Here is a 42,217-nt window from a genome sequence, read left to right as displayed (position 1 = left end):
TCTTGGTTACTTCTTTTTGGCGAAGCAAAAAGAAGTGACCGGCTGCCGGGCCGCCCCCGGCTAGGTCATGACGGAGCACATACAGAATCAGCAACCGCAGTCTGTGCATTCGGTGCAATGCCCTTCGGTTATTGCACCCTACGATTGACGAACTTAGTTGGGGCATTCGCAAAGGGAGCAGCGCTCAACAAACCGAACACGACACGCATGGCACCGGCTTGCCAATCGCATAGCCCTGCGCGTAATCAACACCAATCTCACGCAGCGCCGCAATGATGGCATCGCTCTCGACGAATTCTGCGATCGTTTGCAAGCCCATCACATGGCCGATCCGGTGGATCGCTTCGACCATCGCGCGATCGACCGGATCGTCCATCATGTCCTTGACGAAACTGCCGTCGATTTTCAGGTAGTCGACCGGCAAATGCTTGAGGTACGTAAATGACGACATCCCGCTACCAAAATCATCCAGCGAAAACTTGCAACCAATCGCTTTCAGTGCACGGATCAGCACGGTGGCTTCAGTCAGATTGGCAATGGCTGCAGTCTCGGTAATCTCGAAGCAGATTTCCGACGGTGCCACGCCCGTCAGCGCAAACTGCTCCAGCACGAACGGCAGAAAGCTCTCGTCACAAATCGAGGTGCCCGACAAGTTGATCGCGACCAGCGCCGGCAAACCACCCGGTGGATAACGCAACTTGTGGGTCGCCAGCGCGCGCCGGATCACCCAGCGGTCCAGCGCCGGCATCAGGCCATAGCGCTCGGCCGCCGGAATGAAAGCCATCGGCGGGATCAGCGTCCCGTCTTCCGTGCACAGGCGCAGCAACAATTCATCATGGCTGCCACCGCCCTGACCAAGTGCCATGATTGGCTGTCGATACAGGACAAAACGGTCTTCCTCGAGTGCTTGCTGCAAACGCGCCACCCAGCTCATCTGGCCTTTGCGGTGGGCCAGCTCGGCATTTTCTTCGGTGTACACGTGGACCCGGTTGCGCCCCTTGTCCTTGGCCACATAACAGGCACTGTCCGCCATGCGCAGGATGTCCGGCGTTGTCACGCCTGCACCGAACGTGACCAGACCGATACTCACGCCAATCGGGAATGACTTGTCGAGCCAGGCGAAATGGAAATCACTGACGGTCTGGCGTAGCTGCTCGGCCACGCGTAGCGCCTGGGTAGTGGTGCAATTTTCAAGCAGTACGCCGAATTCGTCGCCGCCGAGCCGCGCCAGCGTATCGCTTAGTCGCAACGCTCCTTGCAGCAATGTGGTTAGCTGGCGCAACAATTCGTCGCCGGCGACATGGCCGCAGGTATCGTTGACGATCTTGAACTGGTCCAGATCGAGATAAAGGACCGTGTGTTCCTTGCTCCCGCTGCTGGCCGACAGCACCGATTGCTCAAGCCGGTACTCGAATTCGCGCCGGTTGAGCAGTCCTGTCAGCGCATCATGCGCGGCCAGATGCGACATTTTTTCGGCCATCACATGAGCCTGACTGACATCATGGAACACCAGTACCACGCCCAGCATCACGTCGCCCCCGTCGCGAATAGGCGCGGCCATGTCCTCGATGGCGGTGCGCACGCCGCCCGGCCCGGCCAGCATCACACTGCCCGGCGTGCTGCTGGCGATACCGCTGCGTATGACCAGCGCGACCGGATCAGCTAGCGCGCTCTCCTCGTCGCCATGAAATATCCGGAACACTTCGGTCAGCGGCCTATGCATGGCCTCTTTCAGCGGCCATCCGGTCATGCGCTCGGCAACCGGATTGAGGTAGGTCACGCGCGCGGCCATGTCGGTCGTGATGACGGCATCGCCGATCGAATTGAGGGTGACGCGCAAACGCTGCTCGCTCGCTTCGAGCGCCAGATGCTCGGCATGCAGTTCGGTAATGTCTTCCGAAATACCCAGCACAAACTCGACGTCACCCGCCGCATCGAATACCGGCAGCGAATGGGTACGCAGCACTCGTGGCGTACCGTCAGGTCGGTGAATCGGATGAATCGGTACCGTGATGGATGTCCGGCGCGCAAGGATATTGCGGTCGTGCTGTTCATAGGTGCCGGCAACGTCCGGTGCAAACAGCTCGCGATCCGTTTTGCCGACCACCAGCGCCGCCGATAATCCGGTGATGCGCTCGGCGGCCTTGTTCCACAACACGAACTGGCCATAGGTCGCTGCCTGCATGCTTTTCGAATAAACGATCACCGGCAAGTGATCGATCAGCGATTGCAAAAAAGCACGATTAGCTGACAACTCCAGCTCGTCGCGCTTGCGCTGACTGATATTGCGCGAGGTGATCGCGACGCCATCGGCCAGCGCCGTGACCTGATGCGCCAGCCAGGTTGCCTGAATGCCGGGCGTGTCAATGGCGAACTCTTCCTGCAGTGCGAGGCCCGATTGCAGCACGTGGACATAACGGTCAAAGAAGCCGTCGGTCCGGTTGACCGGCAACAGTTCGCACAGACGTTGGCCAATAACCTGCTCGCGCGCCAGCCCCAACAGTTGCAAGCCATTGTCATTGATGTAGCTGAAACGGAAATCGGTCACTTCACCGGCGGCGTTGCGCTCGGCCTGCAAAATGAAAAACGCATCGAGCTTGCTGTCGGTGGCAGCGCGCAATTCTTCGGCGCTGCGCTGATAACGGCTATCGGCCAGCAAGCGCTCGCGCATCAGTTCATCGAATGACTGCGCCAGCCGACCGAATTCGGTCTCGTTATACACCGCCGGCAGCATCACCAGCGACGGTCGCTGCCGCACTGCATCGATACGGTTGGCAAGCTGGTCAAGCGGACGCAACTGACGATCAATCGCCCACCAGACCAGCGGTCCGACGCACAGCGCCAGCAGCAGCACGAACAGCAGCGAGCGCCGCTCGGCGCGGTCGATGGTGGAAAACGCTTCGCGGGCGGGCTGTACCGATGCGACGATCCAGTTGGTGCTGTGCAGGTGCCGGAATGAAAAAAGACTTTCGGCACCCTGGCTATCGGGCGACTCGACGGCACCTTCAAAATTTTCCAGCGCGCGCACCAGTGCTGGACTACCTGCCAGAAATGGTCGCGCCGATTGCAATATCTGACTGGTATCCGGATGCGAAACAAACATGCCATCGGACGTCATGATGAAAAAATAGCCTGACGTTCCAATGTGCGCCTTGCCCAGACCGGTGACGAAATTGGCTTTTTCCAGCTCGATACTACCAATGAGCACCATCACCACCTTGCCGGAAGGATCAAATACCGGCGCAGTAATGAGCACGAGTGGGCGATGGGTGATGAGGCTGCTCACCGGCTTGGAAATAACACCGGCGCCTGTTGACAGGGTGCGCTGGACATACTCGCGACTGGCCACGTTGATCCCTGCACGACTGTCCGCGCTGTTCATGTTCGCAAGCAGCGTGCCGTCGACTCCCGCCACCAGCAGATTGTCGAACCAGACCGATAATTCAGACTGGCTTTCCACGTAGCGCTGCAGCGCATCAGGACCAGCGACCTTATCTTGAGCGAGTTTTTTTGCCAGCAATGCCAGCGCGTTAAGGCGACGTTCGAATTTCTGGTCGATCTGCTCGGCAGTACGGGCCAGCAATGCCCCCTGCTCGGTCGCGATGACCTCTTTCATTTCTTGCCGCCCAAGAGACAGCGACACCAGCGTCACGCTGACGGTCGCCGCCAGCATCGTCAGCAGCACCGCAGCGACGATGCGGGTGCGCAAACCCAGCATCGTAGCGAGGCTACGCCAGATAAATTGCAGGGAGGTTTTCATACGCAGCGAGACAGTCGCAGCAGCAGCAAGAGCATTGAATATCCGTTGGGAACAAGTTGCAAGGCGCTAGCAAAGCCGGCAGTGCCGGGGCCGCAAGTATCACCGATCGCGCCCCCCCTGTCAGTTACCTTCTACAAATATCTTCAGCTTGTCGGCCCGTGACGGATGACGCAGCTTGACCAGCGCCTTGCTTTCAATTTGGCGGATCCGTTCACGCGTGACTTCAAACTGCTTGCCGACTTCTTCCAGCGTGTGGTCCGACTGCGTGTCCAACCCATAGCGCATGCGCAGGATTTTCGCTTCGCGTGGTGGCAAGGCGTCCAGCACTTCCTTGATCGCGGTGCGCATCGAGGCATCGACAGCGGCTTCGAGCGGTGCGGTGGTGGTGCTGTCCTGAATGAAATCACCGAGCTGCGAATCGCCGTCGTCACCGACCGGGGACTCCATCGAAATCGGCTCGCGCGCAATCTTCATGATCTCGCGTACTTTTTGTTCGGTCAGTTCCATGTGCAGCGCCAGCGTCGGCAGGTCGGCTTCGACACCGGTTTCCTGGAGGATGCGGCGGGCAATCCGGTTGAGCTTGTTGACGGTTTCGAGCATGTGCACCGGGACCCGGATCGTACGGGCCTGGTCCGCAATCGCGCGCGAGACCGCCTGACGTATCCACCAGGTCGCATAGGTCGAGAACTTGTAGCCGCGCCGGTATTCAAATTTATCGACTGCCTTGAGCAAGCCGATATTGCCTTCCTGGATCAGATCAAGGAATTGCATGCCGCGGTTGATGTACTTCTTGGCGATCGAGACGACCAGCCGCAAATTGGCCTCGGTCATGTCGCGCTTGGCCTGACGGGCGCGCAATTCGCCGGTCGACATTTGCTTGCTGACGCGGCGCAGTTGCGGCAACGGCAAGCCGACCCGCTCCTGTAGTGCCACCAGACGGGTCTGCAATTCCTTGATGGCCGGAATCTGGCGTGCCAGTGTCACGCAATACGGCTGCTGTCCGGCCGCGACCAGATCGATCCAGCCAAGGTCGATTTCATTGCCCGGAAAGGTCGCGATGAACAGGCTGCGCGGCATGCCACCGCGATGGACTACCAGGTCAAGGACCTGCTTTTCGATGGCGCGCATTTCCCCCATCTGAATCCTCAGCAATTCACTGAGCTTCTGGACCATCTTGGCGGTAAAGCGCAGGCGCAGCATTTCAGCGGAGATGATCGCCTGCGCATCGAGGTAGGCGCTGCAAAGGAAACCATCGGTGGCGGCGGCTTCCAGCATCAGTGCGTGCTGCTGCGCAATCGTGGCGAAACGCGCCAGACTGGTTCGCTTCAGGTTGGCCAGCTGCGCTGCCGACAGGATGTCGCTGTCGGCCTGACTGAGCACGTCGGCGGCGGTATCGGATTCGTCGGACTCATCGGTGTCACTGGTTTCTTCCGCGACCTCAACCTCGGCTTCGGGCTGCGTGGCGTCGGCGGCAGGCACATCGGCTTCGCCATCGACCACGTCATCGATGGCGGTTTCATCGGCCGCGATTTTTTGCGCCACGGCCAGCAATTCGGCCACCACCATCGGGCACGCCGAGATGGCCTGCATCATGTCGGCCAGACCGGCTTCGATGCGCTTGGCGATCTCGACTTCTTCGGAGCGGCTCAGCAATGGCGTGGTGCCCATCTCGCGCAGATACATACGGGTCGGATCAGTGGTGCGACCAAAATCAGCATCGATGGACGACAGCGCAGTAGCGACCGCCGCTTCGGCACCGTCATGGCTGGACGCGACCTTGTCGGATAGCAGCAGCGTGTCGGCATCCGGCGCTTTTTCGTAGACCGCGATGCCCATGTCGTTGAAGGTGGCGACGATACGATCCATCGATTCGCCTTCGGCCACTTCGTCAGGCAAATGGTCGTTGATTTCTGCGTGGGTCAGGTAGCCACGGTCGCTGCCGATGGCGATCAGGGTCTTGATTTTCAGGAGACGCAATTCCTGCTCCGCCAGGCTCAGCGCCGGTGTCGGAATGGCTTGCCGTGATCCGCCTTCTTTACTTTTGGCCGCGCGCGGCGCAGCAAAGGCGGCGATCACGGCAGGCGAAATTGTCGGCATCACGGCTGCTGCAGTAACGATCACCGCTGCCGGCTTGACCGGTGTCGTGCCGGGGCTGGCGCTGGTGCTAGTGCTAGTGCTGGTGCTAGTTCGTGTAGCAGGACTAACCACTTTCCTGGTCGTGGTCACGGCAGAAGCCAGCTTGGCTGTTTTCTTGGCCAGTGCCAGCGAATGGACCGGTGCGGTACTCACGGCCACCGGCGCGCTCACGGCCGACGGCAGCACGACGGAACGTCGCGCCACTTTTTTGACCACGACTTGCGCTGGCGCTGGCTCAACGGCGACCTCAACCACGGCGGCAGGCAGCTTAGGCATGACGACCGCGCGACGCGATACCTTCTGGATCACCACTGGCGGCGGCCCCGACGGCTGCGGTGCGCCCTCGTATGCGCTGGCGAAATCGCCGTTGAATTCTTCAACAGCGGTGACGACGGCATCGATTGCTTGCGCATCGCGAATCTCGTTAGCAGAATCGCCAGCTGAATCGCTGACCGGTTCGATCACGGGATCAGCGACTGCAGCCGCAACAGGTTCCACAACCGGATCGGGCTGAACCGGCACCGCCATCGCTGTCGTTTCCGGCAGCACTTGAGGGACGACCGGCTCCGGAGTGGTGTCGTTGTTCACATCCACGTGAATATCATTGGACGCCACACTCCCCGGCACATCGTGCCGCACCAGACGCGAACGCCGCACCACAATCAGCGGCCCGGCCCCGGCCGTGACCTCGCCATCCGCAGGCGCGCCAGGCGCAGTCACGATGGCAGGTTCGACAGGGGTGGCCGTGGCAATGCGCGGCTTCAACGTTAACGTTTTAATGCGAAGAGTCATGTTCTGAATTCGGGGTTGCATTTGTGACGACGTGAATGGATGCGTCGATCAAAACAGCTTCCGCTTACGAACGGTCGGGTGCGTAGTAGGAAAAGTGATGGCGAAGCAGGAGGGGCCGGATTATAACAAAGATGTGACGTGCTCAGCCAATCGTCGAATCGGACAGGTCTCACGGCACGGACGGACCACGCCGCAGTAACGGCTTGGCGGGTTATCATCCAGTTCATGGATATTAGCTACCCCTCCGAAACTGACCTGCTGCGCGCAGAAATCGCCGCCGCTGCCGCGCGCATGATTGCCGAAGACGGTGCCGACTTCGGCACGGCCAAACGCAAGGCCGTCAAGCAACTGCTCGGCAACAGCAAGCCGCGCGGCGACGTGCTCCCCGACAATGCCGAAATCGAAGCGGAAGTGCGCCTCTACAATGAACTGTTTTTCGGTGACACCCAGCCAGCTCGCCTGCTGCATCTGCGCGAACTGGCTGTCGCGCTGATGACCGAACTCGAACAATTTTCACCCTATCTGGTCGGTGCCGTACTCAATGGCACGGCAGGCAACCATTCCGACATCCACCTGCACCTGTTCGCCGAAAGTCCCAAGGACGTCGAAATCTATCTGCTCAACAAGAACGTGCAGTTCGAGGTCTCGGAAGGCGCTCGCCAGCGACCAGGCGGCGACCCGCTCGAAATCGTCAGTTTCATGTGGCGCAACGAAGGCGTCCACTTGTCGCTGCATGCGACTGACGACCTGCGCGGCAATCACGGCAAAATCGAACGGGCCGATCTGGCCGCACTACGACAACTAATGAAAAGTGAAGAACCATGAAAAGATCGACGAGCGCACTGTTGCTGGCTGGTGTTCTGTTTGCCGGCGCGGGTGCCTGGTTTGGCTGGCACAAGATGGCACCGGCCGCACCGCAAACGGCGGCTGTCGCCAATCTGTTCGGCATGACCTTGCCCGACCTGAAAGAACAGCCTCAGCCGCTGGCACAATGGAAAGGCAAAGTCCTGCTGGTCAATTTCTGGGCAACCTGGTGTGCGCCCTGCGTCGAAGAAATGCCGGAGCTGTCAGTCCTGCAGACCGAACTGGCCGAGAAACCGGTTCATATCATCGGCATCGGCATCGACTCGCCGACCAGCCTGCGCGAGTTTGCGCTCAAAATGCCGGTCAGTTATCCGCTGTACGTCGGCGGCATGGGTGGCAGCGAACTGACACGCCAGTTCGGCAATCAGGCCGGCGGCCTGCCTTTTTCGGTACTCATCAGCAGCGACGGACAGGTCCGCAAGACCTATCTGGGTCGTCTGAACATGCAGGAAGTTCGACGTGATATTGCCGGCCTGTAAGTAGATTGCGCCGGTTTTCCTTGCCACCCGGAGTCATTACACGGCAAAATGCGGCGATCGTCGTCAAACAGAGTGACCAATTTCGATGGCTAACAAAATGCATCTGCGCAATCAATCACACCCGAACTGGCGTAAAACCCATTACCCTACCCGCCGGGCGGACGGTGTTTGATGATCGCGACACCGCAATGATCCCGCTCATCGTGCAGCACATCACGGCAATCGAGACGGTTTGCCAGCGCTGGCGCATGGCGTGGTCGCCCGGTGCGAAACGCGCATTCTGAATTCATTTTTTGTCCATTATTTGCCGGTTAAGTTGTTTCTGTTCCGGCTCCCATCTATTAGCATCACGATAAACATTCCAAGGGGTTCACCATGGACTTACGAAAACTCAAAACTCTGATCGACCTGGTTGCCGAGTCGGACATCGCCGAACTCGAAGTCACCGAAGGCGAAAGCAAAGTCCGCATCGTCAAGACGCCTGCTGCACAGGGCCAGATGATGATGATGCAACCGCAACAGGTCATGGCACCGGCCGCTGTGGCACCGGTCGCCGCGCCAGTGGTGGCGGCCGACGACGAACCGGTTGGTCATGTCGTGAAGTCGCCGATGGTTGGCACGTTCTATCGCTCGTCGGCTCCCGGCACGCCGGCCTATGTCGAGATCGGTGCCAACGTGAAGGAAGGCGACACGCTGTGCATCATCGAAGCGATGAAACTGCTCAATGAAATCGATGCCGACGCGGTCGGTGTCATTACCCATATCCTGGTCGAAAACGGCCAGCCGGTCGAATTCGGCCAACCCCTGTTCGTGATTGCCTGACGGTAGCCCTCCGAGTGTGTTACGGCTTGCCCGGCACACGTGCTTCCCACCTTTCCACGACACCGAGAACCGATAGCCGACGCCATGTTTGAAAAAATCCTTATTGCCAATCGCGGCGAAATTGCCTTGCGCATCCAGCGTGCCTGCCGCGAAATGGGCATCAAAACCGTGGTCGTGCATTCCGAAGCCGACCGCGACGCCAAGTACGTCAAACTGGCCGACGAATCGGTCTGCATCGGACCGGCACCATCGGCGCTGAGTTACCTGAACATGCCGGCCATCATCAGCGCCGCCGAAGTCACCGATGCCGAAGCCATCCATCCCGGCTATGGCTTCCTGTCCGAAAACGCCGACTTCGCCGAGCGCGTCGAGCAATCCGGCTTTGTCTTCATCGGTCCGCGTTCGGATTCGATCCGGCTGATGGGCGACAAGGTCTCGGCCAAACAGGCCATGATCCGCGCCGGCGTGCCGTGCGTTCCCGGCTCCGAAGGGGCTTTGCCGGATGATCCGAAGATCATCATTCAGACCGCCCGCAAGGTCGGTTATCCGGTCATCATCAAGGCTGCCGGTGGTGGCGGCGGACGCGGCATGCGCGTGGTGCATACCGAAGCGGCGCTGCTCAATGCCGTGACCATGACCAAGACCGAAGCCGGGACTGCCTTTGGCAATCCCGAGGTCTACATGGAAAAGTACCTCGAAAATCCGCGTCACGTCGAAATCCAGATCCTCGCGGATGACTTCAAGAACGCGGTCTGGCTGGGCGAACGCGACTGCTCGATGCAGCGCCGCCACCAGAAAGTGATCGAGGAAGCACCCGCCGTCGGTATCCCGCGCAAGATCATTGAACGCATTGGTGACCGCTGCGCAGAAGCCTGTCGCAAGATGGGTTATCGCGGTGCCGGTACGTTTGAATTCCTGTACGAAAACGGCGAGTTCTATTTCATCGAAATGAATACCCGCGTGCAGGTCGAACATCCGGTCACCGAAATGATCACCGGCATCGACATCGTGCAGGAACAGATTCGCATCGCCGCCGGTGAAAAGCTGCGTTACCGCCAGCGTGACATCGAACTCAAGGGCCATGCGATCGAGTGCCGCATCAATGCCGAAGATCCGTTCAAGTTCACGCCCTCACCGGGCAAGATCCTGACCTGGCACGCGCCGGGCGGTCCCGGTATCCGGGTTGATTCGCATGCGTACGCCGGCTATTACGTGCCGCCGCATTACGATTCGATGGTCGGCAAGGTGATTGCGTATGGTGCCACGCGCGACCAGGCGATCAAGCGGATGCAGATTGCCTTGTCAGAAATGGTGGTTGAAGGCATCCTTACCAACATTCCATTGCATCGTGAACTGATGGTCGATGCGCGCTTCATTGAGGGCGGCACCAACATTCATTATCTGGAACAGAAACTGGCCAACAAGCCGGATTTGCCGAAGACCGCCAAGGTCACGACCGTCATCAAATAAAGCGAACCCATGAGCTGGACAGAAATCGTCATTGAAGTGGCGCGCGATCAGGCCGAAAGCCTGTCCGATGCGCTGATGGAAGCCGGTGCGCTGTCGGTCTCGGTCGAGGATGCCGACGAAGGCACGGCGGCCGAACAACCGCTGTTCGGCGAACCCGGCATGGAACCGAAACAGGCCGCCTGGGAACGCAGTCGCGTCGTGGCACTGACCGACAGCGGGTCCGATGCCGCCGCGCTGATTGCTGAAGCCATCACCATCGCCGCGCTGCCACTGACCGTCGCCGACCTGCCCTTCACACTGCGCAGCGTCGAAGAGCAGGACTGGGTCAGATTGACCCAGTCGCAATTTGCCCCGATCCATATCGGTACCAATATCTGGGTCGTGCCGAGCTGGCACGATGCGCCGGACCCGGACGGTCTGATCCTCGAACTCGATCCGGGCCTGGCCTTTGGCACCGGCAGTCATCCGACCACCCGGCTGTGCATGGAGTGGCTGGAAGTCCATGCACCAGCAGACCTGTCGGTGCTCGATTACGGTTGCGGGTCCGGCATCCTGGCGTTAGTCGCCAGGAAGCTTGGCGCAGCCACCGTGATCGGCGTTGATATCGATCCGCAGGCCATCGAATCGGCTAACTTCAATAGCGAACGCAACGACTGCGAAATCGATTATTTTCTGCCGGATGAATTTCATCACGGCGATGTCCTGCAGCGCTTCGATATCGTGGTCGCCAATATCCTGTCCGGTCCGCTGACCATCATGGCACCGATGCTGTGTGCCCATCTGGCCGACGCGGGCGCACTGGTGCTGTCCGGCGTGCTGGCCACACAGGCTGATGATGTCATCGCCGCTTATGCGCCATTCCTGTCACTGTCGGTCTGGGCCGAACGCGAAGGCTGGGTGGCGCTGTCCGGCAAGCTGACTGCACCTGGCTGACAACAATGGCACTCGCCACGCAATGTCCGCACTGCCAGACGACATTTCGTGTCGCGCACGACCAGCTCAAACTGCGTGCCGGACTGGTCCGCTGCGGCTCTTGCAAGCAAATCTTCAACGGTATCGAACACTTGCTCCGGCCGGGCGAGGCTGCTGCACCCAAAGTGCAAGCCACGCCAGCCGCCGCGCCGGACTTGCCGGTGGCAGCGGAACCGGCAGCGAAATCTGTGCCGGCCGCTGCACCGCGCTGGCCCTCTGACGCCGACGAGTTTTATCCGGCCTTCGACCCGATCATCACGCCACCGGCCAAATCGAATCACGAACCTGTCAGCACCGATCCGCTGCAGCGGATGACGCTGCTGCATCTGGTCGACGATGACGACGAGGAAGACATTCAGATCGCAGCGGCCCCGGCAACCGACAAGCACTTCGTCGTGCCGCTCAAAGCCAAGTCGCGGCAGGATGACGACGACAACAACGCCGCACCGGATGAACTGGATCAGGCCATCCTCAAGTTGCAACAACATCCCTGGCGCAGCAGCAAGATCGCCAGTTCTCCCGACAGCGCCGAAGACGAACCGGCTTACGATGACATGCCGGAAGAACCGAGCTTCGTCACGCACGGTCGCCGCCGCCAACGTCTCGCTCGCAGCCGCCGCCTGTTGCTCGTAGTCGTTGCCATGTTGCTAGTCATCGCCGCGCTCGGACAAGCCGTCTATTTGTTGCGTGACCAGATCGCTGCCCGCCTGCCATCGAGCAAGCCGTTACTCGAGCGCGCGTGCATGCTCTGGGGCTGCCGTATCGAACTGCTGGCGCAAGCCAGTCAGGTATCGATCGAATCGAGCGAACTGATCACGCTCGACCCGAAAAAAAACACCTATTCGCTCAACCTGCTGCTGCGTAACAGCAGCACTCTGCCGCAACGCTGGCCGGCCATCGAACTGACACTGCTCGACAGCAGCAACCTCCCGGTAAGTCGTCGGGTGTTCACCGCCGCCAACTACCTGCCGACACCACCTGCGACCACCAGTGGCTTTGCCGCCAGCAGCGAGCAAAGTGCCCACATCACGTTTGAACTGCAGCAGAAAAAAGCCTCGAATTACCGCGTCTACCTGTTCTATCCCTGATCGCGCCACCGCGCCCACCCTTTCTCACTTCCGGACCATTCCATGACCTCTCTGATTTGCGGCTCGCTGGCTTACGACACCATCATGTCGTTTGAAGGACGCTTTGCCGAAGCGTTGCTGGCAGACCAGTTACACAAGATTAACGTGGCCTTTCTGGTGCCGGCCATGCGGCGCGAATTCGGTGGCTGCGCCGGCAATATCGCTTACAACCTGCGCTTGCTTGGCGGCGACCCGCTGATCATGGCCACGGTGGGTCAGGACAGCACGCCCTATCTGGAACGACTGGCGCTGCAAGGCATCACGACCCGCTGCGTCCGTGGCATCGAGGATGCCTGGACCGCCCAAGCCTTCATCACCACCGATGCAGACAGCAACCAGATCACCGCCTTCCATCCCGGCGCGATGACTTTTTCCCACCTCAACAAGGTGGCGCAAGCCGGCCCCGTCAAGCTCGCCATCGTCGCACCGGATGGCCGCGACGGCATGCTGCAACATGCACGCGACTGCGTCGCGCTGGAAGTGCCATTCGTGTTTGATCCGGGTCAGGGCCTGCCGATGTTCAGTGGTGCCGAACTGCGCGACTTCATTGCACTGGCCACCTATGTGGCGGTCAATGATTACGAAGCCGAATTGCTGACCGAGCGCACCGGCCTGAGCCTGACGCAGATCGCCACGCAAGTCGACGCACTCGTGGTCACACGCGGTGAAAACGGCGCCGAAATCCATGTCGGCGGTGAGCAGCTCGACATCCCTCCGGTACCGGTTGAAAAAGTCATTGACCCGACCGGCTGCGGCGACGCCTTTCGTGCCGGCATGCTGTTCGGCCTGACACATGGCCTCGACTGGCCGACCATCGGCCGCCTCGCCAGTCTGATGGGCTCGATCAAGATCGTCCATCAGGGCGGCCAGAACCACACTGACTCGCGCGCCGACATCGAAGAGCGCTTCATGGCGGCGTTCGGGTACCGGTTCTAAGGAACGGCCTGGCGGTTGTGCATAGACGGTGCAATGCCCTGCGGTTATTGCACCCTACGGCCGGCAGTTGATGTTGATGTTGATGTTGATGTTGATGTTGATGTTGATGTTGATGTTGGTGTTGATGTTGGTGTTGATGTTGGTGTTGGTGTTGGTGTTGATGTTGACGTGGCAGTTGACCTGTCCCGCATTGAGGCAGCTGCCAAAAACGGTAGTCAGACAAGGGATAAGAGGGGCGCATGTCTGAGCGTAGCGAGTTTGCGACCCTCCCCTTGGCTGGCTACCGTTTTTGGGAACCCGAAGGGCAGCCGCCTCGCGGTCGCCTTTTTCTTGGTTACTTCTTTTTGGCGAAGCAAAAAGAAGGGACCGCATGCCGGTCCGGCTGCCGGGCCGCCCCCGGCTTGGTCGTGGCGGAGCGCATACAGAATCAGTTACCGCAGTCAGAGCATTCGGTGCAATGCCCTGCGGTTATTGCACCCTACGGGATCGATCAAGATGACCCGGCAGGCCACAGCGCCTGCAGCACCTCATCGAGACTCAACGCAGTCGAGCGCACCAGCAGCAGTTTGCGCTTGCTGGTGAGCCCGTGCGTGACACTGACGGCGGTGCGCGGCACCTGCAGTTGCGCCGCGATGAAGCGTACCAGCGCGTCGTTGGCCTTGCCTTCGATCGGCTGCGCATGCAGCTTGATTTTCAGCAGGTCGTCGGCCACGCCGATGACCTCGGTTTTTTTGGCATTGGCGGCGACCTGCACGGCCAACCGGATACCTTCCGCGTGCACGCTGCACCACGGATGAGACGGCTGGGCCATCAGGCCAGCGATCCGCCTAATGTTTGCAGTAGCCGCAGGGCGATCTGCAGTAGCAGCAGCGCGGCCAACGGACTGAGGTCAATATTCCCGATCAGCGGGACGATGCGTCGCAACGGTCGCAGCAGCGGATCAGACAGCGAGGCAACGAACGGTGCCAGCGGCGCATGCGGGTTGACCCAACTGAACACCGCACTGATCAGGATCATGCCCATGAAACCGTACAGAATCCACTGACCGACACGCATCAGCGTCAACACCAGCAAGAGCGACAAATCAAAACCAGCCACCAGCGTCACTTCGATGCCCGTCGCCAGCAGCGCGATCAGGATGGCACCAACCAGACTCGACCAGTCGTACCCGCCCAACCCTGGCAACGCGCGGCGCAGCGGCAAGACCAGCCAGTCCGTCAATTGAAAAATGAATTGCGCCACCTGATTGGGTGGCCTCACGCGGATGGCCTGCATCCAGAATCGCAGCAGTAACATACCGGCAAGCATGCCGGCGACGGTATCGATAATCAGCGTGAAAATACTAGTGAACAAAATGCACTCTCCAAAAAAAACCCGTTGCACGACGGAGGTCGTACGACGGGCATTGTGCCTGAAACCGGATCAGGAGCGTTTTACGACGGCCGTGTTCCGGTTGGAAATGGCCAGGCAGCAGTTGGATTTAACACGGTCTTGACGACCGGTGCGACGACCACTGGTGCAGCGCCTTTCTTGGCTGCAGGCGCTTTTTTCGGTGCAACGACAGGCGCTGCTGCAACCGCTTTCACTGCTGCTTTTTTAGGCGCTGCAACTGGCTTTTCGGCCGGTTTGGCAACGACTTTTGCAGCAGGTTTTGCTGCCGGCTTTGCTACTGTTTTCGCTGCTGGTTTTGCAGTCACCTTGGCCACTGGCTTGGCGGCGACTTTCACCGCAGGCTTCGCTGCAACTTTGGCAGCAGGTTTTGCCACCGCCTTGGTAGCGGGTTTGGCAACCACTTTCGCGGCGACCTTGGCAACCGGCTTTTTGGCAACCACTGCTTTTGCCGGCACCGCTTTTTTAGCAGCCGGTTTGGCCGTTGCGACGGCTTTCTTGGCGACTGGCTTGGCGACGACTTTGGCTACTGCAACTGCCTTTTTTGCGGCTGGCTTTATAGCTGATTTCGCAGCTGGTTTCACCGCTACTTTCTGGGCGACCGGCTTGGCAGCCACTTTCTTTGCCGCTGGCTTGGCTACCACGACCTCTTTTTTGGCGACAGGTTTCGCGGCGACTTTCTTGGCGACTGCCTTGACTGCAACAACTGCTTTCTTGACGACTGGCTTGGCGACGACAGCTTTTGCTACGGCGGCGACTTTTTTTGCTGCAGGTTTTGCCGCCGCCTTGGCGACGACTTTTTTCACTTCGGCCTTGATTGCTGCGACAGCTTTCTTGGCCGGTTCGGCTTTCTTCGCGACAGACTTCGCTGCCACTTTCTTTGGTGCTGTTGCCATTTTTGTTTCTCCTTCACGTGATGGAAAAAATTCTGCTTCGACTAAACCCGACCGGCGCATCGCGCGATGATCAGGTCGGGTTATTCATCGGCGCAAACAGCGGCTGTTTACGCTTATGAATAGGGTATCGCCGAACTGCTGCATCTCCTCACTGATGCAGCACTTCGACCTTCTGGCTGATGCACTCCGCGGCACCGTCTTGCTGCTACGAGAGACCGCGCCGCACGACGAGCGAGCGGAACGCGATCTGCACAGCCAAAAAAAACGCCGGCAAACTTGCCAGCGTCAGAATGTTGTACTACGTGCAGACACCACTTTAAACAGACATGCCGCTGCAACTGGCAAGGCCAGATGCAGCGGCACCAACAGAACAATTTCCGGTCGTCTTTGGCTGTCCATTAAATTTGGTTGTCGCCTTTCCTGATGAAAGCGGGCACAGATTTTTTTGTTTTCAACTGCCTGATTTTCCTGTGCCGACATGAGCCAATGTTGAAGATCCCATGTTGCTTTTTCCTGATGCTGACCCACTACCCTGGTACTTATTCCCAGCTCAGCGCACCACCGGTCTGATACTCGATCACGCGCGTCTCGAAGAAATTGCGTTCCTTTTTCAGATCGATCATTTCGCTCATCCACGGAAACGGATTCTCTTCGTTTTCAAACATCGGCTCAAGTCCGATTTGCTGCGCGCGACGGTTGGCGATGAAGCGCAAATACCCTTTGAACATCGGCGCGTTCAACCCTAGCACACCACGCGGCATTGTATCTTCTGCGTAACGATATTCCAACTCAACAGCAGTTAAAAACAACGCTTTGATTTCGTCGCGGAACTCGGGTGTCCACAGATGCGGATTTTCCATCTTGATCGTGTTGACCAGATCAATGCCGAAGTTACAGTGCATCGATTCATCACGCAAAATATATTGATACTGCTCGGCGGCGCCGACCATTTTATTTTGCCGGCCAAGCGCCAGAATCTGCGCGAAACCGACATAGAAAAACAGCCCTTCCATCAGGCAGGAAAAAACGATCAGCGACTTGAGCAATTTCTGGTCATTGATGGTGGTGCCGGTGGTGAACAGCGGATCGGTCAGCGCATCGATGAACGGAATCAGGAACTCGTCCTTGTCGCGAATCGATTTGACTTCGTGGTATGCGTTGAAAATTTCAGCTTCGTCGAGACCCAGTGACTCGGTGATGTACTGGTAGGCATGCGTATGAATCGCTTCTTCAAAAGCCTGGCGCAACAAGTACTGGCGGCATTCCGGCGCGGTGATGTGGCGATAGGTACCAAGCACGATATTGTTGGCCGCCAGCGAATCGGCAGTGACAAAAAAGCCGAGGTTGCGCTTGACCAGACGACGCTCATCGTCAGTCAGGCCATTCGGACTTTTCCACAATTCGATGTCGCGCTGCATGTTGATCTCTTGCGGCATCCAGTGGTTGGCACAACCGGCCAGGTATTTGTCCCAGGCCCATTTGTACTTGAACGGCACCAGCTGATTGACGTCGGTATTGCCGTTGATGATGCGCTTGTCGGCAGCATTCATGCGGCGGGGCGTATCAAGCATCGGGGAGTCCTGCGGCACCAGCGACGGGTCAAGGGCGACATCTGCAGCGGTATGGACGGCAGTCGGCAGTACGGCATTGCGAATGGCAGGATTGACTGCCGGCGTTACTTCTTCATCCCAACTCAACATGGTATTTTTCCTTTTCCGGTTCAGCTTGCTGACCATTGTCTTGCGTGATGCCGATCGCCTGAAGGCGAGGATACGGCATCTCTTTTCACATTTATTGACACGCCTCACACTCTTCAAAACCGTCATCGCCAGGACGCAGCACGCAGGACGGTCCGTCGACGTCGCCGGCCGCACTGCCCGCCGTGGTGTAGGCACTCAGTGCCACGCCGCTGCTGACACCGTCGGCCGAAACCGCATTGAGCGAGCCGGTTTTGGAGGTGGATTTTTCAGTGTGCGTAGCGCCTATCGTACGTAAATAATACGTGGTCTTCAGACCGCGCAACCATGCCAGCTTGTAGGTCTCGTCGAGCTTCTTGCCCGACGCACCCGCCATGTAAATATTGAGCGATTGCGCCTGGTCAATCCACTTCTGCCGGCGCGATGCGGCCTCGACCAGCCACGACGGTTCGATCTCGAACGCCGTCGCATAAATCGCGCGCAATTCCTGCGGCACGCGATCGATGCGGGCCAGACTGCCATCAAAGTACTTGAGGTCCGAGATCATCACTTCATCCCATAAATCGCGTGCTTTTAAATCGCGCACAAGGTATTCGTTGATCTCGGTGAATTCGCCCGACAGGTTCGACTTGACGTACAGGTTCTGGTAGGTCGGCTCGATACACGCGGCAACGCCGATGATGTTTGAAATCGTCGCTGTCGGTGCAATCGCCACACAGTTTGAATTGCGCATGCCGAACTGTTTGATGCGCGCGCGCAGCGGGGTCCAGTCCATCGACTCGGACAGATCGGTTTCGAGGTAACCGCCGCGCTCTTCCATCAGCAGCTTCAGCGAATCCTGCGGCAAGATGCCACGATCCCACAACGAGCCCTTGTACGAACTGTACTGGCCACGCTCTTCGGCCAGTTCGGTCGAGGCGGTGTAGGCGTAATAGCAGACCGCTTCCATCGACTTGTCGGCAAAGTTCACGGCGTCAGCCGACGCGTACGGCACGCGCATCATGTGCAGGCAATCCTGGAAACCCATGATGCCGAGACCGACCGGACGATGGCGCAGGTTTGAATCGCGCGCCTTTTGCACGGCGTAGTAATTGATGTCGATGACGTTGTCGAGCATGCGCATGGCGATGCGGATAGTCTTCTGCAATTTGACGTGATCGAGCTGGCCGTCTTTCATGTGGGCCGGCAGGTTCACCGAGCCGAGATTACAGACCGCGATTTCCGACTCGTTGGTATTTAACGTGATCTCGGTGCACAGGTTCGAGCTGTGCACGACGCCGACATGCTGCTGCGGCGAACGGATGTTGCACGGGTCCTTGAAGGTAATCCATGGATGACCGGTTTCAAACAGCATCGACAGCATCTTGCGCCACAGGTCGAGCGCTTCGACTTTCTTGAACATGCGCAGTTCACCGCGCGCCGCCATCGCTTCGTAGCCGGTGTAGGCTGCTTCAAACGCACGGCCGACCTTGTCATGCAGGTCCGGCACTTCGCTTGGCGAAAACAGCATCCACGACCCTTTTTCCATCACGCGCTTCATGAACAGGTCGGGAATCCAGTTGGCCGTGTTCATGTCATGCGTGCGGCGGCGATCGTCGCCGGTGTTCTTGCGCAGGTCGAGGAATTCCTCGATGTCCATGTGCCAGGTTTCGAGATACGCGCACACCGCGCCCTTGCGCTTGCCGCCCTGATTGACTGCAACGGCGGTGTCATTGACCACTTTCAGGAATGGCACGACGCCTTGCGATTTGCCGTTGGTTCCCTTGATGTGGGCACCGAGCGAGCGCACCGGCGTCCAGTCATTACCAAGACCACCGGCATACTTGGCCAGCAGCGCGTTGTCCTTGATCGCATCGTAAATGCCTTCGAGGTCATCGGCCACCGTCGTCAGATAACACGACGACAGTTGCGAACGCAGCGTACCGGAGTTGAACAGCGTCGGCGTCGAACTCATGAAATCAAAACTCGACAGCAGGTTATAGAACTCGATCGCCCGCTCTTCGCGGTTGGCTTCGTTGAGCGCCAGACCCATTGCCACGCGCATGTAGAACGCTTGCGGCATTTCAATGCGGATGTCGCGGATATGCAGGAAGTAGCGGTCGTACAGCGTTTGCAGACCGATGTAGCCAAATTGCAGATCGCGGTCCGGCACCAGCGCCTTGGCCAGGCGGGTCAGATCGAACTCGGCCAGCTTTGCGTCGAGCAGTTCGGCATCAATGCCTTTGCGGATGAATTGCGGGAAGTATTCCAGGTAATGCGCTTGCGCATCGGCCTGCGCGACTTCCTTGCCGAAGACTTCCTTGCGGATCACATGCATCAGGATGCGCGCCGTGACGGTGGTGTAGGCCGGGTCTTTTTCCATCAGCGCACGCGCCGCCAGAATGGCCGACTTGTGCAGCTCTTCGACCGGCACACCGTCGTACAGATTCTTGACGGTCTCGCCGAATATCGCGTTGGCATCGACATGCTTTTCGAGGCCGATACAGGCGGCGTCGATCAGGTTGTGCACTTGCTGCATGTCGAGCAGGCGACGCTGGCCGTCTTCGGTGACATGCAATTGCACCGAGGCGGCAGCCGGACGCGCGGCTTGCTGCACTGCGCGCTCTTCCATGCGCTTGGCCCGATACAGCACATACGCACGGGCGACATCATGTTCGCCTGAACGCATCAGTGCCAGTTCGACCTGATCCTGGATGTCTTCGATATGGAAGGTGCCGCCGGCCGGCTGGCGTCGCACCAGTGCCGCGACAACCGTCGCGGTCAGTTGCTCGACGAGTTCGCGTACACGTGCTGACGCCGCACCCTGTCCACCATTGACCGCGAGAAAGGCCTTGGTGACAGCGATCGAAATCTTCGACGGTTCAAACGCGACCACTGCCCCGTTGCGACGCAGGATACGGTAGTCGGACAAGGCTGCTTGCTGTTGCGGCGCGTCGGGCGCGTTGGCAGCAGCGCTGAATTCGAAGCGGGACTTGATAGCGTTGTTCGAGGAGGTTGGCATAGTTACCTTTATCGTGATTCCGGGCGGCAGGCACATTACCGCCGGTGGTTAATTGACCCTCCTGGCCACGGAGGTTCCCTGGGTATTTCCGGCTCTGATAGCCACGGCAGCAGCAGGCTGGCGCTGAAAATGTGACGATCCACGGTCCTGATCCGGCTTGGCGAGCCGGTCCATTTAACGAACAAACCATTAGGGAGAAATACCAAGCTCGCCATTGTATATGACTATATCTAGTGAAGCCCTACTGATTTTGACTAATTCTAGTTCGCCAGAATGCTTGTCGCAATATTTAAATGGATGAAAAAAGAAATTTTTATGGTTGCGTTTTTTGCTCGACCGTGACAAAAAGCGGCAGAGCAGTCGCCGCGTCACCGGGCACGCCGGCGCTCCACTGTGCGTGGTAGCGTGACCAGTCGAAACACGGTCCGGGATCAGTTTTGCGACCGGGCGCAATATGCTGGTGACCTGTCACGGCGTAAAGCGGATGCACCTGATGCAGCGCGTGGCTCAGCTGACACAGACAGGCATATTGACGATCAGAGAAAGGCTCGACATCACAGCCTTCAAGCTCGATGCCGATCGAAAAATCATTGCAGCGACTGCGGTCGCCCAGTTGCGACAGGCCGGCGTGCCAGGCACGCTGCAAGGTCGACACGAACTGCTGCAAGCTGCCATCGCGACGGATCACGAAATGGCTCGATACGCGCAATGCGCGCAACTGATCGAAGTACGGGTCGGCGTCGAAGTCTAGCGTATTGGTGAACAGTTGCGCGATGTACGGACCGCCATACTGCTGCGGCGGCAAGCTGATGTTGTGGATCACGAGCACATCGATGACGCTACCGGCACCACGCGCATCGCAGTTGGGCGAACGCAGTTGCTGCGCTTGCGGACACCAGCCGTCCGCGTCGATCTGCAACGGTCCGTTGACCGGCTTATTCAGGGCCATGGATATCGAGCCGCTGCATCCGGTAACGCAGTTGCCGGAAACTGATGCCGAGCAATTCGGCAGCCTGGGTCCGGTTGAAGTGGGTGCGTGCCAGCGCCCGACGGATGATGTCGCGTTCGACCTCATCAAGATGGTCGGGCAGCGACGCCGGTAACGCTTCCGTTATTGACTTCTCCGCTGCCATCTCATCGACCGGAGCGACAACGCTGGCAGACTCCGCCAGCGGCTCGGCTGCCGGTACCGGTATAGGGACCAGCACCGGCACGGTCTGGCGCAGCGCCAGATCGGCCACTTCGATGAGGTGATCGCTGGCGAACGCCATCGCCCGTTCGAGGATGTTTTCGAGTTCGCGCACGTTGCCCGGAAAAGTGCAGCCCTGCAAGGCCACCAGTGCTTCCGGCGACAACACGGTCACGGTGTCCGTACCGGCGAGTCGCTGCAGGATCACGCCGGCCAGCAAACCGACATCGTCGCGCCGCTCGCGCAATGGCGGCAGGCGCAATTCGATCACATTGAGGCGGTAATACAGGTCTTGCCTGAACTTGCCTTGCTCGACCCAGTCGGCCAGATTCTGATGCGTGGCACTGATCAGGCGCACATCAACGGGTTCTTCGGTGGTCGCCCCGACCTTGCGCACACGTCGTTCCTGAATCGCCCGCAACAACTTCACTTGCATTGCCAGTGGCAGGTCGGCGACTTCATCGAGCAGCAAGGTACCGCCGCTGGCCGCCTGAAAAAAACCGTCACGGTCTTCGGCCGCGCCGGTGAACGCACCCTTGCGATAACCGAAAAATTCGGCTTCCATGAGTGCTTCCGGGATCGCACCGCAATTGACGGCAACGAAGGCTTTGCCCGCCCGCGCGCTCTGGCTGTGGATATCGCGCGCCGCCAATTCCTTGCCGCTACCGGACTCGCCGGTGATCGCCACCGGTGCCATGCTGCGCGCCAGCCGCACGATCTGGGCCCGGACATCCTGCATGGCAGCGGACTCGCCGACCAGCCGCAACAACGGACCCGCTGCGCTGACCGCTGGCGTATCGGCCTCGTCAATACGTAACGCCGAATGCACGACTTGACGCAATTGCTCCACGCGGATCGGCTTCGACAGATAATCGAACGCGCCCGCCTTGAGCGCCGTGACCGCATTGTCGGCGCTACCGAACGCGGTGATGACGGCAATCGGTATCGGTCGCGCTGACGCGCTGATTTCGTGAACCAATTCGATACCCAGCCCGTCCCGCAAGCGCATGTCCGTCAGTACCAGCGCATAGTCGTGCTGCGCCAGACAAGCCCGTGCCTGCGCCAGCGTCTCGGCGCTGTCCACATCGAGTCCCATCTTGAGTAGCGTAATTTCCAGCAATTCGCGCAGGTCAGCTTCATCGTCGATGACCAGAATGCGGGGTGAACTCATCAGGAATTTCCGTTAAAAAATGGTGGCGGTGGCAAAGGTAATCACGAAGCGTCCGCTTGGTTCGGGATGATCGCCCAACCCCTGGCGGTATTCGTAATCGAGCATGGCTTCGTTATTGAGACACAGTTCCCTGGCCAGGTAAAGACCCAGTCCGGTGCCTTTGCTCGACGTCGTGTAAAACGGCTCGAACAGATGCGCCCGTATCGAAGGTGTAATCGGCACACCGTCATCCTGCACATGCAGTTCGATGCGGTGGGCAGTGATCGCGATGACCTCCAGGCAAATACTGCCGCTGCCTCCGCTGGCGTAACGCAATGCATTCGACAACAGGTTCAGGACGACTTCGCGCAAGTGCAGCGGATCGAAACGTACCCGGCAATCTGTTGCACCAGTGACGACAATGACCGGCTCCGGCAAGCGATGGAGGTCCCTGAACTCGGGCAACAGGTCGGCAAAAAAAGCCGACAGCAACAGCGGCTCACCCAGCGGTTGCGCCTTGCGTGAGAGCTTGAGGATGTCTTCGATCATGCGGTTGAGCCGCGCCACATTGTCTTCGATAATTGCCAGCAACCGGACCTGGGTCGGGTCGGGCGCATCCTCTTCGAGCAAGGATGCGGCATGCGAAATCGCCGACAGCGGGTTGCGTACTTCATGGGCAATGCTGGCGGTCAGGCGTCCCATGGATGCCAGCTTCAACTCCTGCGCCCGATTTTCGATTTCGGTGACGTCCTGCAGGAAAATCACGGTGCGTTCCGCATCCAGGCCGGGCGCGTGCACCGTGGTAAAACGCAACTTCAAATGGGCCGACAGGTCGCGCCGGCCAGCTGGCTTGAGCATCACGTAAATGGCGAACGCCTCGTCATCAGGCAGGCGCCTGGACCATGCGAGCCAGGCCTCGGCGATGGGAGACAGCAGTGCACTGTCGACCAGACGCACCGGTGATCCATCCTCATCGAGCGCGACGCCAAGCATCGCTTGCGCAGCCGGATTACCAGTGACGATCGTGCTATCTTTTTCGAGGACCAGGATGCCGTCGCCCATGTCGGCGATGATCAGCACATTGATCGCCTCCTGCAATTGCAATGCCTGTCCGCGCTGCGTGGCGAGATCTTCCTGCTTGATCAGCTTTGAGGCCAGTCGGTTGAGCAGCAACGCGACGGCGAAGAATCCCATCCCATACAACCCTGCCGTGGAAAACGATACGTCCGGCGTCATCCGCAGCGATTGCCAGACGCTGTCGAACAGCAGTACCAGCGCCACCACCGAGGTGAAGAATAGCGCCAGGATGAGCGGGGCGAGAATCGCGCCGCCTGCCAGCGGAAACAGGAACAGGATCGCCAGTCCGCTGTGGGCACCGCCGGCCAGCACGAACAGGGTGGCAATGATGACGATATCGACGCCGATCTGGCTCGACAATTGCAACAGGAAGCGCTCGCGCGAGCGTATTGCCAGCACCCAGAAAGCCACCGAAGCGAACAGGTAGACACTGCATAATTGCAGGTACGGAATCGCCTCGTCGCCACCGGACCGGCGCATTTCGACCGCCCCCAGGAAAACCATCAGCAACAGCGCAATCACGAACCGCGACAAGTTGAACGCTTGCAATGTCCGCCACAGCGAACCGCTGGTACCGGCATCCACGACCGGATCGCCCACCTCGTCCGGCATCAGCGTGAGACGGTGAGTGCGCCAGCGCAGCATCAGGACGACACGTGAAGAGCGCGGTGCTCCGGACTGCAATACAACTGGTCATGGGGTCCGGCCAACGCTTCGGACGCAGGAATGTAGATGCCGCAATGGGCACAACTGATCATCGCTTCGCCTTCGACCGACCGGCGCGCCTGTTCCGGTGATGCCGGTGGCGGTGGCCGCATCGCCGCGGTCATTTTTTTGCGCACGACATAAATCACGAGCACGGCGAGTATCAACCAGGCCAGGAACCTCATGCCAGCCCCCTGTGCAATACGACTTCGAGCACAAAGCGGCTACCGACATAGGCCAGCAGCAGCGTCACGAATCCGGTGAGCGTAAAGGTCAGCGCCGTCTTGCCGCGCCAGCCGCGCCAGTATCGCCCGGCCAGAAGAGCGCCAAACAGGACCCATGACAGCAGCGTGAAGATGGTCTTGTGATCCCAGGTCAGGGCCTTGCCAAACAACTGCTCGGAGAACAGCAGGCCCGACACGACCGTCAGCGTCAGCAAGAAGAATCCGATACCGATCAGTCGGAACAGCATTTTTTCCATTGTCAGCAGCGCTGGCAGACGCGCTATGGCGGCGGCGTACCAGCCGCTATTGCCCTCGTTGAGCAACACACGGCGCGAATGGAGATGCGACTCCTGTACCGCCATCAATACCGCATGAAAAGCAGCGGTCGTCAGCGTGCTGTAGGCCAGCAGCGCGATCGCAACATGCCACGGAAACAGCGCGGTCTTGTCTTGCAGCGACATCAGGCTGCCGGGAAAAATAATCGGTAGCAGTACCGCCACCGCAGCCACCGGCAACATCAGCACACGCATGCTGTCGAGTCCCATGTTGCGGTTCTCGCCCCAGTACACGGCAACCGAAATCCACATCGCGGCCGACAGCATCTGCGCAAAGCCCAATCGCAGGGACTCCGCGACCACCACATCAGACCAGAGTGCAAGCCCATGCAGGGTCCAGCCCAGTGCCAGGCCGATGGAGATAAGCAGGCGCAAGCGTATTGGCAAGAAAGCGCAGACCGCGTACAGGACGGCAGCGACAAGGAATAGGTAATTTTGCATCTGTCGAGTTTACACCAAGCCGGGCTGATATCGCGCCCTCGACACTGGTTCATTGATGCAGGCGTTATCACCTCGACACCGCCCTGACGTCATTCAGTCGGCCAGACGGCCCGCCGTGATCCGGTGCTTTTTCAGTTTGTCGTACAGCGTTTTTCTGGGAACCCCGAGACGCTCTGCCGCCAGCGTGACGCTGGCACCGGTCGCCTGCAGTGCCGCTGTGATCAGCATGCTTTCATAGGCATCGAGCAACGCAGTCAGGTGATGGCTGCCGGCCTCGTCATCTGCAACCACGGTGCTGTCATCGTCGATTCCGAGCACCAGTCGTTCAGCCACATTGCGCAATTCACGCACATTGCCAGGCCAGTCGCGCGATTGCCAGCGCACCATCTGCGCGGCACGCCAGGTCGGCAGCGGCCGTTGCTGCCGCAAGGCCGCAGCCTGGACAAAATGCGCCAGCAACAGCGGGATATCCTCGCGGCGCTGTGATAACTGCGGCAAACCGATGCTGACCACGCTGATGCGGTAATACAGGTCTTCCCGAAAAGCGCCGCTGGCGCTGAGCTGCAACAGGTCGACCTTGCTGGCGGCAATGACGCGGCAATCGAACGGTACCGGATCGTTGCCGCCTAGCCGTTCGAGCTTGCGCTCCTGCAGCACGCGCAACAACTTAACTTGCAAGTTCAGCGGCATGCTCTCGATTTCATCGAGAAACAGCGTGCCGCCGTCGGCATATTCGAGCTTGCCGATACGGCGCTTTTGCGCGCTCGTGAAGGCACCGGCTTCGTGGCCGAACATCTCGGACTCGAAGACCGACTCCGGCAACGCGCCACAATTAATGGCCACAAAATGCCCCTTGCGCCCACTGGCCGCGTGCAACTGGCGCGCCACCACTTCCTTGCCGCTGCCGGTCTGACCATTGATCAGGACATCGACCGAGGCCGGGCCGAGCGAGGCGACCAGCGTACGGACCCGTTCGATTGCAGCCGATTGCCCGAGCAGCGGCGGCACATCGGGTTGCTGCAACCACGCCGCTTGCCAGCGCCGGTTGGCCAGCACCAGATCACGCTTTTCTTGCGCCCGTCGCACGGTCGCCAGCAACCGTTCGGACGCAAACGGCTTTTCAATAAAGTCATAGGCACCGGCGCGCATCGCCTCGACGGCCATCTCGACATCACCGTGGCCTGTCACCAGTACCACCGGCAAATCGGCATCAATGGCCATGACCTGCGCCAGCAATTGCAAACCGGAGCGCCCCGGCAAGCGTACATCGGTGACCAGCACACCGGGATAATCACGATCAAGCAACCCCTCGGCCTGTTCGGCACTGGCACACGCCGCCACGGTAAAGCCGCCCAGTTCCAGCGTCTGACCCGTGGCCAGGCGCAGCGTCGCTTCGTCTTCGACCAGTACGACGTGATGCGAGGTCATTGGCGATGTGATTTGTGCGGTCATGTCAATTTTTCGCTATCGGTGAATACAGAGGCAAACGCAACTGGAATTCGGCGCCTCCTTCGGACAAGTTATGCGCCGACAATTGTCCGCGCATCGCCTGCACGATCGACGATGAAATCGCCAGCCCGAGTCCGAGTCCCTTGCCGCTGGGTTTGGTCGTGAAAAAAGGCGCAAACAGTTGTGCCGCGACCTCGTCGGGAATGCCCGGACCGGAATCGCGCACACGGATCAGCGCGTGGTCGCCGTCACGCATCACGCTCAGCGCTACCCGACGCTGCTGTGCTGCTTCCTCGGCCTCCTCGACCGCATCGAGCGCATTACGCAACAAGTTGATCAGCACTTGCTCGGTACGTACTGCGTCACCGGTAATCTGCAGTGACTCGGCAATATCGATTTGCAGCACCACGCCGAGCCGGTCATATTCGGCTTGCAGCAGCAATGCCGAGGCATGCACCGACGGCGTCAGTTCGACTACCGCGACGCTCCCGTGACTCTTGCGAGCAAAGGCCTTGAGCTGGCCGATGATGATGCCCATGCGCGCGCTGGCCGCGCTGATGTGCGACAGGTTGGCACTGGCCTGAACCGGCTGGCCACGCTCCAGAAAGGTCACCGCATTGTCGGCAAAGGCACGGATCGCCGCCAGCGGCTGGTTCAGTTCATGGGTGACACCGGCGGCCATCTGGCCCAGCATCGCCAGTTTGCCGGCTTGCACCAGTTCGTCCTGGGTCGTGCGTAACAGGCGTTCGGCATGTTCGAGGCGGGCGTACTTGTCACCGAGGTCGCGGTTTGCTTGCGTTAGCTCGCCGGTGCGCACGGCGATTTGCCGGTCGAGTTCTTTGGCAGCCTGCTGCAGCGCGTGCCGCGACGCCTGTCGTTCTTCCATTCTGCGACGACGCTGATGACGCGCCCATAACGACAGCATCACGCTCAACAACACCAGCGTCATCGCGCCGGACCACAACAGCGCCGCCCGCGTAATGCGTGATTGCGCCGGAAACAGGCGCAGTTGCCAGCCCAGCCGACCGACCGGACGCTTCACCGAGGCGTCGTAACCGTTGCGACTGGAGGCCGGCAAGCTGGCGATCGGCGTGATGGTTTTGCCGACATACTGCAGCGTCGCGTTGATTTTTTCGCGTGCCGTCGCATCGATCGGAGCCAGACTGCGATATTTCCAGGCGGGCCGGTTGCCGAGGAAGACCACGCCATCCTTGTCGGCCAGCACGATCGGTTCTTCACTGGTTTGCCAGGTGCGCTCGACTTCATCGAGACTGATCTTGACGGCCAGCACACCCAGCGGTGCGCCCTCCGACACACCCTGCCCGCTTGCATGGACCGGCTGGGCAATGAAATATCCCGGCTCGCTGGTCGTGCTGCCGATCCCGTAAAAGCGCCCGGCATGGCCATTGATCGCATCACGAAAATACGGCCGGAAAGCGAAGTTGCGGCCAATGTAATTTTGGGAGTCGTTCCAGTTGCTTGCCGCGATAGTCAATCCTTGCGGATCCATCAGGTAGATGGCAGCAACACGAGCCTGGCGCTGGACGGTTTGCAGAGTCTGATTGGCATGTGCGACGGCTGCTGCGTTGGCGGGCTGCTGCAATGCCGTTGCCATGTCCGGATGGACCGACAGCGAAAAAGGCAGCGTCTCGAATTTTTCGAGCATCGATTGCAAGTCCAGCCCGATGACCTGCAACTGCCGTTCGCTCTGCTGGTCCATCTCGCTGCGCACCATCCGCGCAGCGAGCCAATAGGTCAGGCCGACCAGCACCAGCGCACCGGCGACAGCCAGCAGCAACCGGTGCCGGGTTGACAGCGCACGCATTAATCGACCGCAGCCATCCTGATTTCATCATGCTGATGGCGTTGCTGCTCTTCCATCACCAGCTGGCCAAGTTCACGCTTGAGGGCATTGAATTCGGCGGACGACGGATCGCGCAGGCGCGGCAAGTCGACCAGGATGTCGCGCTTGACCGTACCCGGCCGGTACGTCATCACGACGATGCGATCGGCCAGATAGATGGCTTCCTCGATGCTGTGGGTGACGAACAGGATGGTTTTTTTCAGCTCGGCCCAGATGCGCAGCAACTCATCTTGCAATGTGCGCCGGGTCAGGGAATCGAGCGCACCAAACGGCTCGTCCATCAGCATGATGGGCGAATCCAGCGCCAGCACACGGGCGATGGCCACGCGCTGGCGCATGCCGCCGGACAGGTCTTTCGGGAAGCGGCTACCAAAATCCTTCAGGCCCAGCGTCTCCAGCAGGGCCCGCACGCGCACGTCGATGTCGGCTTTGCCCATGCCCTTGATTTCAAGACCGAAGGCGACATTTTCTGCGACCGTCATCCACGGGAATAGCGCGTACTCCTGAAACACCATGCCGCGATCCGGACCCGGCCCGGTCACGGCGGTGTCGCCGGTGACGATGCTGCCCGAAGTCGGCAGCGCAAAGCCGGCGACCGCGTTGAGCAAGGTCGACTTGCCGCAACCGGATGGCCCCAGCAGGCAGACGAACTGACCGCTCGGAATCTCGAGGTTGATGTTTTGCAGCGCGATGACGTCGTGATCGACGGTTGTAAAGATCTTGTTGACGCCGGTAATGCTGATAGGGGATGCACTCATTTCAATTCTCCAGACCACGATGCCAGCGCAGCAAATGATTGTTCAGGCGTGTTACGGCCAGATCGATGACCAGACCCAGCATGCCAATACTGATCATGCCGGCAATGATCTTGTCGGACCAGAAGTACTCGCGCGCTTCGAGGATGCGGAAACCCAGACCGTTATTGACGGCGATCATTTCTGCCACGATGACGACGATGAAGGCCGTACCAATGCCGATCCGCACGCCCGACAGGATGTACGGCACGGATGCCGGCAACATCACGCGCAGGAACAGCGTGCTCTGACTGGCACCCAGATTGCGCGCAGCACGCAGATAAATGCTGTCGACATTGCGCACGCCGGCAATCGTGTTGATGAGCACCGGGAAGAACGCGCCGATGGCGATCAGAAACACCGCCGGCGGATTGCCCAGACCGAACCACAAGATCGACAGCGGGATATACGCGATCGGTGGAATCGGCCGCAGCACCTGCATCAGCGGATTGAGCCAGGCGTAGACCCGCTTGCTCGCACCCATCGACAAGCCCAGCGGCAAGGCCAGACCGGCACCCACCAGAAAGCCGACCACAACCCGGTACATGCTGTTGAACGTGTCGATGAGGAGCTCACCGGAGAACGCCCATTTGAGCCAACTGCCGGAGTCCGCCGAGTACGGCGTCAGCGGCAGCAGATACTCGAACCACTTGTGCAGCACCGCATACGGCGACGGCAACACCAGCGCATTGACCCAGCCCATCGACGAAAAAGTTTGCCAGATGGCGATGGCAACAACGGGGACGATCACCCCGGTGCCGGCTTGACGCCAGTTGAAATTTGCCATGACGCGATCCTTACTTGACGTTCAGGGATTTTTTGGCCAGATCGAGCAAGTCGGTCTTGACAAAATCCTTGGCTACCGGCGGCTTGGACATGCGACCGACGCCGTACTTGAACATGATGTCGGTGGTGGTCTGGATATGCTCGGGCGTGATGTCGAACGAGTACGGCGAATTGCCGATCGCGTCATTGAAATCTTCCTTGCTGATCTGACCCTTGAAGATGGTTTCGGTCACATACTTTTCGGCCGCGCCCTTGGTGTCGATGAAGGTCTTGGTCGCCTGCACGAAACAGCGCATGAACTTCTCGGCGGCAGGGCGGTTTTCCTTGTAGAACTTCTCGGTCATGACCAGCGTGCGCACCGGCTCGCCGATGGGCGTGTCATACGGCTTCATCACGCCGACACCGAAACCCTTGTTGATCGCCTGTGACGACTGCGGTTCGGTCTGCATGATGGCGTCGAGGTTCTTGCCCAGCAGCGCCTGGTTCAGGTCGGGATAAGCCAGATAGATCAGCTGTACATCCTTGCCCGGTGAATCCGACGAAGTCAACCCATTCTGGCCCAGTTCGGCCGCCAGCAAGACTTCCTGGATACCGCCACGGGTGACGCCGACTTTCTTGCCCTTCAAGTCCTTGACCGACTTGATGCCGGCATCCGGACGGGCGACCAGCTGCGCACCGCCCTTGGCGAAACCGGCCACGATGTAGATCGGCGTGCCATTGGCGCGACCGGCGATAGCCGCTTCGGATGCGGTGGCACCGACATCGAGTTCACCGGCGATGATGGCCTGCATCACGTCGAGGCCTTTGGCGAAGGTGCGCTCTTCAATCTTGATGCCACACTGCGGCGCGATTTCCTTGATGTAGGACACGGCACCAAAATGCGCGAGTTTCAGATTGCCAAGACGGATCACTTCTTGCGCCTGAGCCGACATCGCCGTACCGGCAATGGCAACGGCAAAGCACAGTTGCGGGAATATTTTTTTGGACATGCTGGTCTCCTGTTGATTGAATTGTATTGTGCACAATGCAGACTTCGTGCCAGCGCGGTGATTCTCGGCGCAAGCGTTGTGTGACCGTCAGAAGAATACGGTAAGCCAGCGGGTTTGAGCGGGAATCCGCACACCTGCCGCCGCAGCAGTCCGGATTTTCGCGCAGCCAATGGCTATCGATGCGCCAGTCGCATCGGGTAAAATGCGGTCAACCCGCGCGACATGCCGCGCCCTTTCACCGCACTCTTTTTTCGATCGCCCTCCGATGCTAGACAATCTGACCCAACGCCTTGCCAAGGTCGTCAAGACCATGCGCGGCGAAGCCCGCCTGACGGAAACCAATACTGCCGAGATGCTGCGCGAAGTGCGCCTGGCGCTGCTCGAAGCCGACGTCGCCCTGCCGGCGGTGCGCGACTTCATTGCCAAGGTCAAGACCAAGGCGATGGGCGAGGAAGTCATCGGTTCGCTGTCACCAGGTCAGGCACTGGTGGGCGTGGTGCAGCGCGAACTGGCGGCAATGATGGGCGGCGACCTTGGTCCCGAAGCCTCACTGCTGAGTTTTGCGACGCAGCCACCGGCCGTGATCCTGATGGCCGGTCTGCAAGGTGCCGGCAAGACCACCACCGTCGGCAAGCTGGCCAAATTCCTCAAAGAAAAGCACAAGAAAAAAGTCCTGACCGTGTCGGCCGACGTCTATCGTCCGGCCGCAATCGGGCAGTTGCAGACGGTCACGGCGCAAGTCGGTGCCGACTTCTTTCCGTCACTGACCACTGACAAGCCGGTCGATATTGCGCTGGCAGCACTCGACTTTGCCAAGCGCCACTATCACGATGTGCTGATCATCGACACCGCCGGTCGGCTAGGTATTGATGCCGAGATGATGGCCGAGATCGCGGCGCTGCATGCCGCCGTCAAGCCGATCGAAACGCTGTTCGTGGTCGACGCGATGCTGGGCCAGGATGCGATCAATACCGCCAAGGCCTTCAACGACACGTTGCCGCTGACCGGCATCGTCCTGACCAAGCTTGATGGCGATGCTCGCGGCGGTGCGGCACTGTCGGTGCGCCACATCACTGGCAAGCCAATCAAGTTCGCCGGCACGGCCGAAAAACTCGACGGTCTCGAAGCCTTCGATCCGCAACGGATGGCCAACCGCATCCTCGGTATGGGCGACATCCTGGCGCTGGTCGAAGAAGCGCAAAAAGGCGTCGACATGGCGGCCGCGCAGGATATGGCACAGAAGATCAAATCGGGCGGACGCTTCGACCTGAACGACTTCAAGGCCCAACTCGGACAAATGAAAAAAATGGGCGGCATGGCCAGCATGATGGACAAGCTGCCGGCGCAATTCCAGCAAGCCGCTGCCGGTGCCAACATGGGCAATGCCGACAAGCAGGTACGTCGCATGGAAGGCATCATCAACTCGATGACCAAACAGGAACGCGCCAAGCCGGAAATCATCAAGGCGACCCGCAAGCGCCGTATCGCCAACGGCGCTGGCGTGCAGGTGCAGGAAGTCAATCGCATGCTGGCGCAATTCGACCAGATGCAGACCATGATGAAAAAGCTCAAAGGTGGCGGGATGATGAAAATGATGCGCAGCATGAAAGGCATGATGCCAGGCGGCGGAATGCGCTGAAGCCAGCAGGAAGTCAACTTGCGGTCACCCGACTTGCACCGGCAGGACAGCGGCAAGACCGCGGCAAAGGTACGATCGAATTGGCAGGGAAGTGGCGCTGGACAAGGATTTCCACTGTGAATACATGCAAACAAGTGCGCTACAAAGACTCAAAAAATGCTTGCGTGACCGGAAAATCCCCACCACTATAAGCGCTGCGTGAAACGGCGCATCGACCGAAAAATTCGTGAAGGAGCTTTGAAGATGGCAACAGCAAAAAAACCCGCAGCCGCTGAACCGGCGACAGCAATCAAGGCAGCGCCGGCCAAAGCCGCCGTAAAAAAAGCCGCAACCAAGGCCCCCGCCGCCGCCAAACCGGTTGTTGCGCGCAAACCGAATGCTGCTTTCATGAAGCCGATGACGCCGTCGGCAGTCCTGGCTGCCGTTGTCGGTGCCGATCCGCTACCACGGACCGAAGTGACCAAGAAAGTATGGGAATACATCAAGAAAAATGCCCTGCAGGATGACGCCAACAAACGCATGATCAATGGTGACGCCAAGCTGGTCGCTGTATTTGGTGGCAAAAAACAAGTCTCGATGTTTGAAATGACCAAACTGATCTCCGATCATCTGAAATAAATTGCCCGGTGTGCGTTGGCACCACGGATAGCGAAACGCCCGCAAGCAGCGGGCGTTTTCATTTCCGGACATCCGGCTGTCGCCGATCGGCTATTAGTCCATGAAGTCGTCGTACTCCATTTGGGCATAACTACCGAGCTGCTTCCACGGCAATGCCGCATCGGGAGTCGCCGGCCGCAGTGCGAGCACGGTCCTGCGCGTCGTGCTGCCATCGGTTTTGCCTGACTCCACGACCAGCGCAATCTTCTCCCGATTCGACCAGAGCACCCGGTTGTACCAGCCATTGCGCGACTCTTCCCGCCACTCGGTATCAACGACGGTCGTGACACGTTTTGACAGCGCCATGGCCTTGACGGTTTTTTCCGACACCATCGCCGCCGCGTTATCCCATGAACCATCAAAACCGCTGACGCTGTATTCGGTCGGCGGCACAAAGACGACACGGCGCTGACCGCGATCCACATACTCGGCGCGAATCGCACCTGTGGCGGTACGCGTGAGGTGCTGGGTCGATGTTTCAAAATCAAAGTGCTTGTGGCCGCCATGTTCCTCGGCGTGCTCCTGCGCTTGTGCCGGCAAGATGCGCTCCATCCAGACATGGCCGGGACGACGAATCAGGATATTGGTGAACTGACGTGTTTCGGTGACGCCGGCATGCGACACGAACTTGCTGTCGTAGGTCACGGTGGCATCGAGTGGTGGCAATTCTGTTGCCGGTGCTGCCGGTGCTGCATACACCGTCATCGTCGCAGTCAGCAGTAACAGTGTTACGGAAAAAATTTTCATTGGATTCCAAAATAGAAAAAAGTGGCAGCGCAGAGCGCTGCCACCATCGAACTGCGACCGCGATTACAGGCCGGCAGCGCTCTTGACCAGCGAAAATACCTTGGTGTTATCGATCGTTCCCTTGAATATCTTGGCTCCGGCACCGGCACCATACAACTGGACATCGCCACCGCCATGACTCTCGCCACCATTGGAGGTCCGGATGACCGATTCTTGCTGGTAATCGAGACCTTCGACGACGCTGGTGTCAACTGTCACGCGGGTATCCTTGCGATTGGGTCCATTGCCAAATACCAGCGTCGAGTACGGTACGCCATCGGCATCGAGACTCAGCTTGCCCGTCTGGTAGCTGATGTTGTTGCCGAGGATAGGCGTGCCACGTTTGCCATAGCCGTTAAAAGCCATCGTATGGTCGTGGTCGGCGGTGACAACAATGAGCGTGTTGGTCAGGTCGACCGTCGCCAGCGCAGCCTTGATCGCATCATCAAAGGCAATGGTGTCGACGAGCGCACGGCGGGCATTGGTAGCGTGGAGTGCGTGGTCAATACGACCGCCTTCGACCATCAGGAAATACCCCTTTGAATTCTTCGAAAGTAATTCGATGGCCTTGGTGGTCATCTGCGCCAGGCTCGGCTCCAGTGCCGGATTACGGTCCGCGTCGTACGACATATGACCTTGGACCAGCGCCTGGTCGAACAGCGCGATGAGCTTGCTGCCTGGCGTGGTCGGTGCCGCATTCATGCTGGCCAGATCACTGGCAAAGGTGTAGCCCTTGCCTTGCAACTCCGCCACCAGATCGCGACCATCTGGCCGTCCACGTGGCGTGGTGACTGCCACATACGGACGCCAGTAATAACTGATCCCGCCCATCATCACATCCAGACCTGCACCCAGCTTTGTATTGAAACCGCTACCGCCCGGTATTGCCTGACGGGCGATTTCATACTCGGCGTCGCGATGGCAAGAATGGGCGTAAGTCGCCGCCGGTGTGGCATGTGTCAACCGCGCCGTGGTGACGGTGCCGGTGGCCTTGCCCTGGGCAATCGCGTATTCGGTCAGCGTCATGACAGCCGTTCCGTTGCCGGTGGCCGCGCAATTGGTGACCGCATTCGAGACACCGGTAGCACTATCCTTGGAAGGTGCCACCGCAATCGTATCGCCACTCATCGAAATGACGTCGTTGCGTTCCTTGACACCGGTCATGTAAGCCGCCATCGACGGTGCACTGTCAGTCGTTTGCGCATCCAGCGAGTAGGTCTTGACGCGGGCGGTGTACGGCATCGTGTCCATGCCCAGCGAGCCTGCTTCGTTGTATTTGTAAATGCGTGCGGCGGTCTTGGTGACCGGACCCATGCCGTCACCGAGGAAAAAAATCACGTTCTTGGCTTCGCCAGCGGCCATGGCCGGGGCAGCAAAGACGACAGCCAAGCTTGCGGCGACACTTGCGGCAGTCGCGCTGAGTACCAGTTTCTTGATCATGTTGATGTTCTCCGTGATGTCGTGATCAAAGTCCGGCCGCTGATTTCATCAGCGTGAAGACCTGTGTGTTGTCGAGCGTGCCATGGAACGTGTCGGCACCGAGGCCCATCGCTCCAAGGAAGACATCGGCACCGCCATGCGTTTCGCTGCCGGCAGGCACGCGCACCGCTGCTTCCTGATGGTAGTTTTTGTCGTAGACCAGCGCGTCGGTCAGGTCCGCCATCGTGCTGCGATTGGCTTGCACGCGATTTTCGCCATTACCAAACACCAGCGTGGTGAAAGGCTTTCCGTCAATATCCTTGGCTGGCTTGCTCGGATCGGTGTAAGCGCGCATCAAACCGAGGATGCCGGGATTGGCATCGGTCGTTTTGCCGGTCAATGCTGCGTAGCCATTCATGACCATCGTGTGATCATGGTCGGCTGTGACGATGATCAGTGTGTTGGCCAGCGTCGGATCGGTCAGGCGTACCTTGGCGATGGTGGCGTTGATCGCGTCGTCGAAAGCCTTGGCATCCTGCAGCGCCTTGCGCGCCAGTGTCGGGTGCAGGGCCTGGTCGATCCGTCCGCCCTCGACCATCAGGAAATAACCCTTCTGGTTTTTCGAGACGATGTCGAGCGCCTTGCCAGCCATCTGGGCCAGACTAGGTTCTTTGGCCGGATCGCGATCGAGGTCGAAATTCATGTGGCTTGCCGTGAACAGTCCCAGCAATTTCGTGGTGGTGGTCGGCACGCCATCAAGGCCGGCCTTGTCGGTAATGTAGGTATATCCCTTGGCTGTCATTTCAGCAGTCAGGTCGCGCGTATCGCTACGTGCCGAACCGGTTGCCGCGCCTTTGGGCAGGAAATTTTGCCAGCCGCCGCCAAGAACCACATCCACGCCGTCAGCGCCGAGTGCGGCGTTGTAGCCGGCACCGCCTGGAACCAGTTGCGCGGCAATCGTGTTCTCCGCATCGCGGTGACAGACGTGCGCGTAAGTTGCTGCGGGGGTGGCATGCGTGACGCGGGTTGTAGTAACAACGGCAGTGCCACGACCGGCGGCTTTGGCCAGTTCGAGCAAGGTCGTCACGGACGACCCGTTGCCCGTAGTCGGGCAGGTACTGTCGGCACCGCTCAGGTAGGCTTTACCGTTGGCATCGGTCGGATGTGTATCGGCACTCGACGAAATCACTTCATTATTGGTTTTGACACCCGTCATGTAAGCCGCCATCGACGGTGCGCTGTCGGTAACTTGCGCATCATTCGAATAGGTTTTGACGAATGCGGTTTCCGGAAACTGGTCGATGGTCAGTTCGCCATCTTCGCCCACTGCATAAATGCGCGCGGCAGTCATTGGCACCATGCCATACCCGTCGCCAAGAAAAAGAATCACGTTTTTAGGGGGGGCGACAGTGGATGTTACCGACGTTCCGCAGGCGGCAAGCCCGCAAGCCGAGGAAATCAGCAAGCCAATCAAACGAATGCGCATGGTTCACTCCTGTTAAAAATCAGGAGTTTATGTAGCGCGCGTGACAGCTTGATGACGATCGGACAAGACCTGATTTTCGGTTAAATCAGGCGCTATTAAATTTCCATTTATGCCAGGCGGACAGCACGGCGTTCGGATATTCAGGCCGGCCACGACTGCCGTTGTAGCGTCCCAGAGCAAGGTACAAGTCGCCGCGTTCCATGTCGATATACATGCGCAAAATCGAACATCCGTAGCGCAGGTTGGCCTGCATGTTGAACAGTTTGCGGCGGTCACTATCGCCGATCACGCGCGACCAGAATGGCATGACTTGCATGTAGCCATGCGCGCCAACCGGTGACAGGGCGTATTTGCGAAAGGCTGATTCAACCTGAATCAGCCCCAGCACCATGGCAGGATCGAGACCTGCGCGGCGGGCTTCGTACCAGACCGTTTCAAGGAACTCCAGACGCACCTGCACATCGGGCAATTTCTTTTTCAGACGATCGGACATCTCGCCGAGCCAGGCCAGATAGCGGATACGCTCCTCGATATCGGTGATGCGCACTTTCATCGGCGCTGACCCGGTGATGGCGTGCGACAACGCAAGCCGGACCGAGTCGGCCATCGCCTCTTCTTTCTGGTTGCCTGCCCAAGTACTGCCGGTGTTCAGCAAGAGCATCACCACCGCCAGCTTCAGGATTACTTTCATCTTTTCTCCGGATTTCAATGTCCTCGAACTTGTTCTGCGCTGCCACATTCCAACGTTCCAATATTCCAACGTCGATAAGTGGCAGCAAGAGACAGAACGTTCCGTCAGCGAAGCACAATCCTATGCCAGCAAGCGCGCCCGGACAAAAGCCACGGCGTCGGCCAGGTCGACCGCTGTTGCGGCGGTTTCACGCCGACCCTGATATTCAAGCTTGCCGTCCTTGAGGCCACGGTCGCCGATGACCATCCGGTGTGGCACGCCGATCAGCTCCCAGTCCGCGAACATCGCACCCGGGCGTTCGCCACGGTCATCGAGAATGGCATCGATACCGGCGGCCAGCAAGTCGGCCAGCAAGGTATCTGCGGCAGCCTTGACAGCTTCATTGCGATCGTAGCCCATCGGACACAGCACGATTTCAAACGGGGCAATCGATACCGGCCAGATGATGCCCTTGTCATCGAAATTCTGTTCGATCGCCGCACCCAGGATGCGCGTGACACCGATGCCGTAACAACCCATCTGCAGCAACTGTGGCTTGCCGTTTTCATCGAGGAAAGTGGCTTTCATGTCTTCCGAGTAGCGCGTTCCGAGCTGGAAGACATGACCCACTTCGATGCCGCGCTGGATCGCCAGTACGCCCTTGCCGTCCGGCGAGGCGTCACCGGCAACCACATTGCGCAAGTCGAAGCTGACGGGTTCCGGCACATCGCGGCCCCAGTTGACGCCGGTGAAATGGAAGTCGACTGCATTCGCACCGCAGATGAAATCGCTCATGTGCGCGACGCTCAAATCGGCCACCACATGCACGGGCTTGACGGTATTGATCGGACCGAGATAACCCGGTGGCGTGCCAAAGTATTCGATGATTTCGGCCTCGGTCGAGAACCGGTAGCCAGCGAGTCCAGGCGCTTTGCTGGCCTTGATTTCGTTGAGGTCATGGTCGCCGCGCAGCAACAACAGCCAGACTTGCTTGTCGACGATGACCCCGTCGGTTTCGGTATCGACCGTCAGCACCAGCGATTTCACGGTTTGCTGCAGTGGCACGCCCAGCAGCGCGGCGACGTCTTCGCACTTGGCTTTGCCAGGGGTCGCGGTCTTGACCAGATCCTGTGCAGGAGCCGCGCGCGGCGTGGCGATGGGTGCGGCTTCGGCGGCTTCCATGTTGGCGGCGTAATCGGAGGTCGGGCAATAGACGATGGCATCTTCACCTGTATCGGCGATGACATGGAATTCGTGCGACCCGGAACCTCCGATGGCGCCGTTGTCGGCCGCGACCGGGCGAAAGCCAAGGCCAAAGCGCGTGAAGATCCGTACATAGGCATCGAACATGATCTGGTATGACTGCTTCATGCCGGCTGGATCACGATCAAACGAATACGCATCCTTCATCGTGAATTCGCGTCCGCGCATCAAGCCAAAACGTGGCCGGCGCTCGTCGCGGAACTTGGTCTGGACATGATAAAAATTGACTGGCAACTGCCGATACGACTTGATCTCGGTACGGGCGATGTCGGTGATGACTTCTTCGGAGGTCGGCTGGATGATGAAATCGCGGCCATGGCGGTCTTTGACGCGCATCAGTTCGGGACCGTATTCCTGCCAGCGGCCGGTCTCCTGCCACAGTTCGGCCGGTTGCACGACCGGCATCAGCAGCTCGACCGCACCGGCACGGTTCATTTCTTCGCGCACGATTGCTTCGACTTTGCGGATCACACGCAACCCCATCGGCATGTAGGTATAGATCCCGGAACCGAGACGCTTGATCATGCCGGCCCGCATCATCAATTGATGACTGACGATTTCTGCGTCGGCAGGGGCTTCTTTAAGGGTGGAAATAAAAAATCGGGAGGCGCGCATGACGATGAATTCTTTTTAAAAAGAGAGGGTTATAATCGGTTCCAATTTTAAAGGATTAGTTGGCCTATGCGCCCACTCTTCGCACATTAGGCAGCATTTGAGTTGATCGACTGCCGCAGCAACGCCGTGGCAGACAATTTTTCTTGAGCGCAGATGAGGCGAATCAGAGATCGGCGCACCGGGCCGCAGAAAGTTTCGAGGTGCACTAATGCTTGATCGTGAAGGCTTTCGCCCGAACGTCGGCATCATTCTGCTCAACACCCACAATGAGGTGTGGTGGGGAAAACGGGTTCGAGAGCACTCGTGGCAGTTCCCCCAGGGCGGAATCAAATACGGCGAAACACCAGAGCAGGCGATGTTCCGCGAACTCGAAGAAGAGGTCGGGCTTCGTGCCGAGCACGTCAAGATAGTCGGTCGCACGCGCGACTGGCTACGCTATGAGGTGCCCGACCGCTTTATCAAGCGCGACATTCGCGGCCACTATCGCGGCCAGAAGCAGATCTGGTTCCTGCTGCGGATGGTGGGTCGCGACTGCGATGTTAACTTGCGCCTGACCAGCCATCCGGAATTCGATGCGTGGCGATGGCATGATTACTGGGTGCCGCTCGATGTCGTCATCGAATTCAAGCGGGATGTGTATCAGCGTGCGCTGCAGGAACTATCGCGCTATCTGTTACGTCCGTTGATCGACGTGCAGGCACGGCCACCACACCGTCACCAGCGCATGGATGAGGTCGACGACAATGCGTTGCCGTCGCTACCCAGCCTGCCCGAACCTCCCGACCATGAATGAAGCCGACATGAACACGACCCCTCTCCGGCATCAGAGTGCGACCATCGCTACGGCGATCGTGCTGCTGCTGGCCCAAGCAGGTGCCCACGCGCAAGCCAGTTTCGATGAGGAATTTGACGATACCGGCAAGACGTGGCAAGAAATTGCCGTCCATCTTCCGTCAATGCCGGACATGGCGAAGCTGATTCCGTTCGATGTCAGTGCAACGGCGACCCAGACCTTCTCGGTCGCCCCCGAGACACTGACCGTCGGTGCCGATGGGGTGATCCGTTATGTCATGGTGGCGCGCAGCAGCAGCGATGCGCTCAACATCAGCTACCAGGGACTGCGTTGCGCATCGCTGGAAAAAAAGCTCTACGCCTTCGGTCGGCCTGATGGCACTTGGTCACGCTCGCGCAATGATGCGTGGGAACCAATCGGCGGCAACCTGGCCAACCGGCGGCATGCCGCGCTGGCACAGGATTATTTTTGTGACGGCAGCACGGTTGCCGGCAAAGCCAGCGACATCGTCCGGCGCATGAAGTCCGGCCAATCGATCATCAAGCATTTCTCGCAATAGCCGGGACGCCAGACCTTATAGCAGCACCATGTTATCGCGGTGAATCAGCTCGGGCTGCTCGACAAATCCGAGAATGGACAGGATCTCCGACGAGGGCCGCCGCATGATGCGGCGCGCTTCTGCACTGGTGTAATTGGCCAGGCCGCGCGCGACAGGTTTGCCGGCCTGATCGACGCAAGTGATCACTTCACCGCGACCAAACTCGCCGCTGACCGCCACCACACCAATCGATAACAACGACTTGCCTTCACCAGTCAATTTCTGGACCGCGCCGTCATCGAGCACTACCTTGCCGGCAGTTTGCAAATGATCTGCCATCCACTGTTTGCGTGCGGTCAGTTGGGCCGTTTGTGCGTGCAACTGGGTGCCGATCGACTCGCCGGCAGCCAATCGCACCAGCACGTTGTCCTCGCGTCCGGACGCAATGACGGTATGTGCTCCCGAGGTCGCTGCACGTCGTGCCGCCAATATCTTGGTCAGCATGCCGCCGCTGCCGATATTACTGCCGGCCCCACCGGCCATCGCTTCGAGCGCGCTATCACCCGCCTTGCCGTATTCGACGAAACTGGCCAGCGGGTCCTTGCGCGGATCGGCCGTGTACAGGCCGCGCTGGTCGGTCAGAATAATCAGGACATCGCCTTCGATCAGATTCGCCACCAGCGCACCGAGTGTGTCGTTGTCGCCGACCTTGATCTCATCGGTGACCACGGTATCGTTTTCGTTGATGACCGGGACCACACCGAAACGCAATAACGTAAACAGCGTCGACCGGGCATTGAGGTAGCGCTCACGATCGGCCAGGTCGGCATGCGTGAGCAGAACTTGTGCCGTACCGAGGCCATGTGCGCGAAAACTGGTTTCATAGACTTGCGCGAGACCCATCTGACCGACAGCCGCACAGGCTTGCAATTCATGAATACCGGTTGGTCGCTTGTCGAAATGCAAGCGCTGCATGCCCTCGGCAATGGCACCAGAACTCACCAGCA

General features: G+C 59.2%; 37 protein-coding genes (1 of these 37 running past the window's edge). 11 read left to right on the top strand and 26 right to left on the bottom strand.

The window, feature by feature from the left end:
• Positions 1-184: 184 nt before the first annotated feature.
• Positions 185-3,760 (bottom strand): EAL domain-containing protein, encoded by a 3,576-nt coding sequence (locus QN370_RS10020; protein WP_322126328.1) that lies wholly within the window; start codon positions 3,758-3,760, stop codon positions 185-187.
• 120 nt (positions 3,761-3,880) lie between these two features.
• Entirely contained in the window at positions 3,881-6,688 is a 2,808-nt protein-coding gene (gene rpoD, locus QN370_RS10015; RefSeq protein ID WP_322126327.1) for an RNA polymerase sigma factor RpoD, read from the bottom strand.
• A gap of 225 nt (positions 6,689-6,913) precedes the next feature.
• On the opposite strand from rpoD, the gene QN370_RS10010 reads away from it, so the two are divergent.
• Both QN370_RS10010 and QN370_RS10005 read left to right on the top strand, forming a co-directional pair.
• Complete coding sequence (locus QN370_RS10010) at positions 6,914-7,513, top strand: hypothetical protein (protein ID WP_322126326.1); 600 nt, start codon at positions 6,914-6,916, stop codon at positions 7,511-7,513.
• The gene (locus QN370_RS10005) at positions 7,510-8,031 is read left to right on the top strand and encodes a TlpA family protein disulfide reductase (protein WP_322126325.1); all 522 of its coding nucleotides are present in this window, start codon (positions 7,510-7,512) and stop codon (positions 8,029-8,031) included. Before QN370_RS10010 ends, QN370_RS10005 begins: the two co-directional genes overlap by 4 nt.
• A gap of 146 nt (positions 8,032-8,177) precedes the next feature.
• Here the strand turns inward: QN370_RS10005 and QN370_RS10000 are convergent, their stop codons facing one another.
• The gene (locus tag QN370_RS10000; protein ID WP_322126324.1) at positions 8,178-8,321 is read right to left on the bottom strand and encodes a hypothetical protein; all 144 of its coding nucleotides are present in this window, start codon (positions 8,319-8,321) and stop codon (positions 8,178-8,180) included.
• A gap of 85 nt (positions 8,322-8,406) precedes the next feature.
• Here QN370_RS10000 and accB point away from each other — a divergent pair, with 85 nt between their 5' ends.
• From accB to QN370_RS09975, 5 genes are all read left to right on the top strand, one after another.
• Entirely contained in the window at positions 8,407-8,853 is a 447-nt protein-coding gene (gene accB, locus QN370_RS09995) for an acetyl-CoA carboxylase biotin carboxyl carrier protein (protein ID WP_322126323.1), read from the top strand.
• 84 nt (positions 8,854-8,937) lie between these two features.
• The gene (gene accC / locus QN370_RS09990; protein ID WP_322126322.1) at positions 8,938-10,323 is read left to right on the top strand and encodes an acetyl-CoA carboxylase biotin carboxylase subunit; all 1,386 of its coding nucleotides are present in this window, start codon (positions 8,938-8,940) and stop codon (positions 10,321-10,323) included.
• Positions 10,324-10,332: 9 nt separating this feature from the next.
• Complete coding sequence (gene prmA, locus QN370_RS09985) at positions 10,333-11,256, top strand: 50S ribosomal protein L11 methyltransferase (protein ID WP_322126321.1); 924 nt, start codon at positions 10,333-10,335, stop codon at positions 11,254-11,256.
• Between the two features lie 5 nt (positions 11,257-11,261).
• Entirely contained in the window at positions 11,262-12,383 is a 1,122-nt protein-coding gene (locus tag QN370_RS09980; protein WP_323581716.1) for a DUF3426 domain-containing protein, read from the top strand.
• A gap of 42 nt (positions 12,384-12,425) precedes the next feature.
• Positions 12,426-13,358: a carbohydrate kinase family protein gene (locus QN370_RS09975; protein WP_322126319.1), complete on the top strand. Its 933-nt coding sequence runs from the start codon at positions 12,426-12,428 to the stop codon at positions 13,356-13,358.
• A gap of 54 nt (positions 13,359-13,412) precedes the next feature.
• On the opposite strand, the gene QN370_RS09970 is transcribed toward QN370_RS09975, so the two are convergent.
• The 17 genes from QN370_RS09970 to QN370_RS09890 form a co-directional block, all read right to left on the bottom strand.
• A complete protein-coding gene (locus QN370_RS09970) occupies positions 13,413-13,730 on the bottom strand; it encodes a hypothetical protein (protein ID WP_322126318.1) in 318 nt (105 codons plus the stop codon).
• Between the two features lie 118 nt (positions 13,731-13,848).
• Positions 13,849-14,169 (bottom strand): DUF167 domain-containing protein, encoded by a 321-nt coding sequence (locus QN370_RS09965; RefSeq protein ID WP_322126317.1) that lies wholly within the window; start codon positions 14,167-14,169, stop codon positions 13,849-13,851.
• On the bottom strand, positions 14,169-14,711 hold the full coding sequence (locus QN370_RS09960) for a YggT family protein (protein WP_322126316.1): 543 nt from the start codon (positions 14,709-14,711) through the stop codon (positions 14,169-14,171). The genes QN370_RS09965 and QN370_RS09960 overlap by 1 nt, the downstream gene beginning before the upstream one ends.
• An 80-nt stretch (positions 14,712-14,791) precedes the next feature.
• Positions 14,792-15,643, bottom strand: a complete 852-nt coding sequence (locus QN370_RS09955; RefSeq protein WP_322126315.1) for a histone — start codon at positions 15,641-15,643, stop codon at positions 14,792-14,794.
• A 285-nt stretch (positions 15,644-15,928) separates the two neighbouring features.
• On the bottom strand, positions 15,929-16,171 hold the full coding sequence (locus QN370_RS09950) for a hypothetical protein (protein WP_322126314.1): 243 nt from the start codon (positions 16,169-16,171) through the stop codon (positions 15,929-15,931).
• 11 nt (positions 16,172-16,182) lie between these two features.
• On the bottom strand, positions 16,183-17,343 hold the full coding sequence (locus QN370_RS09945; RefSeq protein ID WP_322126313.1) for a ribonucleotide-diphosphate reductase subunit beta: 1,161 nt from the start codon (positions 17,341-17,343) through the stop codon (positions 16,183-16,185).
• Between the two features lie 91 nt (positions 17,344-17,434).
• Entirely contained in the window at positions 17,435-20,341 is a 2,907-nt protein-coding gene (locus QN370_RS09940; protein ID WP_322126312.1) for a ribonucleoside-diphosphate reductase subunit alpha, read from the bottom strand.
• A gap of 313 nt (positions 20,342-20,654) precedes the next feature.
• Positions 20,655-21,290 carry a 1,6-anhydro-N-acetylmuramyl-L-alanine amidase AmpD gene (ampD, locus tag QN370_RS09935; protein ID WP_322126311.1) on the bottom strand — a complete coding sequence of 212 codons (636 nt, stop codon included), beginning with the start codon at positions 21,288-21,290 and terminating at the stop codon, positions 20,655-20,657.
• Positions 21,277-22,701, bottom strand: a complete 1,425-nt coding sequence (locus tag QN370_RS09930; protein ID WP_322126310.1) for a sigma-54 dependent transcriptional regulator — start codon at positions 22,699-22,701, stop codon at positions 21,277-21,279. The genes ampD and QN370_RS09930 overlap by 14 nt, the downstream gene beginning before the upstream one ends.
• Positions 22,702-22,713: 12 nt before the next feature.
• Positions 22,714-24,402, bottom strand: coding sequence for a sensor histidine kinase (locus tag QN370_RS09925; RefSeq protein ID WP_322126309.1), 1,689 nt, complete (start codon positions 24,400-24,402; stop codon positions 22,714-22,716).
• Positions 24,402-24,647 carry a PP0621 family protein gene (locus tag QN370_RS09920; RefSeq protein ID WP_322126308.1) on the bottom strand — a complete coding sequence of 82 codons (246 nt, stop codon included), beginning with the start codon at positions 24,645-24,647 and terminating at the stop codon, positions 24,402-24,404. The genes QN370_RS09925 and QN370_RS09920 overlap by 1 nt, the downstream gene beginning before the upstream one ends.
• Entirely contained in the window at positions 24,644-25,462 is an 819-nt protein-coding gene (locus QN370_RS09915; RefSeq protein ID WP_322126307.1) for a cytochrome C assembly family protein, read from the bottom strand. The genes QN370_RS09920 and QN370_RS09915 overlap by 4 nt, the downstream gene beginning before the upstream one ends.
• A 93-nt stretch (positions 25,463-25,555) precedes the next feature.
• Complete coding sequence (locus QN370_RS09910) at positions 25,556-26,914, bottom strand: sigma-54 dependent transcriptional regulator (RefSeq protein ID WP_322126306.1); 1,359 nt, start codon at positions 26,912-26,914, stop codon at positions 25,556-25,558.
• Between the two features lies 1 nt (position 26,915).
• On the bottom strand, positions 26,916-28,736 hold the full coding sequence (locus tag QN370_RS09905; RefSeq protein WP_322126305.1) for a sensor histidine kinase: 1,821 nt from the start codon (positions 28,734-28,736) through the stop codon (positions 26,916-26,918).
• A complete protein-coding gene (locus QN370_RS09900) occupies positions 28,736-29,533 on the bottom strand; it encodes an ABC transporter ATP-binding protein (RefSeq protein WP_323581715.1) in 798 nt (265 codons plus the stop codon). Before QN370_RS09900 ends, QN370_RS09905 begins: the two co-directional genes overlap by 1 nt.
• Position 29,534: 1 nt before the next feature.
• The gene (locus tag QN370_RS09895) at positions 29,535-30,356 is read right to left on the bottom strand and encodes an ABC transporter permease (RefSeq protein ID WP_322126304.1); all 822 of its coding nucleotides are present in this window, start codon (positions 30,354-30,356) and stop codon (positions 29,535-29,537) included.
• A gap of 10 nt (positions 30,357-30,366) precedes the next feature.
• Positions 30,367-31,344: an ABC transporter substrate-binding protein gene (locus QN370_RS09890; RefSeq protein WP_322126303.1), complete on the bottom strand. Its 978-nt coding sequence runs from the start codon at positions 31,342-31,344 to the stop codon at positions 30,367-30,369.
• Between the two features lie 265 nt (positions 31,345-31,609).
• Here QN370_RS09890 and ffh point away from each other — a divergent pair, with 265 nt between their 5' ends.
• Complete coding sequence (gene ffh / locus QN370_RS09885) at positions 31,610-32,983, top strand: signal recognition particle protein (protein ID WP_322126302.1); 1,374 nt, start codon at positions 31,610-31,612, stop codon at positions 32,981-32,983.
• 243 nt (positions 32,984-33,226) lie between these two features.
• Entirely contained in the window at positions 33,227-33,601 is a 375-nt protein-coding gene (locus QN370_RS09880) for an SWIB/MDM2 domain-containing protein (RefSeq protein ID WP_322126301.1), read from the top strand.
• A 93-nt stretch (positions 33,602-33,694) separates the two neighbouring features.
• Here the strand turns inward: QN370_RS09880 and QN370_RS09875 are convergent, their stop codons facing one another.
• The 5 genes from QN370_RS09875 to QN370_RS09855 form a co-directional block, all read right to left on the bottom strand.
• On the bottom strand, positions 33,695-34,387 hold the full coding sequence (locus tag QN370_RS09875) for a hypothetical protein (protein ID WP_322126300.1): 693 nt from the start codon (positions 34,385-34,387) through the stop codon (positions 33,695-33,697).
• A gap of 63 nt (positions 34,388-34,450) precedes the next feature.
• Positions 34,451-35,872, bottom strand: a complete 1,422-nt coding sequence (locus QN370_RS09870) for an alkaline phosphatase (RefSeq protein ID WP_322127199.1) — start codon at positions 35,870-35,872, stop codon at positions 34,451-34,453.
• A 19-nt stretch (positions 35,873-35,891) separates the two neighbouring features.
• Complete coding sequence (locus QN370_RS09865) at positions 35,892-37,331, bottom strand: alkaline phosphatase (protein WP_322126299.1); 1,440 nt, start codon at positions 37,329-37,331, stop codon at positions 35,892-35,894.
• Between the two features lie 85 nt (positions 37,332-37,416).
• Entirely contained in the window at positions 37,417-38,022 is a 606-nt protein-coding gene (locus QN370_RS09860) for a lytic transglycosylase domain-containing protein (protein WP_322126298.1), read from the bottom strand.
• A 120-nt stretch (positions 38,023-38,142) separates the two neighbouring features.
• Positions 38,143-39,879, bottom strand: coding sequence for a proline--tRNA ligase (locus QN370_RS09855; protein ID WP_322126297.1), 1,737 nt, complete (start codon positions 39,877-39,879; stop codon positions 38,143-38,145).
• 208 nt (positions 39,880-40,087) lie between these two features.
• Between QN370_RS09855 and QN370_RS09850 the strand changes: the two genes are divergently transcribed.
• Complete coding sequence (locus tag QN370_RS09850) at positions 40,088-40,672, top strand: RNA pyrophosphohydrolase (RefSeq protein WP_322126296.1); 585 nt, start codon at positions 40,088-40,090, stop codon at positions 40,670-40,672.
• Positions 40,673-40,679: 7 nt separating this feature from the next.
• Entirely contained in the window at positions 40,680-41,231 is a 552-nt protein-coding gene (locus QN370_RS09845; RefSeq protein ID WP_322126295.1) for a CNP1-like family protein, read from the top strand.
• A gap of 15 nt (positions 41,232-41,246) precedes the next feature.
• On the opposite strand, the gene proB is transcribed toward QN370_RS09845, so the two are convergent.
• Positions 41,247-42,217: the 3' portion of a glutamate 5-kinase gene (gene proB / locus QN370_RS09840; protein ID WP_322126294.1), read on the bottom strand. Its footprint extends 166 nt past the window's final position; only the last 971 of its 1,137 coding nucleotides appear in the window; its start codon lies beyond the right edge, outside the window; it ends in the stop codon at positions 41,247-41,249.

This window comes from Actimicrobium sp. CCI2.3 (genome assembly GCF_035019065.1).
Lineage (GTDB): Bacteria > Pseudomonadota > Gammaproteobacteria > Burkholderiales > Burkholderiaceae_D > Actimicrobium.
Note: the sequence above shows the minus strand (reverse complement) of the source record. Positions and strands in the feature narration are given on the sequence as shown.

Excerpts from the sequence above, each read along its gene's own strand:
- QN370_RS10020 (WP_322126328.1), bottom strand. The coding sequence starts at position 3,760 with ATGAAAACCTCCCTGCAATTTATCTGGCGTAGCCTCGCTACGATGCTG.
- rpoD (WP_322126327.1), bottom strand. The coding sequence starts at position 6,688 with ATGACTCTTCGCATTAAAACGTTAACGTTGAAGCCGCGCATTGCCACG.
- QN370_RS10010 (WP_322126326.1), top strand. The coding sequence starts at position 6,914 with ATGGATATTAGCTACCCCTCCGAAACTGACCTGCTGCGCGCAGAAATC.
- QN370_RS10005 (WP_322126325.1), top strand. The coding sequence starts at position 7,510 with ATGAAAAGATCGACGAGCGCACTGTTGCTGGCTGGTGTTCTGTTTGCC.
- QN370_RS10000 (WP_322126324.1), bottom strand. The coding sequence starts at position 8,321 with ATGAATTCAGAATGCGCGTTTCGCACCGGGCGACCACGCCATGCGCCA.
- accB (WP_322126323.1), top strand. The coding sequence starts at position 8,407 with ATGGACTTACGAAAACTCAAAACTCTGATCGACCTGGTTGCCGAGTCG.
- accC (WP_322126322.1), top strand. The coding sequence starts at position 8,938 with ATGTTTGAAAAAATCCTTATTGCCAATCGCGGCGAAATTGCCTTGCGC.
- prmA (WP_322126321.1), top strand. The coding sequence starts at position 10,333 with ATGAGCTGGACAGAAATCGTCATTGAAGTGGCGCGCGATCAGGCCGAA.
- QN370_RS09980 (WP_323581716.1), top strand. The coding sequence starts at position 11,262 with ATGGCACTCGCCACGCAATGTCCGCACTGCCAGACGACATTTCGTGTC.
- QN370_RS09975 (WP_322126319.1), top strand. The coding sequence starts at position 12,426 with ATGACCTCTCTGATTTGCGGCTCGCTGGCTTACGACACCATCATGTCG.
- QN370_RS09970 (WP_322126318.1), bottom strand. The coding sequence starts at position 13,730 with ATGCGGTCCCTTCTTTTTGCTTCGCCAAAAAGAAGTAACCAAGAAAAA.
- QN370_RS09965 (WP_322126317.1), bottom strand. The coding sequence starts at position 14,169 with ATGGCCCAGCCGTCTCATCCGTGGTGCAGCGTGCACGCGGAAGGTATC.
- QN370_RS09955 (WP_322126315.1), bottom strand. The coding sequence starts at position 15,643 with ATGGCAACAGCACCAAAGAAAGTGGCAGCGAAGTCTGTCGCGAAGAAA.
- QN370_RS09945 (WP_322126313.1), bottom strand. The coding sequence starts at position 17,343 with ATGTTGAGTTGGGATGAAGAAGTAACGCCGGCAGTCAATCCTGCCATT.
- QN370_RS09940 (WP_322126312.1), bottom strand. The coding sequence starts at position 20,341 with ATGCCAACCTCCTCGAACAACGCTATCAAGTCCCGCTTCGAATTCAGC.
- ampD (WP_322126311.1), bottom strand. The coding sequence starts at position 21,290 with ATGGCCCTGAATAAGCCGGTCAACGGACCGTTGCAGATCGACGCGGAC.
- QN370_RS09930 (WP_322126310.1), bottom strand. The coding sequence starts at position 22,701 with ATGAGTTCACCCCGCATTCTGGTCATCGACGATGAAGCTGACCTGCGC.
- QN370_RS09925 (WP_322126309.1), bottom strand. The coding sequence starts at position 24,402 with ATGCTGCGCTGGCGCACTCACCGTCTCACGCTGATGCCGGACGAGGTG.
- QN370_RS09920 (WP_322126308.1), bottom strand. The coding sequence starts at position 24,647 with ATGAGGTTCCTGGCCTGGTTGATACTCGCCGTGCTCGTGATTTATGTC.
- QN370_RS09915 (WP_322126307.1), bottom strand. The coding sequence starts at position 25,462 with ATGCAAAATTACCTATTCCTTGTCGCTGCCGTCCTGTACGCGGTCTGC.
- QN370_RS09910 (WP_322126306.1), bottom strand. The coding sequence starts at position 26,914 with ATGACCGCACAAATCACATCGCCAATGACCTCGCATCACGTCGTACTG.
- QN370_RS09905 (WP_322126305.1), bottom strand. The coding sequence starts at position 28,736 with ATGCGTGCGCTGTCAACCCGGCACCGGTTGCTGCTGGCTGTCGCCGGT.
- QN370_RS09900 (WP_323581715.1), bottom strand. The coding sequence starts at position 29,533 with ATGAGTGCATCCCCTATCAGCATTACCGGCGTCAACAAGATCTTTACA.
- QN370_RS09895 (WP_322126304.1), bottom strand. The coding sequence starts at position 30,356 with ATGGCAAATTTCAACTGGCGTCAAGCCGGCACCGGGGTGATCGTCCCC.
- QN370_RS09890 (WP_322126303.1), bottom strand. The coding sequence starts at position 31,344 with ATGTCCAAAAAAATATTCCCGCAACTGTGCTTTGCCGTTGCCATTGCC.
- ffh (WP_322126302.1), top strand. The coding sequence starts at position 31,610 with ATGCTAGACAATCTGACCCAACGCCTTGCCAAGGTCGTCAAGACCATG.
- QN370_RS09880 (WP_322126301.1), top strand. The coding sequence starts at position 33,227 with ATGGCAACAGCAAAAAAACCCGCAGCCGCTGAACCGGCGACAGCAATC.
- QN370_RS09875 (WP_322126300.1), bottom strand. The coding sequence starts at position 34,387 with ATGAAAATTTTTTCCGTAACACTGTTACTGCTGACTGCGACGATGACG.
- QN370_RS09865 (WP_322126299.1), bottom strand. The coding sequence starts at position 37,331 with ATGCGCATTCGTTTGATTGGCTTGCTGATTTCCTCGGCTTGCGGGCTT.
- QN370_RS09860 (WP_322126298.1), bottom strand. The coding sequence starts at position 38,022 with ATGAAAGTAATCCTGAAGCTGGCGGTGGTGATGCTCTTGCTGAACACC.
- QN370_RS09855 (WP_322126297.1), bottom strand. The coding sequence starts at position 39,879 with ATGCGCGCCTCCCGATTTTTTATTTCCACCCTTAAAGAAGCCCCTGCC.
- QN370_RS09850 (WP_322126296.1), top strand. The coding sequence starts at position 40,088 with ATGCTTGATCGTGAAGGCTTTCGCCCGAACGTCGGCATCATTCTGCTC.
- QN370_RS09845 (WP_322126295.1), top strand. The coding sequence starts at position 40,680 with ATGAACACGACCCCTCTCCGGCATCAGAGTGCGACCATCGCTACGGCG.